This window comes from Marinobacter alkalisoli (genome assembly GCF_045449795.1).
Taxonomy (GTDB): Bacteria; Pseudomonadota; Gammaproteobacteria; order Pseudomonadales; family Oleiphilaceae; genus Marinobacter.
The window spans coordinates 690,307-746,008 of the sequence record NZ_JBJJLB010000016.1 but is presented as its reverse complement, the minus strand read 5'-3'; the positions used below and the strand labels follow the sequence as shown (position 1 = coordinate 746,008).

60 protein-coding genes and 3 pseudogenes (2 of these 63 running past the window's edge) are annotated in these 55,702 nt (G+C 55.6%); 22 read left to right on the top strand and 41 right to left on the bottom strand.

Translation table 11 applies throughout. The features are described from left to right. A protein-coding gene (locus ACJO3M_RS07995; RefSeq protein WP_407000847.1) for an alpha/beta hydrolase family protein crosses the window boundary here: on the top strand, positions 1-377 show its 3' portion. Its footprint begins 502 nt before the window's first position; the window shows 377 of its 879 coding nt (coding positions 503-879); the start codon falls outside the window, past its left edge; the stop codon is at positions 375-377. A gap of 50 nt (positions 378-427) precedes the next feature. Here the strand turns inward: ACJO3M_RS07995 and ACJO3M_RS07990 are convergent, their stop codons facing one another. The 5 genes from ACJO3M_RS07990 to ACJO3M_RS07970 form a co-directional block, all read right to left on the bottom strand. Next, positions 428-961, bottom strand: a complete 534-nt coding sequence (locus ACJO3M_RS07990; protein ID WP_407000846.1) for an SRPBCC family protein — start codon at positions 959-961, stop codon at positions 428-430. Further along, the gene (locus ACJO3M_RS07985) at positions 936-1,298 is read right to left on the bottom strand and encodes an ArsR/SmtB family transcription factor (RefSeq protein ID WP_407000845.1); all 363 of its coding nucleotides are present in this window, start codon (positions 1,296-1,298) and stop codon (positions 936-938) included. The genes ACJO3M_RS07990 and ACJO3M_RS07985 overlap by 26 nt, the downstream gene beginning before the upstream one ends. A 127-nt stretch (positions 1,299-1,425) precedes the next feature. Further along, positions 1,426-2,484 carry a quaternary amine ABC transporter ATP-binding protein gene (locus ACJO3M_RS07980; RefSeq protein ID WP_407000844.1) on the bottom strand — a complete coding sequence of 353 codons (1,059 nt, stop codon included), beginning with the start codon at positions 2,482-2,484 and terminating at the stop codon, positions 1,426-1,428. A gap of 11 nt (positions 2,485-2,495) precedes the next feature. Then, complete coding sequence (locus ACJO3M_RS07975) at positions 2,496-3,530, bottom strand: ABC transporter permease (RefSeq protein ID WP_407000843.1); 1,035 nt, start codon at positions 3,528-3,530, stop codon at positions 2,496-2,498. A 100-nt stretch (positions 3,531-3,630) separates the two neighbouring features. Beyond that, positions 3,631-4,596 carry an ABC transporter substrate-binding protein gene (locus tag ACJO3M_RS07970; RefSeq protein WP_407000842.1) on the bottom strand — a complete coding sequence of 322 codons (966 nt, stop codon included), beginning with the start codon at positions 4,594-4,596 and terminating at the stop codon, positions 3,631-3,633. 229 nt (positions 4,597-4,825) lie between these two features. On the opposite strand from ACJO3M_RS07970, the gene ACJO3M_RS07965 reads away from it, so the two are divergent. After that, positions 4,826-5,584, top strand: a complete 759-nt coding sequence (locus tag ACJO3M_RS07965; RefSeq protein ID WP_407000841.1) for a DUF2182 domain-containing protein — start codon at positions 4,826-4,828, stop codon at positions 5,582-5,584. Positions 5,585-5,615: 31 nt separating this feature from the next. Here the strand turns inward: ACJO3M_RS07965 and ACJO3M_RS07960 are convergent, their stop codons facing one another. The 10 genes from ACJO3M_RS07960 to ACJO3M_RS07915 all read right to left on the bottom strand — a co-directional run bounded on the left by ACJO3M_RS07960 (position 5,616) and on the right by ACJO3M_RS07915 (position 14,767). Further along, positions 5,616-6,419 (bottom strand): methyltransferase domain-containing protein, encoded by an 804-nt coding sequence (locus ACJO3M_RS07960; RefSeq protein ID WP_407000840.1) that lies wholly within the window; start codon positions 6,417-6,419, stop codon positions 5,616-5,618. Between the two features lie 28 nt (positions 6,420-6,447). After that, entirely contained in the window at positions 6,448-8,076 is a 1,629-nt protein-coding gene (locus ACJO3M_RS07955; protein WP_407000839.1) for a tetratricopeptide repeat protein, read from the bottom strand. A 189-nt stretch (positions 8,077-8,265) separates the two neighbouring features. Further along, positions 8,266-8,586 carry a hypothetical protein gene (locus ACJO3M_RS07950; protein WP_407000838.1) on the bottom strand — a complete coding sequence of 107 codons (321 nt, stop codon included), beginning with the start codon at positions 8,584-8,586 and terminating at the stop codon, positions 8,266-8,268. A 53-nt stretch (positions 8,587-8,639) separates the two neighbouring features. Further along, positions 8,640-9,713 carry a class I SAM-dependent methyltransferase gene (locus ACJO3M_RS07945; RefSeq protein ID WP_407000837.1) on the bottom strand — a complete coding sequence of 358 codons (1,074 nt, stop codon included), beginning with the start codon at positions 9,711-9,713 and terminating at the stop codon, positions 8,640-8,642. Positions 9,714-9,805: 92 nt separating this feature from the next. Next, positions 9,806-10,513 (bottom strand): aspartate/glutamate racemase family protein, encoded by a 708-nt coding sequence (locus tag ACJO3M_RS07940; protein ID WP_407000836.1) that lies wholly within the window; start codon positions 10,511-10,513, stop codon positions 9,806-9,808. Between the two features lie 97 nt (positions 10,514-10,610). Continuing rightward, entirely contained in the window at positions 10,611-11,009 is a 399-nt protein-coding gene (locus ACJO3M_RS07935) for a DUF4399 domain-containing protein (protein ID WP_407000935.1), read from the bottom strand. Between the two features lie 283 nt (positions 11,010-11,292). After that, positions 11,293-12,579, bottom strand: a complete 1,287-nt coding sequence (locus tag ACJO3M_RS07930) for a cation:proton antiporter (RefSeq protein ID WP_407000835.1) — start codon at positions 12,577-12,579, stop codon at positions 11,293-11,295. A 79-nt stretch (positions 12,580-12,658) separates the two neighbouring features. Continuing rightward, positions 12,659-13,387 (bottom strand): hypothetical protein, encoded by a 729-nt coding sequence (locus ACJO3M_RS07925; RefSeq protein ID WP_407000834.1) that lies wholly within the window; start codon positions 13,385-13,387, stop codon positions 12,659-12,661. Positions 13,388-13,645: 258 nt separating this feature from the next. Continuing rightward, complete coding sequence (locus ACJO3M_RS07920) at positions 13,646-14,014, bottom strand: hypothetical protein (protein WP_407000833.1); 369 nt, start codon at positions 14,012-14,014, stop codon at positions 13,646-13,648. A 24-nt stretch (positions 14,015-14,038) separates the two neighbouring features. Then, entirely contained in the window at positions 14,039-14,767 is a 729-nt protein-coding gene (locus tag ACJO3M_RS07915; protein WP_407000832.1) for an SGNH/GDSL hydrolase family protein, read from the bottom strand. 148 nt (positions 14,768-14,915) lie between these two features. On the opposite strand from ACJO3M_RS07915, the gene ACJO3M_RS07910 reads away from it, so the two are divergent. Further along, the gene (locus ACJO3M_RS07910) at positions 14,916-15,893 is read left to right on the top strand and encodes a tetratricopeptide repeat protein (protein ID WP_407000831.1); all 978 of its coding nucleotides are present in this window, start codon (positions 14,916-14,918) and stop codon (positions 15,891-15,893) included. Positions 15,894-16,005: 112 nt separating this feature from the next. Here the strand turns inward: ACJO3M_RS07910 and ACJO3M_RS07905 are convergent, their stop codons facing one another. Then, positions 16,006-16,461, bottom strand: coding sequence for a methyltransferase family protein (locus ACJO3M_RS07905; protein WP_407000830.1), 456 nt, complete (start codon positions 16,459-16,461; stop codon positions 16,006-16,008). A 234-nt stretch (positions 16,462-16,695) separates the two neighbouring features. On the opposite strand from ACJO3M_RS07905, the gene ACJO3M_RS07900 reads away from it, so the two are divergent. After that, on the top strand, positions 16,696-17,346 hold the full coding sequence (locus ACJO3M_RS07900; RefSeq protein WP_407000829.1) for a TIGR02117 family protein: 651 nt from the start codon (positions 16,696-16,698) through the stop codon (positions 17,344-17,346). 21 nt (positions 17,347-17,367) lie between these two features. Here ACJO3M_RS07900 and ACJO3M_RS07895 read toward each other — a convergent pair whose 3' ends face one another. Beyond that, positions 17,368-18,327, bottom strand: a complete 960-nt coding sequence (locus tag ACJO3M_RS07895; protein WP_407000828.1) for a LysR family transcriptional regulator — start codon at positions 18,325-18,327, stop codon at positions 17,368-17,370. A 116-nt stretch (positions 18,328-18,443) separates the two neighbouring features. Between ACJO3M_RS07895 and ACJO3M_RS07890 the strand changes: the two genes are divergently transcribed. Next, the gene (locus tag ACJO3M_RS07890) at positions 18,444-18,671 is read left to right on the top strand and encodes a hypothetical protein (RefSeq protein ID WP_407000827.1); all 228 of its coding nucleotides are present in this window, start codon (positions 18,444-18,446) and stop codon (positions 18,669-18,671) included. A gap of 1 nt (position 18,672) precedes the next feature. Here ACJO3M_RS07890 and ACJO3M_RS07885 read toward each other — a convergent pair whose 3' ends face one another. Beyond that, a complete protein-coding gene (locus ACJO3M_RS07885) occupies positions 18,673-18,939 on the bottom strand; it encodes a DksA/TraR family C4-type zinc finger protein (RefSeq protein ID WP_407000825.1) in 267 nt (88 codons plus the stop codon). A gap of 141 nt (positions 18,940-19,080) precedes the next feature. On the opposite strand from ACJO3M_RS07885, the gene ACJO3M_RS07880 reads away from it, so the two are divergent. After that, positions 19,081-19,413: a DUF3135 domain-containing protein gene (locus ACJO3M_RS07880; protein WP_407000824.1), complete on the top strand. Its 333-nt coding sequence runs from the start codon at positions 19,081-19,083 to the stop codon at positions 19,411-19,413. 38 nt (positions 19,414-19,451) lie between these two features. Here ACJO3M_RS07880 and ACJO3M_RS07875 read toward each other — a convergent pair whose 3' ends face one another. After that, entirely contained in the window at positions 19,452-20,324 is an 873-nt protein-coding gene (locus ACJO3M_RS07875; RefSeq protein WP_407000823.1) for an MBL fold metallo-hydrolase, read from the bottom strand. A 101-nt stretch (positions 20,325-20,425) separates the two neighbouring features. Between ACJO3M_RS07875 and ACJO3M_RS07870 the strand changes: the two genes are divergently transcribed. Continuing rightward, positions 20,426-21,307, top strand: a complete 882-nt coding sequence (locus ACJO3M_RS07870) for a LysR family transcriptional regulator (protein ID WP_407000822.1) — start codon at positions 20,426-20,428, stop codon at positions 21,305-21,307. 6 nt (positions 21,308-21,313) lie between these two features. Here ACJO3M_RS07870 and ACJO3M_RS07865 read toward each other — a convergent pair whose 3' ends face one another. Next, positions 21,314-22,228, bottom strand: coding sequence for a hypothetical protein (locus tag ACJO3M_RS07865; protein ID WP_407000820.1), 915 nt, complete (start codon positions 22,226-22,228; stop codon positions 21,314-21,316). Between the two features lie 270 nt (positions 22,229-22,498). On the opposite strand from ACJO3M_RS07865, the gene ACJO3M_RS07860 reads away from it, so the two are divergent. The 7 genes and pseudogenes from ACJO3M_RS07860 to ACJO3M_RS07830 all read left to right on the top strand — a co-directional run bounded on the left by ACJO3M_RS07860 (position 22,499) and on the right by ACJO3M_RS07830 (position 27,694). Then, complete coding sequence (locus tag ACJO3M_RS07860) at positions 22,499-23,314, top strand: alpha/beta fold hydrolase (protein WP_407000819.1); 816 nt, start codon at positions 22,499-22,501, stop codon at positions 23,312-23,314. Then, positions 23,315-24,862, top strand: coding sequence for an ATP-binding response regulator (locus tag ACJO3M_RS07855; RefSeq protein ID WP_407000818.1), 1,548 nt, complete (start codon positions 23,315-23,317; stop codon positions 24,860-24,862). It begins immediately after the preceding gene. Between the two features lie 61 nt (positions 24,863-24,923). Beyond that, on the top strand, positions 24,924-25,526 hold the full coding sequence (locus ACJO3M_RS07850) for a GNAT family N-acetyltransferase (protein ID WP_407000817.1): 603 nt from the start codon (positions 24,924-24,926) through the stop codon (positions 25,524-25,526). A gap of 168 nt (positions 25,527-25,694) precedes the next feature. After that, complete coding sequence (locus tag ACJO3M_RS07845) at positions 25,695-26,132, top strand: GFA family protein (protein WP_407000816.1); 438 nt, start codon at positions 25,695-25,697, stop codon at positions 26,130-26,132. Positions 26,133-26,172: 40 nt separating this feature from the next. Next, positions 26,173-26,865, top strand: a complete 693-nt coding sequence (locus ACJO3M_RS07840) for a cupin domain-containing protein (protein WP_407000815.1) — start codon at positions 26,173-26,175, stop codon at positions 26,863-26,865. A gap of 124 nt (positions 26,866-26,989) precedes the next feature. Then, a pseudogene (locus ACJO3M_RS07835) lies at positions 26,990-27,076 on the top strand (DUF3303 domain-containing protein); the annotation flags it as partial. 84 nt (positions 27,077-27,160) lie between these two features. Continuing rightward, positions 27,161-27,694, top strand: a complete 534-nt coding sequence (locus ACJO3M_RS07830; RefSeq protein WP_407000814.1) for a hypothetical protein — start codon at positions 27,161-27,163, stop codon at positions 27,692-27,694. Between the two features lie 73 nt (positions 27,695-27,767). Here the strand turns inward: ACJO3M_RS07830 and ACJO3M_RS07825 are convergent, their stop codons facing one another. From ACJO3M_RS07825 to ACJO3M_RS07805, 5 genes are all read right to left on the bottom strand, one after another. After that, entirely contained in the window at positions 27,768-28,982 is a 1,215-nt protein-coding gene (locus ACJO3M_RS07825; RefSeq protein ID WP_407000813.1) for a serine hydrolase domain-containing protein, read from the bottom strand. Positions 28,983-28,987: 5 nt separating this feature from the next. Then, positions 28,988-29,527, bottom strand: a complete 540-nt coding sequence (locus tag ACJO3M_RS07820) for a CPBP family glutamic-type intramembrane protease (protein ID WP_407000812.1) — start codon at positions 29,525-29,527, stop codon at positions 28,988-28,990. Between the two features lie 27 nt (positions 29,528-29,554). After that, on the bottom strand, positions 29,555-29,950 hold the full coding sequence (locus tag ACJO3M_RS07815; RefSeq protein ID WP_407000811.1) for a hypothetical protein: 396 nt from the start codon (positions 29,948-29,950) through the stop codon (positions 29,555-29,557). Positions 29,951-30,191: 241 nt separating this feature from the next. Next, complete coding sequence (locus tag ACJO3M_RS07810) at positions 30,192-30,665, bottom strand: DUF6998 domain-containing protein (protein WP_407000810.1); 474 nt, start codon at positions 30,663-30,665, stop codon at positions 30,192-30,194. Between the two features lie 32 nt (positions 30,666-30,697). Continuing rightward, the gene (locus ACJO3M_RS07805; protein WP_407000809.1) at positions 30,698-31,087 is read right to left on the bottom strand and encodes a hypothetical protein; all 390 of its coding nucleotides are present in this window, start codon (positions 31,085-31,087) and stop codon (positions 30,698-30,700) included. A 1,284-nt stretch (positions 31,088-32,371) separates the two neighbouring features. Here ACJO3M_RS07805 and ACJO3M_RS07800 point away from each other — a divergent pair. From ACJO3M_RS07800 to ACJO3M_RS07790, 3 genes and pseudogenes are all read left to right on the top strand, one after another. Continuing rightward, positions 32,372-33,583 (top strand): type VI secretion system PAAR protein, encoded by a 1,212-nt coding sequence (locus ACJO3M_RS07800; protein ID WP_407000808.1) that lies wholly within the window; start codon positions 32,372-32,374, stop codon positions 33,581-33,583. Beyond that, positions 33,583-33,882, top strand: coding sequence for a hypothetical protein (locus tag ACJO3M_RS07795; RefSeq protein ID WP_407000807.1), 300 nt, complete (start codon positions 33,583-33,585; stop codon positions 33,880-33,882). Before ACJO3M_RS07800 ends, ACJO3M_RS07795 begins: the two co-directional genes overlap by 1 nt. 37 nt (positions 33,883-33,919) lie before the next feature. Beyond that, positions 33,920-34,183: pseudogene (locus ACJO3M_RS07790) on the top strand (transposase); the annotation flags it as partial. A gap of 28 nt (positions 34,184-34,211) precedes the next feature. Here ACJO3M_RS07790 and ACJO3M_RS07785 read toward each other — a convergent pair. The 14 genes and pseudogenes from ACJO3M_RS07785 to ACJO3M_RS07725 all read right to left on the bottom strand — a co-directional run bounded on the left by ACJO3M_RS07785 (position 34,212) and on the right by ACJO3M_RS07725 (position 48,100). Then, positions 34,212-35,249, bottom strand: a complete 1,038-nt coding sequence (locus ACJO3M_RS07785) for a hypothetical protein (protein WP_407000806.1) — start codon at positions 35,247-35,249, stop codon at positions 34,212-34,214. After that, a complete protein-coding gene (locus tag ACJO3M_RS07780; protein WP_407000805.1) occupies positions 35,242-35,961 on the bottom strand; it encodes a RipA family octameric membrane protein in 720 nt (239 codons plus the stop codon). Before ACJO3M_RS07780 ends, ACJO3M_RS07785 begins: the two co-directional genes overlap by 8 nt. 60 nt (positions 35,962-36,021) lie before the next feature. Next, complete coding sequence (locus ACJO3M_RS07775) at positions 36,022-36,975, bottom strand: hypothetical protein (protein ID WP_407000804.1); 954 nt, start codon at positions 36,973-36,975, stop codon at positions 36,022-36,024. 100 nt (positions 36,976-37,075) lie between these two features. After that, positions 37,076-38,761 (bottom strand): P-loop NTPase fold protein, encoded by a 1,686-nt coding sequence (locus tag ACJO3M_RS07770; protein ID WP_407000803.1) that lies wholly within the window; start codon positions 38,759-38,761, stop codon positions 37,076-37,078. A 340-nt stretch (positions 38,762-39,101) separates the two neighbouring features. Further along, a pseudogene (locus ACJO3M_RS19260) lies at positions 39,102-39,239 on the bottom strand (IS91 family transposase); the annotation flags it as partial. 17 nt (positions 39,240-39,256) lie between these two features. Beyond that, positions 39,257-39,895, bottom strand: coding sequence for a hypothetical protein (locus ACJO3M_RS07765; RefSeq protein ID WP_407000802.1), 639 nt, complete (start codon positions 39,893-39,895; stop codon positions 39,257-39,259). 82 nt (positions 39,896-39,977) lie between these two features. Continuing rightward, positions 39,978-40,526, bottom strand: coding sequence for a toll/interleukin-1 receptor domain-containing protein (locus ACJO3M_RS07760; protein WP_407000801.1), 549 nt, complete (start codon positions 40,524-40,526; stop codon positions 39,978-39,980). 21 nt (positions 40,527-40,547) lie between these two features. Next, positions 40,548-40,991, bottom strand: a complete 444-nt coding sequence (locus ACJO3M_RS07755) for a hypothetical protein (RefSeq protein ID WP_407000800.1) — start codon at positions 40,989-40,991, stop codon at positions 40,548-40,550. A 1-nt stretch (position 40,992) separates the two neighbouring features. Further along, positions 40,993-41,682 carry a TIR domain-containing protein gene (locus ACJO3M_RS07750; protein ID WP_407000799.1) on the bottom strand — a complete coding sequence of 230 codons (690 nt, stop codon included), beginning with the start codon at positions 41,680-41,682 and terminating at the stop codon, positions 40,993-40,995. 296 nt (positions 41,683-41,978) lie between these two features. After that, positions 41,979-42,674, bottom strand: coding sequence for a TSCPD domain-containing protein (locus ACJO3M_RS07745; protein WP_407000798.1), 696 nt, complete (start codon positions 42,672-42,674; stop codon positions 41,979-41,981). Positions 42,675-42,702: 28 nt separating this feature from the next. Beyond that, positions 42,703-44,841 carry an adenosylcobalamin-dependent ribonucleoside-diphosphate reductase gene (locus ACJO3M_RS07740; protein WP_407000797.1) on the bottom strand — a complete coding sequence of 713 codons (2,139 nt, stop codon included), beginning with the start codon at positions 44,839-44,841 and terminating at the stop codon, positions 42,703-42,705. A 510-nt stretch (positions 44,842-45,351) separates the two neighbouring features. Beyond that, positions 45,352-46,146: an ABC transporter ATP-binding protein gene (locus ACJO3M_RS07735; protein ID WP_406984212.1), complete on the bottom strand. Its 795-nt coding sequence runs from the start codon at positions 46,144-46,146 to the stop codon at positions 45,352-45,354. Between the two features lie 10 nt (positions 46,147-46,156). Beyond that, positions 46,157-47,059 (bottom strand): ABC transporter permease, encoded by a 903-nt coding sequence (locus ACJO3M_RS07730; RefSeq protein WP_407000796.1) that lies wholly within the window; start codon positions 47,057-47,059, stop codon positions 46,157-46,159. A 66-nt stretch (positions 47,060-47,125) separates the two neighbouring features. Then, on the bottom strand, positions 47,126-48,100 hold the full coding sequence (locus ACJO3M_RS07725; RefSeq protein ID WP_407000795.1) for an ABC transporter substrate-binding protein: 975 nt from the start codon (positions 48,098-48,100) through the stop codon (positions 47,126-47,128). Between the two features lie 290 nt (positions 48,101-48,390). On the opposite strand from ACJO3M_RS07725, the gene ACJO3M_RS07720 reads away from it, so the two are divergent. Both ACJO3M_RS07720 and ACJO3M_RS07715 read left to right on the top strand, forming a co-directional pair. Beyond that, the gene (locus tag ACJO3M_RS07720) at positions 48,391-50,058 is read left to right on the top strand and encodes an AMP-binding protein (RefSeq protein WP_407000794.1); all 1,668 of its coding nucleotides are present in this window, start codon (positions 48,391-48,393) and stop codon (positions 50,056-50,058) included. A 153-nt stretch (positions 50,059-50,211) separates the two neighbouring features. Further along, positions 50,212-50,697, top strand: coding sequence for a thioesterase domain-containing protein (locus tag ACJO3M_RS07715; protein ID WP_407000793.1), 486 nt, complete (start codon positions 50,212-50,214; stop codon positions 50,695-50,697). A gap of 28 nt (positions 50,698-50,725) precedes the next feature. Here the strand turns inward: ACJO3M_RS07715 and ACJO3M_RS07710 are convergent, their stop codons facing one another. Continuing rightward, the gene (locus ACJO3M_RS07710) at positions 50,726-52,414 is read right to left on the bottom strand and encodes an ABC transporter permease (RefSeq protein WP_407000792.1); all 1,689 of its coding nucleotides are present in this window, start codon (positions 52,412-52,414) and stop codon (positions 50,726-50,728) included. 149 nt (positions 52,415-52,563) lie between these two features. Beyond that, positions 52,564-53,580 carry a Fe(3+) ABC transporter substrate-binding protein gene (locus ACJO3M_RS07705; protein WP_407000791.1) on the bottom strand — a complete coding sequence of 339 codons (1,017 nt, stop codon included), beginning with the start codon at positions 53,578-53,580 and terminating at the stop codon, positions 52,564-52,566. 188 nt (positions 53,581-53,768) lie between these two features. Here ACJO3M_RS07705 and ACJO3M_RS07700 point away from each other — a divergent pair, with 188 nt between their 5' ends. The 3 genes from ACJO3M_RS07700 to ACJO3M_RS07690 all read left to right on the top strand — a co-directional run. Next, positions 53,769-54,041, top strand: a complete 273-nt coding sequence (locus tag ACJO3M_RS07700) for a PilZ domain-containing protein (RefSeq protein ID WP_407000790.1) — start codon at positions 53,769-53,771, stop codon at positions 54,039-54,041. Positions 54,042-54,112: 71 nt separating this feature from the next. Further along, positions 54,113-54,706, top strand: a complete 594-nt coding sequence (locus ACJO3M_RS07695) for a hypothetical protein (RefSeq protein WP_407000789.1) — start codon at positions 54,113-54,115, stop codon at positions 54,704-54,706. Positions 54,707-54,874: 168 nt separating this feature from the next. Next, a protein-coding gene (locus tag ACJO3M_RS07690; RefSeq protein ID WP_407000934.1) for a cyclic di-GMP phosphodiesterase crosses the window boundary here: on the top strand, positions 54,875-55,702 show its 5' portion. The gene runs 489 nt beyond the window's last position; the window shows 828 of its 1,317 coding nt (coding positions 1-828); its start codon is at positions 54,875-54,877; its stop codon lies beyond the right edge, outside the window.

Here is a 55,702-nt window from a genome sequence, read left to right as displayed (position 1 = left end):
CTGCAACGCTGCGACTGCTCGGATACTACCCCGGAACCCGTCTCAGGCTGGTTGGCGATTTGCCTCCCAATGTCATGCGTCAGTGGCGGCGCTGGTGCCTGCACAAGGACTATGCCGTGGGAGTGGAGGGCAGGGGGCTACGTGAGCAATTTGCCAATGTCACGGTGCCGATTACCGCGGTTTCTTTTACCGACGACGAAATGATGTCCGAACGTAACACCGAATCCATTCACAGCTTCTATTGCAATGCTCCGTTGACCATGAAAAGGATCGACCCGCGCGATGTGAAGGAAAGCCGGATTGGTCATTTGGGGTGGTTCCGGGAGCGTTACCGAGAGTCATTGTGGCGGGGAGTGCTGTTGCCGCTGTTGAAATGAGTTGCGCTCCGCCTGTTTACTCCGGGCGGAGCGTGACCCAGAGAGCTCTGTCAGGCGGACAGCCGCTGGCCGTACTCCTCTTTCAGTTTGGCGACGTTGTCCCAGAACGGCTCAGGATCGCTGCCTTCGAGCCGGGCCACCAATATATCCAGGTGGGCGTGCCAGCCGGAACTGACTGAGAGCAGGGTGGCCTGGTCGGGCAGGCGGTGGTGGGTTATCGTCAGCATGACCTGGTTGCCCATGGGTTCCAGTTCAAAGGAAACGCCCCCGGTTTCGCCCCAGGTGATGGCCAGCTTGCGGTGCATATCCAGATCCGTAATCCGGCCTTCCATCCGGTGCTCCCTGGAAGCCCCCGCTGGTCGTTGGCCCGGCGGGTTGGTCAGCTCATCATTACGCCAGACAAACTCGAAAGGCGTGTCCACTTCCATGTCCATTTCGCCCGCCGCCAGCCACTGGCTGCGCAGTTCACTGTCGGTGAGATACGACCAGACACGCTCAACAGGGCCGGGCAGAAGGCGCTGGATCTTTAGCGTGGCGGGCTCGGTCAATACGCCATAATCACTGGGGTTTTGATAGTCCGTCATGGGTTTTCTCCGTTTCGGGTGTGATGTCAGCAGCCTCCTCCTGGTGAAGCAGCCGTTCCAGTACATCCAGGCGATCGTTCCAGAAGCCCTGGTAGAAACTCAGCCATTGGTGTGCGCTGGCCAACGGTCCGGGGTCCAGGTGGCAGACATGAGTGCGGCCACGCACCTCCCGGCGAATCAGCCCGGCGTTTTCCAGCACCTTGATGTGTTTTGAGGCAGCGGCCAGCGACATCTCGAACGGCTCTGCAAGCTGACTGACCGAACGCTCCCCGCCGGACAGCTCATGCAGAATCTGGCGGCGCGTGGTGTCACCAAGGGCGTGAAAGATAGAGTTCAATTGATGCGCATTTAATTCAACCATAAGGTTGAATATAGGGGTGCGATTTCTGAAAGTCAACCATTAGGTTGAATGTTTGATCGTTACGGAAACAAAGGAGATGCGGCGTTAACGGAGATCGGGTTGGTCAATACTGGGCCCGGTCGTTGCCCTCCGCGGCATCCGTGGGCACCAGCGCTTTCACCAGCTCTTTCATGTCGAGCACGCCCACCTGTTTGCCTTTGCGCATCACCCGGTAGGTATGATTGGTATCACCTTCGGACATGGCAATCACCGATTCCAGGTTATCCCGCTCGGAAATATCGCCGGCGCAGTCTTCCGGCGCTTCGGTTGTTTTTTCCATGATCGAGCGAACCCTGAGCACCCGGGCGCGGTTGATGTCGCTGATAAAATCGATGATGTAAGGATCGTTGGGGTGCATCAGAATGTCCTGGGGTTCGCCCTGCTGGACGACGTAGCCGTCCTTGAGGATCACCAGGTGGTCTGCCAGTTTCAGCGCTTCGTCCAGGTCGTGGGTGATGAAAACAATGGTCTTCTCCAGCTCGCCCTGAAGTTCCAGTAGCAGGTCCTGCATGTCGGAGCGGATCAGCGGGTCAAGGGCGGAGAATGCCTCGTCCATCAGCATGACCGGTGAATTCGATGCCAGCGCACGGGCAATGCCCACCCGCTGCTGCATCCCGCCGGACAACTGATGCGGGTACTGGTTCTCGTTGCCCTCCAGGCCCACGCGGGCGAGCCATTTCTTGGCCTCAGCTTCAAAATCCTGAACCGTATGACCGCGCACCAGCAGGGCCATGCCGGCGTTCTCCAGCACGGTCTTGTGGGGGAGCAGGGCAAACTTCTGGAACACCATCGACATCCGTTCCCGCCGCAGCTTGCGCAGCTTGTTTTCGTCGAATTTCAGCACGTCTTCGCCGTCGACCTGAATTTCTCCAGCGGTTGGCTCGATCAGGCGGTTGAGATGGCGTATCAGAGTGGATTTGCCGGAGCCGGACAGACCCATGATGACGGTAATCTCGCCTTCGCGAATGTCCACGTTGATGTCCTGGAGGCCTAGCACATGGTTGTGCTTATCCAGTAACTCGGCCTTGCCCATGCCCCGGCGAACGTAGGCAAGGGCAACGTCGGGGACGGGGCCGAAAATCTTGTACAGGTTCCGGATGGAGATCTTGATATTCCGATCCACAATTCGCTCCCTTACTGTTTCTGTGAGGCGTTAATACGTGCCAGCGAAGCTTTGGTCACCCGGTCGAGGATCACCGCCAGAATCACGATGCCAAGGCCCGCGACAAGCCCGACGCCAAGCTCCAGGTTGCGAATGCCCTGCAGCACCAGTACGCCAAGGCCCGGCGCCGATACCAGGGAAGCAATCACCACCATCGCCAGACTCATCATGATGGTCTGATTTACCCCGGCCATGATGTTGGGCAGGGCGAGCGGAATCTGGACCTTGTAGAGCTTCTGCCGGCTGGTCATGCCGAACGCATCGGCGGCCTCGATTACATCCTTGTCCACCAGGCGAATGCCCAGGTTGGTGAGGCGGATCACCGGCACAATGGCGTATAGGATGATGGCAATGCCGTACAGTTTGGATTCGGTCACGCTGAACAGGAAAATCAGCGGAATCAGGTACACGAAGGGCGGCAGCGTCTGCAGCATGTCCAGCACTGGAATCGTCAGCCGCTGCATCATGTCACTTCGGGACATGGCGATGCCTATGGGTACACCGAGAATTACGCACAGGAAGGCACAGACGAAAATGATGGCCAGTGTCTGCATCGCGTATTCGTAATAGTCGATAAACGCCAGTAAAGCCAGGCTGACCGCAACAAACACGACCAGCTTCCAGGACTTGGAAACCACGAACACCACCGCCAGCAGTATCGGGATCACGATCCACCAGGGCGTGTTGAGCATGCCGTAGAGAGCGCCGTCGAGGAACCAGCTCAGGGGTTGGGTCAGCGGGTCGAGCACAATGCTCATATTATCCTTGATCGCCAGGAAGCCTTCCTCCAGGCCCTTGGTCAGATCCCTTGATTGTGGAAACGAGGCGCAGGATTCATTGAGCGCGTCCATGGAAGGAAAGGGCAGTTCCCAGAGGGAGTCCGGTTCGGCGTCGGTGCCCCTGGTTTTCTTCAGCAATTCCGCCATGGACAGCGGAGCATCGCTTGTGTCTTCCGCGCACCAGTCTTCAAGTCCCAGTGAGGAAAACAGGAAATCGTAGGTAGCCATGTAGGTTCAATGTCCCCTGAGTAGTCAGGATTGTGGCGCAGCACAGGGTCGCCGGAACGGACAGAGCCAGCGTTCCGGCTCTGTCCGTCAGGTCCGGTTATTATTCCAGTACAGCAGCGAGGCGTTCCCTCGCAGAGTCATTCAGCCAGCTGGACCACTCGTCACTGTTGTTGTTCAGGAAGTGAACCGCCGCTTCTTCCGCAGAAGCGTTGCTCTCATCCATCCACGCCAGCAGTGCGCTCATGGTATCGGTCTTGAACGTCAGTTTACTGAGCATTTCGGCCACCTCGGGTTCGCGTTCCTTGAAGTCGGTGGTGACAGACGTCAGCACGGGTGCTGCCGGAAACTCGGAAACGCCGGGGTTATCGGCATCCTGAGTCTGGTTGCGGGTATGGACGTCGGGATCGTATTCACCCAGCTCGACGCGGGTCATGTCATACTTGCCGAGGGGAACGGTTGGGCCCCAGTAGTAGCCGAACCACGGTTCTTCATCCTGCACGGCAGATGCCATGGACGAGGCCAGTGTTTCGCCGGACCCGTGGTTGAACACCTCAATGCCGGAGGATTCCAGATCAAGTGCCCGGATCAGGTTATCACTGACCACACGGCAGCCCCAGCCGCTTGGGCAGTTGTTGAAGCGGTTGTCCACCAGCTCGGGGTTTGCCATGACGCCTTCGATGGTGGTCAGTTCCGGGTGCTTTTCCGCCAGGTAGGTGGGAATCCACCAGCCCTCAACGCCGCCGGGATCAAGCACTTTCCCCAGGCGTTCGACCTTGCCCTGCTCCTCCAGTTGCAGGTAAGCCTCACCTGCGGAGTTCAGCCACAGCTCGGTAACAATGTCCGGCTCACCATTTTCGGCAACGGACGTGACCGCCGGAACGGTATCGGATGGCACAACGGTGACATCGCAACCATAGCCCTGCTCCATGATGAACTTGGCAACGCTGGTCACCACGGTGTTGGAGGCCCAGTTCATTTCGGTGATGGTAACTTCACCGCAATCCGCCTGGGCGAGGGCGGGAACGGATAGCGCGCAAAGCATTGCAACAGACGTTAGCTTTCGCATGGTTGGTCCTCCTTTTTGGGGTGGAGAGTGCAGCAAAAAAGCTGCGGGCGAAGTCCGGATGACCTCGCTGGAAGTGAAAACTGCTGGTAAATCGACCGCTGAAATAGACCGAAAATAGTGTTAACCCTCGGTTAATACCTATATTCAAGAATAACGCTCCAGACTTGAGTTACAAGTCTGTAGTAGAAATTGATGTTAAATCTGGCCGCACATCAGAAAGGAGAGGGCGGTGTCGTACGCTGACCAAAGTGTCGAGCGCCTGCTTCACAAAGATCGAAGGGTCGTGCTGGCGCTACTGATTGCCGTGACCCTGGCCAGCTGGGCCTATCTGCTGGCCGGTGCCGGCATGGATATGTCGGCCATGGAGACAATCACCTGGTCGCCCGGCTACGCGGTGGTCATGTTTTTCATGTGGTGGATCATGATGATCGCCATGATGCTGCCGGGTGCCACCCCCATGATCCTGCTGTTTGCAAGCGTAAACCGACGCCAGCGGGAGCAGGGCAGCCCCTATGTACCCACATCCCTGTTTACCGCAAGCTACCTGCTGGCCTGGGCCGGGTTTAGCCTGGCGGCCACACTATTGCACTGGGCTATCCATCAGGCCGGTCTGCTGATGCACATGGCGGTAACCAGTGAACTTCTGGGAGCAGGAATACTGATCACCGCCGGAGCCTATCAACTGACCCCCCTCAAGCAGGCCTGCCTGCGACACTGCCGGATGCCGGCCATGTACATTGCGACCCATTGGCGACCGGGCCCCCGGGGAGCGTTTATCATGGGCCTGCAACACGGCGCGTTCTGTCTGGGATGCTGCTGGGTGCTGATGCTGCTGCTTTTTGTTGGTGGTGTGATGAACCTTTACTGGATCGCCGGGCTGGCGATCTACGTAATGATCGAGAAGACCATTTCCACCGGCAACTGGCTCGACTACGGGCTGGGTGTGATACTCATTGCCGTTGGGGGATGGTTGTTGGTGCAGCCTTAGCCATGGCGGGTCTTGCTCTGGACCCGACGACTCAGGTCTTCGTCGCGGTGATGAAATGGACGGGCACCCTGAAGTCCACAGCCCCGTGTGAGGTCTGAAATGGCTCCAGTTCCTTGCTCGCTTCCTGGACCACTGCCTCAATCGCATCTTCGCCGAGCTCTATTCCCGCGAAGGGGAACCAGCCCCGGACATCCGAAAGCACCATGTTCCTGACGCTGTCAAAGTGCGCTGTGCCCTCGTGGGTGATAATCACCGGGGCCTGGATGCCCGCATCGGAGAACAGCTGGGAAAGCCGGTCTGTATCGCCCATCGAAAACGGGATCTGAAGTGCGTTGCCCACCCCAGGGTCGACAAGGCGCTCAAAGATGCTTGCCATGGTTGCGTAGGCCGGCAGTTTGTCGAGGGAATCGAAAACCGCCACCGCCAGGTGACCACCGGGCTTTAACACGCGTTTCATCTCCCGGAGCGCGATGTCCGGGGCGGAGAAGAGCATCAGCCCGAACTGACTGACCACGGCATCGAACTGGTCGTCTTCATAGGGCAGCGCCTCGGCAGAGCCTTCGCGCCAGTCAATGCCCGGGCAGTTGCGCCTGGCCACCGCCAGCATGCCCGGATTGATGTCGACACCGGAGACGGCTCCGTTCTGACCGACACGTGCAGCAATCGTTCGGGCGAGTATGCCAGTGCCACACGCAACATCCAGTACGCGTTGGCCCGACCGGATTTCCGCGGCATCCGCCAGCCGGTCTGTCCACTGCTCGAATAATGCGGGGGCCAGCAACTGCTCGTAGGCTTCCGCCACCTTTTCGAGTTCCTGAACGCTTAAGTGACTCATGGAATGTCTCCTCCCATTCCGATGGATACTAAGACCTCCCCGCCAGCGTCTTTATTAGATCGATCGAGTCACGCTCGGTTCCCGGCGCGGCTTCCAGCAACCGACGGGACCACAGCGCTGCGGACTCGCTGTCCCCGGAAGCATCGGCCGCGCGGGCAGCCCCTTCCAGGGTGTGATAGCGTTGCGGCCAGGTTTGATTGGACTGCTCGTAAGCGGCCAGGGCTTCGCTCGGGCGATCCAGGGCAAGCAGCAGGTCGCCAAGCGACTCATAGGGAGGCAGCAGGGCACCAGGCGTAACCGGGTGCTTTTCAACAGTGGCTTCCATTTCCCCAGCATACCGCATCAGATCGACGGCACGCTCGGAGTCACCCTTCGCCTTTGCGATCCAACCGGCAAGAATCAGACGATCCACTTCAAGGTAGGTCGAGAATCGCTGATCGGCGGCGGAACCGGCACTTGCGACCAGTGCCGCCAACTTCTGCTCCGCCTCCAGGGCGGTGTCCAGATCACCGGTGTGGACCGCGCCCAGCCCGCGGGCAAACCAGCTCAGGCCATCAGGCCAAGGAAACTGGTCCCAGGCAATATAGTCCACAGCCCGCGGGGTAATGGCGGCAGCGGCTTTCCAGTCCCGCGTTTCAACGGCCAGCCGTGCCGGGATGGAAGCCAGGTGGTAGGCGCCGGGGAAATTCCCCTGGTGAGGTCCATTGGCCTGTGCGGTTTCCCAGACTTCCCTGGCAGCGTTGTCCTCCCCACGCTGGAGATGACCGTAGACCAGGTAATCCAGGGCGTGGATGTAGTGGAACGACGTCGCGCCATCGACCTTGTGATCAACCGCAACGTCGGCGGACCGGCGATTCCATTCGATCATACTTGGCCAGTCACCAAGCCTGACGTAAATGTGCGAGGGCATATGCAGGGCATGGGGTACGCTGGGAGCAATCTCTGTATACGAATCAACGATTTCAGTCGCGTTTGCAGCGCGACCATCGGCATCGGTGGCGTGGATAGAGTAGTGAACCGCCCCCGGATGGGTGGGTTCGGTTTCCCAGGCGGCCCGCAGAATACCTTCAGCTTCATTGTGCAGCGCTTTCCGGTCCTCGGCGGACAGTGCGAGTGTCAGGCGAGACAGCGCGTACAGCGTGGCGACGTCGAGATCTTCTGGGAAGGCCTGATAGGCCTTTTCCATGCCCTTGATCCAGCCAGCCAGGCGTTCCCGGAGCTGATCGGTATCGGGCTCGAAGAACGCCGCAGTGGCCTCGATCAGAAGCCGTTCCCGCTCAGTCTTGGCCGATTCACGGGCTTTCTGGATCACCTGGCGACCCTGTGTGATATCCCCCGCACTTGGCGTGGTGCCCCATAGCGGCTGGAACAGAGTGGTGGCGACGCCCCAATAAGCCATGGCACAGCCGGAATCGGCCTGGGTAATGGCCTCAAACTCGGCTCGTGCCTGGGTGTACATCATGTGATGCATCATCCCCAGCGCGTGATCAACATCAGCGCGTACATCGTCATTGCAGTTGGCCTGGAAATCAATCGTGCCGATGGTATCTCCGGCACTCGCCGAATGACTATCGTTCATGGATTGTTCATCGGCCAAAGCAGGAAGGGTAAGGCTCAGGGTAGCGGCAACAATCGCTATGCGAAAAGTTGTGTTCATGACAGGACTCCAGTGGACCGTAGTGCTGGTGGAGCCGGCATGTCATACGCCGGTCAGCTACCGAGAAAGCACCGTCAGCAGCTGGCCCTGCATGCGCAGCTTGTAACTAAGAAATTACTCCTGTCGTGGGCGTTTTTCCAGAGGGATTGCTTAAGGTTTTGATGCGTTGAAAAGCTAACTATAACGGCTCTATTTATTGGAATAGGACTCAGGCACAAAAGCATAGGCTTGCCTTACCTGGTGCATAATCATCATCGCCTCCTCTGCTTCCAGACCTATTTTCATCAACTGTGGCATAACCAATCTGCCGACCTTTGAGGTATCCGGTCTAGTGATCTTATACCTGACAAAAACCTGCGCTATATCTTCCGGGGTAGCGTTTCTGTCTTTCCGGATGAGCTGGCCGATGTCATTGGCGCAGGACTGTTTCGCCGGGTCTTTGTTCCGGTTACTGCGGAAGGCCAGAAACACCAAAACGATGAATACAGCAGCTACGAACAAGTACTTCATATCCCGAACCTGGTCTTTTTGAATGGAAGTCGCGAATTTCGGGTTAGTACCCTTTAGCCCCGTGAGGCAATGAAGTAGTTATTGAAGATATCGCCCTCAACCTGTTTGACTTCAACCTGGGTAAATCCTGCTTCTGTCAACATTTGTCGCGCGGTCTGTTCGCCCCACATCGCGCCCAGGCCCGGTCCGTTGAGCCCCATCGACACTGGCACACAGTGCATGCAGGAAATCGTATACATGAACGGCCCTGCGGGGAAGTCCAGGTTCTCGTGGACCTTGCTGGATGCCCCAAAATCAACCATCAGAAATACGCCCTGGGGCCGCAGCGCCTGGGCAATGCCCGTCAACACCCGAGCCGGTTGCGCCTGGTCGTGGATTGCGTCAAACGCAGAGATGAAGTCAAACCGGTTTTGGACGTCCAGCGAACTTGCGTCACGCAACTCGAATTGCGCATTGGTCAGTCCAAGTTCCTGCGCTTCCCTGCGTCCTTCACGAAGCCCTTCTTCGGAAATGTCGTAACCGACAAACTGGCTTTTGGGAAACGCTTGCGCCATCAGATTGATTGCGTGTCCACACCCGCATCCGACGTCGGCCACCTGGATACCGGCCTGCAAACGCTCAACCAAACCGGGCACAATCGGCAGCATCGAATCAACCAGGGCGACATCATGAATGGCTGCGCTGTCTTCCGCCATCAGTTGATGAAATCGTGGGTAGGCAGAGTAGGGCAAGCCTCCGCCATTGCGGAAACGCTCGAGGATGGATTCCTCGACTTGCGCCAACAGGGGAATGAACTGCGCCGGGCGAGCCAGATTGTCGGGCCCGGCGCTTCGGGTCAGCGTGGCGGCATGCTCGGGCGGCAATGAATACGTCGCGTTCTCCGGGTCATAGTCAATCACCAGCCCGGTCACCATCGCGCCGAGCCATTCGCGCACATAGCGTTGGTTCAACCCCGCCACTTCTGCGATCCGTTTGTCCGTCGAAGGCGGTAAATCCGCCATGATATCGAACAAGCCGATCTGATGACCGATACTTGCCATCTGTGCGAGGGCGGCGTGGTTGAGAACGTCCAGCATGTGCCCGGCGAAGGCCTCTGCTTTTGCATAATCAAGCGTTTGACTGCTCATGGGGAACCTCCTCATGCCAGGTCTTGATCTACGAAGCAGGACAATTCATACCCGGGACCTGGCCTTTTCAATCAGGGTAGCCCATTCCGGGGCTATTCGGACTGAACCTGAGTTCCCAAAGCAAGCTGGACAGCGTAATCCGCATGGATTTCCGTGGTGTCGTACAACTTCACCGCTGTATCCGCTTCCTTGATCAGCAGCCCGATCTCGGTACAGCCCAATATGACCCCCTGGGCTCCGCGATCAGCGAGGGAAGACACTACCTCAAGGTACGCCGCCTTTGAGTCAGGGTTGATCACTCCCCGGCACAGTTCCTCATAGATAACGGAATGAACAACGTCTCTCTGGGCTTCGTCGGGCACGATAACGTTGATGCCGCGCGCCTGGAGCCGTTCCCGGTAAAATGCCTGCTCCATCGTGAACCTTGTGCCAAGCAATCCCACGGACGTGACCCCATCCTTGATGAGAGCATTGGCGGTGGCATCCGCGATATGGAGGAGGGGAATAGAGACAGCTTCTTCGATTTGGGCGGCAACCTTGTGCATGGTGTTGGTGCAAATGACGAGAAAATCCGCACCAGCGGATTCCACTGAGCGCGCTGCCGCGCCCAGAATCTCAGCCGTTGCGGCCCAATCGCCCTGATGCTGAAGCGTCTCAATCTCTGCAAAATCCACGCTGTAGAGAACAAGCCTGGCGGAATGCAGGCCACCTAGCTGCTCCCGCACTTTTTGATTGATTAACCGGTAATAGGTCTGGGTTGATTCCCAGCTCATCCCGCCGATCAGTCCGAGTGTTTTCATTCAGAACCTCCGTGTTAAACGTTTTCGCCACCAAATGTACTGTAGTGCACGACCTCCGGTTCAAGTTCCCGGAGAGTTTTCAGACACTCAATGTAGATTATTCCACCGTAATGGTGATCTTTTCCGACATAACCGGTGGCTGGTGGGGCACGTGCATGTAGTCGCCCAATAGCAACTGCAGGGTATGTTCACCCGGCTCCAATTCCAGCTCGGTACTGGTCTGGCCTCCGCCGAAGTGAATAACCTGATCCGTCGACGGCAACGGCGCATCCATGGGTGGCAGAGTATCCACATCGACCAAGAGATGGTGATGGCCGGTATTTTCCTTGTCAGTGCCTGCCTTGGCGACCTCCATACCTTCCAGGCCGAATTCCACAGTCACCGGACTGGTGACGGAGTCCCCGTCCCCTGGGCTGAGTATGGTGACTTCCGCATTTGCCGGTGCGCTCGCGCGCTCAGTGGTCGGGTTTTCGGTCGCTCCTTCGCTTTCAGTCATAGCCGCCTGGTCCTGCGCCATGGGATCTTCTTCCTCACGGCTATCGGAACAGCCTTGCAGCAAAATGCCGGTGGTGAAGAGAATACTGATCAGCGAGATTTTTAACGGTGCATGCATGGCGAATCCCTCCTTGTGCCATCGATGACTTGGGAAGAGCCAGCGCTTCAAATGACGACGGCTGGCCCATGTTTGATACTACAAGCAAGATAACAAAAAGCTAAAGATAAAAAACTGTGTGGTCAGGATCCACTCACAAAGGCATCGCCCTTCGCCGTCATGAAATCTACGGCCACCATTTCAGGATGATCGGCCTGACGGTTAGCCCATGGATGATGATCGAGAGCACGACAACAACCAGCGTAATGTGGATGAACTCTACGTCCACCTCTTCCGGCAAACCAAAGACGATTGCGAACATCAGGTAATAGATTGAGCCGATGCCACGCACGCCGAACCAGCCGACCAGCATCTGCAGCCTGAGGGGCGTTCCAGAACCAAGCAGGCCGAGGAAGACGCTGACGGGGCGAACAACCAGAAACAGGAACAGCGCCAGGCCGACTGCTCTGAAGCTCCAGGAGTCAAGAAACAGCATCCCGCCCAGCAACACAACGAGTACCAGCTCAGACAGCCGCTCCAGCGGTTCCTTGAAAAGCAGGGAACCTTCGGACACCTGCGGGCTATACTGCGGCGTCTGCATTGCGGTGTGAGCCGAAGATTCCGGTACCGCGTGTGCGTTATTGCCGGGCGCGTCCATACCCGCCAGCTTGAGTTCTGTTTGCCGAAGCGATATAGCCGCCACAAACACCGCCAGAAATCCCCAGGCCTGGAGCGCCAGGCAGACACCATAGACCACACCGATCAAGCCCAGCCCCAGAAAGTCGTCCAGCAATGGGCCCTCGCTGTCCAGAAGACGCTGCTTCTGGACAATTCGCGCCAACAACTGTCCCAACACCAGCCCGACAACCAGCGCAGACAGCGTCGACCACAAGACGTCCTTCAGCACCCAGGCGCCCAGCAGTTCGGCACTGGCCGGAGCGTTCATCAGAGCCAGTCCCAGCATGATGAACGGGAAGGCACTGCCATCGTTCATGCCGGCTTCACTGGTCAGGGTGAATCGTAACGGGTCCGTATCGCCCACGTGCCGAACCTGAACCTCCGTTGCCAGCACGGGATCGGTGGGCGCGAGAATGCCGCCGAGCAGGATTGCCGCGCCGAGAGGCAGGGCCAGCACGTAATGAGCAAACGCTGCGGTCAGGGCGACACTGATAGTCATGGACAGGAAGGCAAGTCGCACCGGAGCGCGCCACTCCCGCCAACGGAATGGCAGCGGCATTTTCATGCCGGCAATGAACAGTGACACCAGCACCGCAACTTCGGCGAGCACTTCCAGCAAATGCGCTTCTTTGAGGGGATTGAAATGGAAGGCCCCAAACACCGTCGGCCCGAGCACTACCCCAACCGCCAGGTAAACCATGGGCTGTGTCAGATTGAAACGCTGCAGAATGGATGACCGCAAACCCATCATGATCAACAGGCTTCCGATCAACACAAACCAGACGGCGATGGTCAAGGTGGTTCTCCGATCCAGGGCCAGTTCAGACGTTATCCTATCCTGAGACCGGTCCGCGAGGGTAAGTCAAAAAGCACCATTAACCGAATAGGATATCCGTTAGACCTTTACGCTTACCTTTATCGTCATCGTCATCGCCGTTGCTATCATCACCACTGCCGTCATCAGACCCGCCATCGCCAGTGCTGTTATCACCACCGCCGTCATCAGTACCGCCAGTACCATCGTCGCTTCCTGAGCCATCATCCTCCGGAGGTGTCGGTGCCGGGGGAATGGACTCAAGGTTTCCGCTAGAGATCAGGTTTACAAATGCCTGATAGCTATCCACATTGGACATGTTTCTCACCGCGGCTGAAAAAGCATCAAGCAGCTGGTCCACGGCATCGTTGATCTCGAAGCTGGAATGGAAAGGATCAAACCCGTCGTCCGGCAGGTTATAGTTTGCCCCCCGTAGCGCGCCCAGAAACTCCTCCTGGGCCTGGCTCAGGCTACCAACGGCCGAAGTGCGCTCATCTTGTTCAAACCAGTCCATTGGCGCCCTGGACGCGGACAGGGCAATAATCAGATCCGTAAACGGGGTGATGTTGATATTGCCTTCCGAGTCGGCATAGCTGTGCAGGATTTTATCCTCGCCTTCTCCAGTAACTCGCAAGGAACAGGGTAAAGAAGACGCCTCCACTTGCCCCAGAAACCCGCCGGAATCATCGGTGGTTACGGACTCAATAAAGCCTTCCCCTCCGTCACAGCGTGCATCAACCGGCGCGTTGGCAATCGGGGCGCCAACAGCGGCCCGCCCGGAAAGTGCCACTAGCTGATCACCGGCCACATCACCTGAATCGTCCGAAGAAGGTCCCGAAGGGCTACAACCATGCAATGCGACTGCCAGAGCCAGGAGTCCAGCCCTCTTTGATATCCATGTCATGGTCAAACCCTCTGTCAGCACCCGACATGAGAGTTGCAGGCAAAATGAACGCCACAGGGTAAGAAGTTTCGTGAAAACAGAGTGGGGGAAAGCGGGATTAGAGCCTGTTATTGCGAGATTGTAAAATTTGCCGACACAATAAACCTACCGTGCCTTGTTACCCCGTGCTCCCGATCTGGGTGGCTGGACACGAATGACCATGCTGTCGCCGTAAGTTTCGTCCAGATCGGTATGGATCGCGGAAAGCACCTGTCGCCACGCCAGATCCACGTCGCTGTCCTTTCTGATTACTGTGCGCAATGCCTCATTGGCCTGTTCGATTTCGCTGGAAGACATGGTGTGATGGACTTGGGTCGGATCACTGCCGAAATACCTGATGCAATGCGCACGCAGTTGATCCGTTAACTGAACCATCGCATCAAAACCACGAAAAACGATCAGCTCACCCCGATAGAGTCTGGTATTGCGCTCGGTCTCGGGCAGGGGCGTTGCCAGTTGATACAAAGCGGACATGGCCCGGCACCTTTTCAGGATGGGTTATGGGGCCGGCTGATCCGGGAACCAGTCTTCACAGGCCAGAACCTCCGCAATGGCCCGGTAGCCCTTGTCACTTGGATGATAGCCATCGCTGGCCAGAAGCGAAACATCAGTGATTGCCGGGTAACTCCGGTACTGGAAATCCCCGGGCGCCTGCCTGGCCAGTTGTTCGTAGACCCGGTTCAGCTGCCGGGCCCGCCACCCCATGATTTGCCGGAGCGGGGAGGGCAACGCCGTGAACAGGTGCATGGGCGGCACACTCAGCAGGCAAATCGGCCCCGGGTAACGGGAGGCAAGCATCTCGCGGAGTGCGAGTAGTTGCCGCCGGAACCGATGCCTGGGGGTAAAGCTGGTGGTGTCATTGACGCCCATGCTCAGCAGCACCACGTCCGCCTGCGGTAATTCCATGCTGGCCAGTATCTGGTTGAGTTGTCCCATACGAATGCCGTTGACGCCGAAGGTGTGCCAGGCAATGGTTTGGCCTGTACGCTCACGCAGTTGCAGTGCCAGCTGGCTCGCAAGGCCCTGCTCATGGCGAGACGCGCCCACGCCAGCCGCGGTGGATTCGCCGAGGACCAGAAAACGTATATCCGGCGTACCCTCACCGTACTGGCCGCAGGGGGAACCCTGGGCTTCCGGCAGCCGGGGCGTATGCTTCCGGGCGCGCTTGCCCTGGTACAGCAGGACCGGGAAGAGTAGGGCGGTGGTTAACCAGAAGGGTAGGTGCATGGGATTCCCGTTGGGTTTCTTGCCATTTACAAAGTAACCATACCTGTTTTCCCGGATCAGAATTGGCGTTTATTCAAAGGGTGCCGAAATCTGGGCCAATGGGGGGCATTCTTTCCTGTGGTGGAATTGCCCAAACCACGGAGTAAAAATGATGCTAAAAAAAGCCCTGTCTCTGGTCATCCTTATCATCGCGAGTGCCCAGGTTTTCGCGGAACAGGCCTGGCAACCCTACCCGGAAGATCTCCAGTCTTTCAACTACACAGAACAGGACCTTGCTGAACATTGGCAGGACCTTACTGACGGATTTCGTGGCCCTCTGCCAACGTCAGAGAGCCTTCGTGCAGACGCTGAGCGTTGGCCCGAAATGTACGACTTCACGGAGAATCATCTGCAAACGATCGCCCGCTCCCATCCGGATCTGGCATCGCTCTCGGAAGGCGAGCTGAGCAATTCCTTCGATGCCTACGCCCGAGAGTTACGCCGAGCCTGGGCGCTGCTGTTCAACGGCCAGTTCCGGGAAGCGCGGGACCTGGGCCTCGCTCTGGGGCCGGCCGGTTACTTTCCGGGGCTTTATGCCCAGTCCCTCTACGCAACGCTGATCGAGAGCGATGAGGACACGCGCAGGCAGCTTCTCAAAGAGGTCATCACCCTGACCGAGGACATCATGCCCATGGCGCCTGACCACCCGATGATCCGGTTTGGCAACGCCTATGGCAAGGCAAGGATACTCGAGAACCTGTCCGCCTCCGAGGCCTTGGGAACTGGCTATACCTCAGAAGTTATCGATACTTTGGAAGCGTTGCTTGAAGACGATCCTGACAATATCTATGCGGTGACATTATTTGGTGGCGTACAGTCCGGCATCATCGAAAAAGCCGGAAGCCTGATTGCCCGGATGACCTACGGCGCAAAAGAATCGTCGATGGAAGACCAGTTCAACAAGGCCATGCGGTTATCGCCGGACTATCCGGGCGTGTACTACGAATACGCCCGGGCAAAAATGAAAATTGATGAAGAGAAAGAAGCGCTTGCCCTGTTGAAGAAAACGGAGGGGATGACTGCCATAAGCGCCGAAGAGGCCCTGCTGCTGGAGGCGTCAAACCGCCTTCGGCAATCGTTGGAGTAAAACGGGGCGGATCCTCTCGGCACTCATAACATCCCGCTTCCTCCAGCAATGCAGAGGCTATGCCTCTTCTGGAGGCACCCGGCGCTGTATAGTTGCGAAAATTCACTGTGAATCACAGCCAGCGCCGAACACGTTGCTCATAATCCAGGAAGGTATCCCCGAACAGGTCTCGCAGCGCTCGTTCCTCCGGAGCGATCTGGAAGCGGTTCATGTACATCACAAAACCCACCACGCCGAGAAATGCCCAGCCAGAGCCCAGGAAAATAGCCCAGGCCAGCAACCATAGCGCAAACCCGACATACATCGGATTGCGGGAATACTGGTAAACCCCGGAACTGACCAGGGCGGAGCTGGCTTCGGGCGTGCGTGGATCCACAGTGGTCTGGGCCTGCCGGAAGGCGAAGACGCCGGCAACCGGGAACAGGGTGCCCAACACAACCACGGCGACGGCTATAACGTTCAGTATCGCGCTGCCTATGCCGAGGGGCGGCGTGGAAGAAGCGAGACCCCACATGGCCGCGCCGAAAATAACCACCAACAGCAGGGGAGGGATGCGTTTTTCCAACATGGTCAATCCAGCGCCTTTTCATGTGAATCAATTCCCGGACCGGAGCTCGCTTCAGGAATGGCAGCTACAGGAGGGGGCTGTCCTCAAGCTCCGTGTACCGGGGTAAACCATCCGCGAACTCATACCACTCAGCCGCCGAGCCAGGTTCCTTTGAGCATTAATCCTCACTTTGGCAAATGGGTTGAGTTAAGCAGTATTGTAGGTTACTGCAGTCACACTCAATGGGGCATCAGGATGAAATCAATTGGCCTACTTTTCGTGTTGTTCGCCATATACGGATGTTCCGGAAAACCCCTTGTCATCAAGCCGGACGTCGAAGCTGACAGCTCCCGCACGAGCAAGCTGTACGTTGTGAGCCATGGTTGGCATGTAGGGCTCGCACTGGCCGCTGAAGAACTTAACCCTGCACTCCCGGACCTCAAGGAGCGGTTTTCAGGGGCTGAGTATTACGAACTGGGGTGGGGCGATGCAGGCTTCTACCAGGCCAATGAAATCACATCAGGCGTCACGCTACAGGCCATCCTCTGGTCCCAGGGAGCGGTGGTACATCTTGTGGCGTTGCCGGTATCCCCCGATGAGTACTTCCCCGGCACGAATGTTGTCGACACCTGCCTGACCCCTGAAGAACTCGATTCCCTGACTCAATACCTGTCCAACAGCTTTACCCGGGACGAAACCGGCAACCTGATTGAGCTCAAGCGCGGAATCTATGGCGACAGCCAGTTCTATGAAGGCGAGGGCCGGTACCACCTGCTCAATACCAGTAACAAATGGGCCGCGAAGGCGCTGAAGAGTGCGGGCATGGCGTTATCACCAACGTTCAAGCTGACGGCCGACAGCGTTATGGGGTTTGTTGAGGAAAACCGCAAGGACTGCACCCGGTAAATCCAGGGCCAAGGAAACAGACTAACCTAAAGGTCGCCCGGCAAGGCGCTGACTCTGCGCCCGGATGGCGTCCGTCAGAAAGTCCATCAGTGCATGAATCCTCACCACGCCCCGCAGGTCCGGGTGCATCAGGAACCACAGGCCGTATTCCAGCTCGGGGATGGGGTCGGTGAGCTGGACAATGTCGGGGTCTTCGTCCGCCAGATAACAGGGGATCACGGCCAGCCCCATGCGGGAACGAATGGCGCTGAGAATACTGACCAGGGTATCCACGCGGTAAACGCAGGCTTCCTTCAGCGCGTTGTTGTCCATCCACTGGTCCACCGAAGAATCCTGCAGCCGTGGCCCGGCGCCAATCCAGGGCTGACTGGCGAGGGCCTCAATGGGCGCGCCCGGAGTCAGGCCAAGGTCTTTGTGCCCGTAGACAGCCTGGCCGATGGCGGTCAGCGGGCGACCAATCAGGTTTTCCGGCGGGCGGTTGGACGGGCGGATAGCGACGTCTGCCTCACGGCGTGTGAGGTTGAACAACTGGTTGGAAACGGCAACGTCCAGCACGATGCCGGGGTATTTATGCCGGAACTGGGTGAACAGCGGCGCCAGCACCCCCATCAGCAGCGAGTCCGTTGTGGTGGTCCAGATCTCGCCAGTGGGCTCCAGGTCACGGCCGGCCACTTTACGTTCGGCGGCCAGGGCAGCCTCGTCCATAACCCTGGCGGTGTCCGCCAGTTCCTCCCCAGCCAGCGTCGGCCGGTAACCGCTCCGGCTTCGCTCAAACAGAATCACCCCCAGGCGCTGTTCAACATCACCCAACCGCCGAAAGACCGTGGCATGGCTCACGCCCAATGCCCGCGACGCGCCGGACAGGGAGCCGGCAGTCGCAATGGCGAGCACCAGCTCAAAGTCATTCCACGCCAGATTACTCCGCGCTCTCTGTGCCGTGGCAGGGGATTTGCCGGGTTGTTTGTCTGTTCGTTTTTGCAAAGTCTGTTCTCGCGTCTAGGGAATAGTTTGCAGTTAAGAACAATATTAGCATGTACCTGAACTCATAAGACAACCAGGGCGCCAGCCACCAGATGCAGCGCCGGGAGGACAGAGACATGTTGCTTTCAAAAGAGATGAACTACTTCCACGGCCACAACCCGTTAGCCTTCCGCGAGAATGATGACGTATCAGGCCGGGGCGTTGACCGCTTGTCAGGGAACAGCATACCAACCAGATATCGCGATGGAATGGGAGGCATCAATCTTGAACTGGTACGGCGGGATCAGCGCCGGGCACGGCGAGAGTTTGTACAGGCAATGATAGGTCGCCTGGGCAAGCGTTGAGTTACCGGAGCTGGCTGTCCTTGCTGCCACGCCGGTTAATGCCGCCTGGAGACGTTTCCTGCTTCTCCAGCGCGGCCTGGCACTCAATACAAAGCCGAACCCCGGGAATCGCTTTGCGCCGCGCTTCCGGAATAGCACTGTCACACTCTTCGCAATGGGTGGCGCTTTCGCCGCTTGCCAACTGGCTGCGTGCGCGTTGCACTTCATCCTCAACGCTCGCGTCGATCTGATCCTGAACGGCGCCATCCCGTGACCAACCACCTGCCATAGCGTTCTCCGATCTGTGAAGGAATCTCCGCCTGTGTTGGATATCGTACCGCAGTTTTCCGACTGGCGAACACGGGTTGCAGCGACTTAAATTAAAGAAGGTGCCGCACTGACTACCTGATTCCAGGAAAGGAGGATAGTCATGGATGTGCCCACGTTCGATGAGCTCAGGGAGCTGCTCCAGCGTGACCCGGAAGGTTTCGAGAGTTTGCGCGCGGCGCTGATTGACGACTGTATTCGTGGCAGTCCGAGGCGCAATCAACGCCGGCTGCGGGGCCTTCAGTTCGTGATCGATGCCCGGCGACGGGTAGCCGGCAGCCCCGTGAAGGCACTACTGGATATTCAGGTCATGATGTACGACTCGCTTCTCGCCCTGCAACAGGCTCTGCTTGATCCGCCACGCCCCTCTGAACCATCCGCGCCGACCAGCGCACGAATCCTGAATTTTCGGCAGCCCCTGTCGCCGAAACGCTGACATCGGCGACAACGGGTTTCACTTTCCCCCGGGGCTGATCACGGCCACTGCATCTCGCCCTTGAGCACCTTGGCGCTCAGTTCGAGGCTGCTGTCGTCAAGCAACGCCGGGTACCTGGCTTTCATCGACTTGATCAGGCTTTCGCTGTCCCTGGCTTTCGGCAACTCCTTTTCCAAAGTCAGCAGGTAGTCGCGGGTGAAGCGCAGGTCGTCCAGGTTCAGCTTGGGCTCACCCAGGTAATGGCCGGGAATCAGTGTGGTCGGTTGCAGGGCTTCCAGCTGGTCGAGGGATTCAAGCCAGGACTGACGAGCCTCGACGGTCTGTGCATCGGCGATCCAGGGGTGGATGTTGGCGTAGGTGAGTACCCCGCCGACCACGGTCTTGATGCTGGGAATCCACAGGCTGGTGTGCTTGGGATCGTGGCCGATCAACTGCAGGCTATGCCCTTCCAGAGTCAGGCTATCGCCTTGCAGGGCTTCCGGCACCACGGTGCGCTCCGGTGCGCTGTCCTTGAGGATCGGCCCCCAATACGCCAGCTTGGGCTCGCGGCTTTTCTCGATATAAGCGACGGTCTCTGGCGTTGCCAGCACCTTGGCCTCGGGGTAGGCGCGGGTCAGGGTGTCGAGGCCGAAGTAAAAATCCGGATCGCCGTGGCTGATGTAAATAGTGGTCAGGTTTTTGCCGCTGGCCTGAATGAGCTCGACCAACTCCTGGGCTTCGCTGTTGGAAAACTGGGCATCGATCAGGATCGCGTCGCGCTCGCCGGTGATCAACGTCGAGCTGACCGGGAAGATGGCGCTTTCGCCGGGGTTGTACACCTCGACGCTGAGCGGTTGCGCCAGGGCGGCGCAGGCACTGGCGAGCAAAGCAGCGCCGGCGACGAGTTGGCGGACGATACGGGTAGTGGACATGTTGACCTCCATTTCTTGAGTGGTGGAGGAATATTAGTTGCTTTGATTGTTGCAAAATACCCCTTAAACTGAGCGGGTTTATTGCATAAATCGAGCGAATAATGGATCGTCTGACGGCAACCCGGGTATTTGTAGAAGTGGTGGAGAGGGGCAGCCAAACCGCGGCTGCCGAAGCGCTGGAGATGTCGCGGGCGATGGTCTCGCGCTATCTCGGTGAGCTGGAAACCTGGGTCGGCGCGCGTCTGTTGCATCGCAGCACGCGCAAGCTGAGCCTGACCGGCACCGGCGAACAGCTGTTGCCGCAGTGCCGGGAAATGCTCGCGATGGCCGAAACCATGCAGGGCATCAGCTCAAGCGGCGACACGGTCCCGCGCGGCAACCTGCGCATCGCTTGCAGCCAGTCGTTCGCCCAGGCCTGGCTGGTGCAGGCGTTGAATGAGTTCATCGCCCTGTATCCGCAGGTCGGCATCGATCTGCTGATCGACAGTCAGGCGGTCAATCTGGTCGAGGCGCGGGTGGACCTGGCACTGCGCATTACCAATCAACTGGCCCCCAATGTGATCGCCCGCCAACTTGGAGTATGCCGCTCAGCAGTGTGCGCCACGCCGGCCTACCTCAAGCGCCACGGCACACCGCAGCGGCCCGAGGATCTGGCGCAGCACAATTGCCTGAGCTACGCCTATTTCGGCCGCAGCACCTGGAAATTCAAGCGCGACGGCGAGCCCTTCGCTGTCGCCGTCAACGGCAACCTCAGCGCTAATGAATCCATGGTGCTGCTGGAAGCCACGCTGGCGGACGCGGGCATCAGCCAGCAGCCGCTTTACTCGGTTAGCGCGCTGCTACGCTCGGGGGCGCTGGTGCAGCTGTTGCCCGAGTATCAAACGCAGGAGCTGGGCATCCATGCGATCTATGGCAGCCGCCGGCAAATGCCGCCGGCGCTGCGTGCGTTGCTGGATTTTCTGGTTGAGCGGTCCGCCGAGTGACGAATCTTAATCCATATCCATATCGGGATTCGCGCATTCCAATGTCGCTTCCACTTGCAGGTCGGGCCAAGGGTCGGCAATGTCGGTGGCTTCGCAGCGGGGAATTACAAGATAGGCCGGGTCGCGCGGAGACAGGCTCACAAACCATTCTCCTTGCGGGTGGCCATTGAAGGCATCGGTGACTTGCCCCGGTGTCAGTGTGATCGGGCCAACGGCCGGGTTGTTCGTCCGCAGCTCGATGGTATGGCTCGTTGTGTTGCGCACATTCACCACCCGCACGTTGTCGCTGGCATATCGGCGCTCTCTCCAGCCATATTCCTCATCAAGATCGAGCGGTTGCCATCCCGGACCCGCACTGCTGCACACGAACGGAAACTCATATACCGGGGTGGATGGCGGGGTGAGCCGCACCATTTCTGCGGTTTCCGTCATGGTATAGGTTTCGTCTTCAAAGCTGACCCGGCCGTTGAAAGTCGTGGTGGCCGTTGGCATAACAGTCCGCGAGCCGGTTAATTCCTCATTCTCGCCGTTCACCGGTGGCGTAAGCGTGAGCGTATCGGCGGTTACGGTCAGCTCGAACGGCGGGTAGCAGCCGTAATGGTTCGGGCAGGCCTGCGCAATGCCGGACGGGAACGACGAAGGGCAACAATACCCATCAATGCAGGTGCCATCCGTGGGGCAATCAGGCGAGGTGCCGCAGCTGGCGTCGGAGTCGTAACCCTCGCCCAGAATACTGCAATGGGATCTATCGCGCGGCATATTGCTGACATCCCAGCTGACGGTGACTTCATCGCCCGGGCAGAACAGTTCAGGCTCGACTTTCAAGTGGGCGGGATCTCCCGGCAGGCCGCCTGTGGATGCGGCACAGGCGCTTAGAAGAAACAGGGCAGGTAGACAAATCTTAAATATCTGGATATTCATTGTTTTATTCCCTAACTATGACCAATCATCTTCATCCCTAGTACGACTGGTGCTGCACTTACTACCTCGTTTCAGGCGCAGCTAACCCTTCAACACACTGAGTGTAGACCCTATTTCTGAGCCAGGGGCCAAAATTATCGGAGTTGACTGTCCTTGCTGCCCCGGTCCCGCTTGTCTGAATCCCCATTTCCACCTTGGACGCTCTGTTTTCTTGGGGCTATGCTTAATTCATAGGTGCCCGACTTGAGCCATCGGCACAAGGAGTGGCTGATGAACCGCCAGAAAGTTGTCCGCAGGAACAACGTCCACCTGATTGGGCATGGTGCTCACACCATGGTGCTTGCCAATGGGTTTGGTTGCGATCAGACCATGTGGAGGTACTTGGTGCCGCGATTGCCGGAGCAATACACGCTGGTGCTTTTTGATTATGTCGGCTCAGGCGGCTCGGACATATCCGCGTTTGATCCGGATCGCTACGAGTCACTGGAAGGCTACGCGAGGGACGTCAAAGAGATTTGTGAGGCGCTTGAGCTTCAGGACGTGATTCTCGTGGGCCATTCGGTAAGCAGCATGATCGGTCTTCTTGCCTGCCAGGCAGATCCGGCCCTCTTTGAGCGGTTGGTGATGATCTGTCCGTCTCCCTGTTTTCTGAACATCCCCCCCGACTACCTGGGCGGCTTTGAACAGGAAGATCTCCAGGAGCTCCTCGACTTGATGGAGAGAAACTATCTGGGGTGGGCCAGCTTCCTGGCCCCGCTGGTCATGGGGCGCGAGGCGCCACAGCATATGATTGATGATCTGGCCAAAACCTTCTGTTCAACCGATATCAGAGCTGCCAGGATTTTCGCCCGGGCCACGTTCTTTTCGGATTATCGCCACATTCTTCCCGACTCAAAGCATCCCGCGCTGATCCTGCAGAGCGAAACTGACGCTCTGGCCGATCAAAGGGTTGGTCATTATATGCATGAGCGGATGCCCGGAAGTACGTTTTCGTTGATCAGGGGGGAGGGCCACTGCCTCCACATGACTCACCCTGCCGATGTAGCAGACCGTATCGAGCGTTTCTGCGGTGATCGGAGGCACTGAATGCAGGAATTTTCCGACCCCGGCCCTGAAAAGTTCCCCTGTGGTTGCATGGTGACCACGGGCCCCGGTACGCCCGGTGAGCGCAAAATCGTATTTGCGAACCGCTATTTTTATAACCGGCTGGGTTTCATCAGCGGCTCCCTGCACGGACACTCCCTCGCTTCCTTGTTGACGCCCGCATCCTGCATCATTCTCGACAGTTTTATTCTGCCGATGCTCAAGCATGAAGGGAAAGTCGAAGAGATTCTGCTAGAGGTTCTCAGCGCCGATGACAGGCACATTCCTGTGGTGGTTAATGCCGTAACTGACGGGCCGGGGGAGCAGTACATTTACTGGAGCCTGTTCCGGGCGGATCAGCGGGACAGGCTCTACAAAGAGCTGAACCAGACCCGGGATCTGGCCGAGCAGGCGAGCAGGGCAAAATCCCGGTTTCTGTCCAACATGAGCCACGAGTTGCGCACCCCGATGAACGCCATTCTTGGTTTCAGTCAGATAATGAAAGCCGATCCTACTCTGCCCGACAGTCACTGGAGCAGTGTCGATGAAATCATCAAAGCCGGTCATCATCTGCTTGAACTGATCAACGAGATCCTGGATCTGGCGCGGGTGGAGGCTGGGCAGATAGACGTGTCACTGGAACCGGTTCAGGTCACCACGGCCATTGAAGACGTGCTGGGACTGGTACGGCCTCTGGCCGAAGAACGTGAAATACAATGCCGCCTTAACGCCACCGAATGCCTGAGCGTGAAAGCTGACCGTACTCGCCTGAAACAGGTGCTGCTGAACCTGGTCTCCAATGCCATCAAGTACAACTGCGTGGGCGGCGAGGTCATCGTGGATGTTGAGCGGATTCAACACAACGGCGAAGATCAGGTGCGACTCTCTGTTACCGATACAGGGCCGGGCATTGCCCCTGAGGATTTACCCGGATTGGCCACCCCCTTCAATCGCCTCGAGAAAGAGGACAGCAGCATCGAAGGCACAGGCATTGGGCTGACCATTACCCGGCAGATTGTCGAAGCCATGGATGGGACGCTGGGGATAAGCAGTGAGTTAGGCGTAGGCAGTACCTTCTGGATAGAACTGCCCGAATGCCAGCCAATGGAGCCGGCACCAGAAACCTCGGTGGAAAAGCCTGCGGCTGACGCCAGTGTACGAGAGCCACGCTCGAACATTGTGTTATACATCGAGGACAACCCCGTCAATCTCAAGCTGGTGGAGCAATTTGTCCGCCGGCACGGCAGGGCCCGGATGGTGCCCGCAGATACTCCGGAAAAAGGCATTGAGCTGGCTTCCACACTCAAGCCGGCGATTGTCCTGCTCGACCTTAGCATGCCTGGTATGGACGGCTATCAGGTGTTGGAGATACTGAAGGCGAAACCGGAACTGGCAGGCATACCCATTATCGCCATGAGCGCCTATGCCTTGCCGGAGGACATCCACCGGGGAAAGGCCGCCGGTTTCGACGACTACCTGACCAAACCGCTAAAACTGAATCATTTCTTCGAGGTTCTGGATCAGCATCTGCTTGATCAGCCGCGCTCATAGACCCCCACCAGAATGAAACTGGTAAAATAGCGCCAATCAACACCGGACAAAGAGGCTACCAATGACGCCAAATTACCTGCGCACCCTGGTCGTAACCGGCAGCGAGTTGGATCCTTGGCTCCAGGCGGTGGCCGAGCTGCGCATTCGGGTTTTTCGCGACTTCCCCTACCTCTACGATGGCTCGCCGGAATACGAGCGTGATTACCTGCAAACCTATGTGGAGTCCGGCACAGCGGTCTGCGTATTGGCGTTGGACGACGACCGGGTCATCGGCGCCTCGACGGGCCTGGCCATGACCGACGAAACCGAGGAATTTCGTCAGCCGCTGGTCGAGGCCGGGCTGGATATCGATTCCGTATTTTACTGCGCCGAATCCGTATTGCTGCCGGACTACCGCGGCCATGGCCTGTATCGGGCCTTTTTCGATGAGCGGGAGGCTCACGCCAGCCGACTGGGCAAGACCCTCAGTGTATTCTGCGCCGTGCAGCGGCCGGAGAACCACCCACTGAAACCGAAGGACTACCAGCCGCTCCATGCTGTCTGGGCACGCTTCGGTTACAACCCAATGCCGGAGATTCAGGCTACCTTTCCCTGGAAAGACATCGACCAGCCTGTTGAGACGGATAAGTCTCTGATGTTTTATCGGAAATACCTGGACCGTTGAGGGCGCATCTCTATTTACTCTTTCTCTCCCCCATCGTCGGGCTAAAAAACAGGTCCGTCCCGGTTTTCACCGACCTTGTGGCATACGCTGCAAGGTTCCATACTTTGATTCTCAGGATCCCTTTCCGGGGATCCACGGCGTATAACCTCAGCAAGAGGGGAACGAGCCATGTCAAAGAAATATGCCGGGGGTTGTGAGCACATCCACACCCAATCAAGTAATGATCCGATAGACAACCACATCTGCCATTGTTCTGTCTGTAAACGTGTCACCGGGCAAGAGTCGACCCATGTCGTCTTCTTCAACCACCGTGACCTGACAGTGGACAATCGGGAAGGCCTGAACCGACAACCTTTCAACGACCAGAATCCGGATGGACCACTCGAGCTGTGTACCTGCGCAACGTGTGGCACACCCATCATGCTGGATGACAAGCAAAGACGAATCCGCGCGATTGTTCCCAACCTTATGGGGTACGATCCAGAGAGCCTGCCCCCGACTTACCATGCGTTTTTTGACGAGTCCACGGGCGCGCCTCGTCCTGATGATGGTCGTCCCGTTTATGAGGGGCTGCGGCCCGACTTCGTCTGGCCGCCTTCCGCGTAAATACACTGGACTTCACGACCTGTTGGGGGAACGGCATCCTATGCTGATCAATGCGGATTTCAACAAACGCGCCGTGGTTCACGGAGCGCGCCAGGACTGGGTTCCGTCCCCCATGCCCGGTGTCGACCGGCGGATGCTCGACCGGATTGGAGAAGAAGTGGCGCGAGCCACATCCCTGGTGCGCTACGCGGAGGGCAGTGCATTCTCACCCCACACCCATGACGGCGGTGAAGAGTTTCTGATCCTGCATGGAGTTTTCCAGGACGAGCATGGCGATTATCCGGCGGGAACCTACGTGCGCAACCCGCCGACCTCACGCCATACGCCCGGGGCGGAGCAGGGCTGCCTGATGTTCGTGAAACTGCACCAGTTTGATCCTGACGATCGCACGTTCGTCAGGATCGATACCAACAGAATCGGCCGCATAACCGATCCCGAGAGGCCGGATGTAGCCGTCTCACCCTTGTTCGAAGATGAGCGGGAGACGGTGCAATTAGAAACCATAGCCCCTGAGGCGTCGGTCAGGATCGGGGACCCCGGAGGCTTCGAAATGCTGGTGGTTGATGGAACACTCACCGTTGACGGCGAAGACTACGAACCTCAATCCTGGCTGAGACTGCCCCCCGACGATTACGCGAGACTGGTTGTGGGACCAGGAGCCGCGACGGTCTGGGTCAAGCGGCGTCATCTTAGACAACGTGTGCTGAACGCAGGTGCTTTTGCCATTTCGTGAATGAACGGATTCGTCGAATGTTCCGTTAAGACATCTCCGAGACCTCATCGCTGGACGTCGAAGCGGGAATAGGGCGGTCAGTTTCTGGAGACCGGTGGTAAACCACCAGAAGGTGTCGCCCTGGTGGAACGACCTGATGCGGATGGAAGTCAGTCCAGCGCTGACGGATGAACAGATCGCTCCCTTGATGGCCGCGGCAGTTGAGCGGTGAACCCATTGACCTTTGTCATCGTGTAGCTATATATCCGGAATGCAGCCGCATCTTTGACGAGCAATCGGTAGGGGGAGTGCAGGGGTGATTCTAATCAAGGTGTTATGGTACCTGGCGGGCTTCGGCGCGGTCGCCGCGCTTGGCCTGATGCTTATTACCACGGTACGCATCGCCGCTTTCAGATTTCACCCACGCCCATTTCGCCCAACTTCCCTGGAGCACGGGGCGCTAATTGCCAGTATTCTGGCGGTGCTGGCCTCTGCCCTGTATTTCCATATCGGTTGGCAACCGGAAACCATTCAAATATCGGTACAGCGACTGGCCGATGGCACCACGGACTACAGTCGGAGTGTGGCGGAGCCGGCACGGTTGCAGCTGGAATGGCGGGGCAAAGTCGAATTTTTTCTGTTTCTGGTCATCCCCTTGATGATCGCCATGCTGGCTTGGTCCATGAAGCGGACTCGAACTCGACCCATCGTGTATGGATTCTGTGCTTTGTTGATGGTCAGCCAGTCTGCCGTCGGCATGTCCGGCTATGGGCTCCTCTATGTGCCGGCCGCCCTGTTTCTTCTGTTGGCCGGGGCCTGCGCGCTTATAAAACCACCGGGCCGCGAGTGAGCAGCGACGGTTGGACTGCCTCACTCCAGAACCCCGGACCAGTTTCGGTCTCCCTGCTCCTGGTTGGAAACCGCTACACCAACGCGCCGTTCACAATAGCCCGCAATTCCTGACGGATCGGGTAGGTGGATGAGGGGATCAGTTGCGTCATGAAGATCACCACCAGCTCCTCCACCGGATCGATAATAAAGTTGGTGCTTGCCAGACCGCCCCAACCATACTCGCCGACCGATCCGTTGATCTGGGATTTGGCGACGTCAGTCTTTACCGAAAAGCCCAGACCGAAGCCGGTCCCGGCATAGGGTGTCTCGCTGAACGCACCGACAGAGAGGCCAGGCAGGTCCTGATTGTCGGGTAGATGATTGCGACGCATGAATTCCAGCGTCTTTCGGCCAATAATCCGCCGCCCGCCAAACTCGCCGCCCTGACAGAGTGCCTGGGCAAAGTGGAAATAATCGTCAATGGTGGACACCAGCCCGCCGCCGCCAGACAGAAACCGCTTTTTGTCCCGGAAAGGGGAGGTCTGCGGATCGTCCTGCAGCTTGAACTGATCGACAGGATCGTACTGATAGCAGGCGGCGAAGCGGTCAAGCTGATCGTCACGAACATGGAAGCCGGTGTCGGGCATGGCCAATGGTTCAAAGATATGCTCGTGCAGATACTCATCAAACGGCTTATCAGCCAGCAACTGCACCAGATACCCCAGCACATCCGTGCTGACCGAATAGTTCCAGGCGGTACCCGGTGAGAACTCCAGCGGCAATTCCGCCAGATGACCGACCAGTGCTTCCAGTGTCATATTCCGGCTGCCATCCAGCTTCAGCTCCCGGTAGGCGGCGTCAACGTTGGTGCGGTTCATGAACCCGTAGGTCAGGCCTGACATATGGGTGAACAGGTCGCGAATGGTCATGGTGCTGGTTGCAGGTGTGGTCAGGAAGTTGGGATAGACACCGCTGTTGTAAACCCGCAGGTTCTTCCAGGCCGGAATATACTTGTGTACGGGATCATCCAGCAAAAACCGCCCCTGCTCATAGAGCTGCATCATGGCGATAGACGTAATCGGCTTGGTCATGGAATAAATGCGGAACACCGTATCCCGGCAGACCGGCTTGTTGCGCTCCACATCCATCAGCCCCTGAGCTTTCAGATAGGCAATTTCCCCACGCCGGGCCACCAGAGTCAGCGCGCCGGGCAATTTCCCCGGCTGGATATAGCGCCGGTCAAGATGGTCTTCAATGTGAGGAAGGTGGTCTGGTGAAAGGCCGGTGACCTGTTTGGATTCCGTCATAGTGATTACAGCTCCAGCATGAGATTTCTGCCGCCAAGAAAAAGCACCCAAACCGTCACTGTAACCCAATGAATGATCACCGGCACCCAGATAGACCGGGAAAGGGCATAGCCATAGCCACAGGTGACGCCCAAGGCACAGGTGATCACCAGAAACCAGGGGTTCAGGAACAGAGGAATGGCCGTGGGATTAAACGCCAGCGCATTGAGCGGGTGCCACACCACAAAGACAACCGTGCTGATCCCCACAGCCCAGGTGGCCTTTACGGCTCCAGAATCCAATATGTTTCGGGGGATAAGCACACCCCTGAAGAAGGCTTCTTCAAGAAAGGAGGGGAACACAAACAAAAGGAAGGGCAGCAAAGGCGTGAGGGTGGAGTCCAGCCATCCAAACTGAAATAACCCGGCCCCAAAACCGACCGACACCGCAATGATGGCAAACACCGGCACCAGTGCCCAGGCCTTCAATGGCGCCCGGAAAGGGGAGGCCAACAGACTCTGGCCAAGGTTGTCACGGAGGTACTTGAAAGGCTGCTTTGACATCATAGGAGTGCGTACCTGCATCGATCTGCGCTAGACCTTACGCCTGATCTTTGCCGCAATGAACGGCGCACAAGCCGTTACCGCAAGCACGACCGGCCAGAGGTTACCATCCTTGAACGTGTAGGCTTCAAGCATCACTGGCCACGACTTTCCCTGTGCAAGCCCAAAGGAAAACTCGAACGCAAGCGTGAGTGCGAGCCAGCCAAATCCCACCAGCCAGAATTGCCCGGGGCGGCGCAGGCGCAACCAGGGAAGTGATACCCACGCCACGCCAATAATCAGGGCTGACAGCAGCAGGCCGCTCAGTACGAATGCAGCCGGAATCCCAAACGCTGGTAGAAGCACTGCCTCCCGAAACAGGCCGTTCGCGATGGCCAGGGTGAGGATGCTTAGCCAGATTATTAGTGCCTTTGAAGCCTCGGTCATGGGCATTCGCTCCCTGTTTCTTAGCGTTCTGCGCACCGCTGCTCATTTGGATTGAACTGCTCCTCAAAAGCACCCGTAGAGCTTGAAACTGGGCATGCCGATGATTCATTGTTCGTTTGCCTAACCCTACTAAACTACGGTGGGAATTTGTTTTTTTCTACAGCTCAACGCCGCTCAGCACGCGCGACTACGAAATGAAGGTGAAGCCGCAATGTAGTAGGCGTCGCCGTGAGTGGCCTGGTTAGCTGCACACGGCTTCTTTGATGGATTGGACCCTTGGGTCACTTAAAATGGGTCCTTTCAGGATTAAAATGTGGGCATTTACATGCCCACGGTATGAAGCGTACTCTCCCACAACCTCGTGTGGGATCAACAACGCCTCAATGACGTTAAAACGCTCGTCGTAAATCACCGCAGCGAGCACGTCAAAATCTCTCTCGGCATACTTCCGGATCGCGCTAAGCTGGCGGGAATTATTTGTGGGCGTAACACGACGACCTTTAATCTGTACGCGCATACCATCTTTGCCGACACCGTCATAGCCAGCTTTGGAGTTTGATTGAAGTTCAAGGTCCAAAGCCCTTGCCACTAGCCACTCCGTATAATCGCCAAGTGGGTTATTCTGAGTTCTGACCACCCCTCTGGCTTTCAGCTCATTGGTCGCAGATGCCTGCAACTGCAAAAGCTCTTTGACTGTAAGTTCATTGAGCTGCACTCGTTCTCCCATTCAGCTAACGCAGAACAAACTTAATGGCCTTGTATGGATAACTGTCGTGGTTCCGACCATGACTCGACTTTTCCACGCATAAAGGTAACTTTTCCACGATTTGGATAATGCCAAAAAGCTAGGTTGCCTCCATCGACTCGCTCAGGCTTGCCAAGGATTCTTTCAACATCATCGTAATCCATTGCCGTCGTGAGCCTTCTCCAGTTTGCGATTGATTTCCAACCCTTTCCCTTCGCTACGACTCTCTGGCTTTCACCCCGATCACTAAGCAATGATTCTAGCCTCGATAAACGTAGCTCCAGCTCTTGGACTTCTTTTTCTAGTCGATCAATCCGGGCGCTGTCATCTGCATGTACATTGAGGGCAACACTGAATGAAAGAAACCCGACAAGGATAATGGTTTTAATCATCGTCTCCCTCTCTGAAACATTACGCCCAGCGTAACCGGACGGCTTTGGAGCGCCAACGGAAAAGCCGGTCCGCGTAGGGGCATCCGGACTATACTGGGAACCATCCTAGTCGCCTCTCAAACACGTTCCGGTATGGCGTACGAATCTGTGCCGGTGCTTTTCTGATATATTCTTCAGCGCCCTGTCGAGATTCGTCATTGAGCGATTTCAAATAGCGTAAAGCCTCGTCAGCCGATGGGATCCGTTCATCTTCATCTTGGAATTTTGGTGGCAAAGCCGTCCAAATGACAGCCTCGGCTTGCTTCGTTGCTGCCCAATCCGGCAAGCAACGAATAAGCCTAGGTGCGCTATTGCCACACCTCCAAACTCCAATTCTCCTGGCCGCAGTGCCTTCTCTTTGCCGAAGACTCTCTATTGCATCATCCAAATCCAGACCGTCCATCCAGGCCCATAATGAAGGCGTAACCTCGAAAGCTTCACCCAGAACAAGCGTCAGTCTTTGGCCACCTGATTGACGGGCGAATTCAACTGGTACTTTGGGGCCATCTGTATGCCAGCATGAAGCTATTGCCAGATCGCGGGCATCCCATACCAATGAGCCCATGCGAGACACGCAATTTTCATAGTCCCCCTTTCATCTTAGACATCTCCTCCTCGTGGGTTAGCCGTAGCCAGAGCCTTAATTTACCTGTCACCAGCGTAAAGTCGGGGGGAAGCACCATAAAAAACATAGCACACTGTTTATCAGCCTGGATACGCACAAAGACACCGTTGCCGTGGCCTACGCCACGGATTCCTGAACAGAACCTGTGACTTACCATGGCGCCATCGGGATCCAGCACTACTCCATCCGCAAGATGTTACGGCAGTTCGAGTCCCGCCACCCAGGGTGCTAGCTCCAGTTCGTGTACGAGCCTAGCCTTTGCGGTTACGGCTCTACCGTTTGCTCTCAAGCAGGGATTATCCCTGCTTTGTGGTGGCACCGTTGCTGATTTCGAAAAAGCCCGGGCAGCAAGTCAAAAACCGACAAACGCGACTGTATGCAGGTCTGGCAGTTCCCCCGTGTTCGGAGTATAGGGCCGAGTCGACGCCTGTATCCTTGACGAACAGGGTGATGCTCATACCACTCGTGGAAAACCAAGCCCTGTTCTCGCATGCGATAAGTGGGAGAAACTAGCCCTTAATGCTCGAAAACCCGATAAAATTCCTCTAGTGTTTACAGCAACCTATTGCCGAAAGGCAGCCAAGTGATGGACGATTAGATAGTTAGCCAAGGAGAGTGGCATGAGTGGCAAAAAAATTGTTTTGCTGGGTGATCAAGGAACAGATCATCAGGGGTTTCCGCCAACCCCTGTTATTGCGGGTTCCCCCAACGTACTTGTAGATGGAAAACCCGTGGCCAGGCTTGGGGACCCACTTGCTCCGCATTCCAAACCGAAACACCCTCCTCACCCAAGAGCCATTGCATCGGGGTCCGCAACTGTACTGATAAATGGAATTCCTGCTGCGGTAACAGGCGGGACCATTACATGTGGTGGGGTCACGATTGGCAGTGGTAGTGTTGTTATCGGCGATACCTATACGCCAGCACCGTTTTCTGGCCTCTCTCCAGCCCCTTTGAAAGCTCAGGCCAAAGGGGCGATAGTCCCCTCGACTGACATGGAACAAAGCCGACAAAATGCTAACAACGATGTGGGAGCGCAGCAGAGTAGGGCATCTCACACTGAGTTGAAGACGAACGCGACCGGTCAGGGCGAAGTCGCTCAGCTTAATGCAGCGGGACGGTCTGATGACGTTGGCGATAGTTCTGGTGGTAATGAAGAACTCAATGCTGAAGTAACAACAGATGATCGCACTCAGAATTATGGGCCGCTGAAAGGCGAGTGCTGTACTCAGCCGGGCGAACAAATCTCTGGTACATACTTCTTCCCCGGGGCGGGTATGGACGGGGCCTATATCAGGCCGATGGTCAAGGCCATGAGGGAAGCGGGTATCAACAGTGCGATGTATGTTGACCGAGACAAATGGTCGGGCGGAACTGCAATGGATGCAGCTGTTGGGTCAGTTTTGGGCCGGGATTATGATCCGCGCTTTCCCATGTTACTGCGCGTTGCCACAAACCTGACAGCCCGTCAGTTCAATTTGATAGGATACTCCTACGGCTCAGTGGTGGCAGCGCAACTTGCCGCCAAATACGCGAGGCAAGGCACGGTTGTTGATCACCTTGTCCTGATTGGCAGCCCGATTAGCCAGTCTTTCCTGGGAATGCTGAGAGATATTACGGACATTCGCAAAGTGGTTGTTATTGATCTCGATGAATATGGAGATCCAATTTACGCCGGCATGAGCGTAATCGAGCTTTTCATGGAATTGCCGTTACTGGCGAGCCAGATGCCGGATTCAGAAGGGCATTTCTATTACGCTGAACCCTCTGAAGTTGGAAATGAACGACGGCGCAAGCTTGCCGAGGAGCTTTACCGGGTGGGAGTGCGGTAATGATTACATTGATGCTACGCAAAGCTCTATATCCGGCGGCGTTGCTGCTAGTTACGGCCGTGCAAGCGTGGATCTTTTATATCTTCAGCCGGTTCATTGTTGCCGGGGAGGGTGTTGGGGTTTATGCAGTATTTTTGTACCTGATTGTTTTGGTTGTCAGTGCATTGTTATGGGCTGCGTCATATTACTACCAGCGGGGCAGGGCAAAGGCTGTGGTGTTTTGGGGCATCGCTTTGGCGCTGATGCCTATAATATTGGTTCAGCCAGTATGGTGGGCTGCGCCGGTGATTGGGAATTAGACGGACTTGCCAACTGGACAACCAGGCTGACAGAGGGGGGGTGGCCCCCATCAACCGAGACAGCGGCAAGCTCAATGGGAAACGGAGAATACGAGGTGGTCGCCACCGAGTACGCACTGTCATGTTCATGGCCATGCTCTCATCCATCCAATGCAACCCGGTTTTCAAACGCTTTTACGAACGCCTGAAGGCTCAGGGAAAGATTCCAAAAGTAGCTCTCATTGCCTGCATGAGAAAGATGATTGTGGTGCTCAATACCATGATCAAAAATCAGGAATCATGGCGAATCGATATGGCTTAGTTTATGGAGTTGACACCATAGTCACTTGTTATGCATTGTTTACTACCACCTGTTTAACAACCGTACCGATTTCAAGGTACTCGTATGCAGCTTCTACTTTTTTCACAAAATCGGTATCCCGAGAGAGCAATAAGTGACAGAATGAAGCCATAGAAGCATGGCTATTATCACTTAAAGACGCGATAAATCTACGTTCTTTTTGGACCTTTGAATCAGGCCAATAGCCCACAGTATTTAATAGGTTGTATACGGCATTTACTTTTTGATAGGGATATATAGGTCTGTCAGGGTATATAGGGTTCGCTGAAACATCGAAAAATTGTTCTACTGATACTTCTTTACCTTTGAATGGAGGGGTAGATTCAAGAATCTCCCATATCTTATGAATTATTTTAGGTGGCTTCAAATTATTAAGTTGTTTAGGCCCCACTCCTGTTGCTGCTCTAAAATCTTCAACGCCTGACCAGAACTTACCATCGCCAACGTGCTCAGTTAACGCCTCCTCGGTTTGTTCGAGGGAATTTGAGAGCTGAGCAAGCATTTGTTCTTCATAGCCCTCGAAGAGGCTTTCAATCCCTGGAACAGCTTCAGCAATTTCTGAGATTTGGCAACGTAAATTTTTCATCAAATTTGCAAAGGCAATTTTCTGATCGTTGTGTATTTCCGTGATACCTTCACCCTTCCTGCCGCCTGAATATTTATACATCCACTGTTCCATAGATCGCTGAATATCTGCGTACTCATCTGAATTTTTACAATATTCATCAAATGCTTCGAAAATATCTCGGCAAAAAATAGCTGCCTTTCCCGTTTCTTTAAACTCCGGCTGGCTGAGTACGATTTTGAGATGAGATGCATTTAAATCGTTCAACAACTTTAAAAAATCACGGGCTCCTTCTCCAGATCTCTTTATCTCCTTCAAAGTTTCATCGGAATATACTATTTGAAATTTATTTTTAAGGTTTTCCTGAAAGTCATCACACCCACCACCTACCAAAATATCCAGCACATTCTGATCTAGGTAGACCGTTGGCTTTCCTTGATATTCTGGTAGTTCATTATTCATGAGCGCACCTGTTTTGATGAATAACGCCACTATTAGCTGGCTTTATTCGAGACTTGCGCAACTCTGCATTATGCCAATATCCGCCACCGTATGTTCTACCAAGCTTTAACACGAACGAAACGCACGCAGCTACCGTCAGGCCTATTAATCCACAGTAGAACCAGTTCACCTGAGCTGCAAAGTCGAATGGGGGGAGGGAATACCAGAGCAGTAGCACCCATAAAATAGACACATATAGGCTAATGAGCTGATTTATTTTTGAAACTGATAAAGCGCTAGGGCCAGTTACCCAATCGCGAACCTTCTCTGATTTTGTGTAATCGTCCAAATTCCGCGACAAAACGACCTTATAGAGTGGCCCGGTGACTTCGTTCTCCAAAATATCTACGTGCTTTTCCCAATTCTCCTGCCAGAACTTGCTGCCCCGGTTAACACAGAGCCACGCAAAGGAAAACACCACGCCTAAGCAGGATAGAATTACAGACAGATCCTGCTTATTCTGGGCGCCTGATGCTTGAATAGCTAGAAAGCCAGCTAAAGTGGCACCGATAAAGGTCCAGAAATATGTAGCCCGCTTCCAGTAGAGATCGATTTCGAATTTTCGGATATCTTGCGCTCGCTCAAGCGCCTTATCTTCCTTCCCTCGAAAATACTCTTGGTACTGTTCAGGAGTAATCCTCTCGGTCGTAGTTTCTTCTTTAGTATTGCTCATAGGACTGACTTCCCTTGCTTGCTACACCAGCGTCCCGTTGACCACTTTGTTAACAGTCCGTTACTCCGCCATAACTTTTTCCCACATGTGAGCACAGTAGCCACAAATGTCACCGTCGGATAGTTCCTCTGGAGGTATATTACAGCCACACCTTGCACACTTATGAGTAGCGGAACCGCAACACGAAACGCAAATACCTTCATGGACAATGTAGGTCCCAAAGCCGCACAAAGGACAGTCGACAACCGGCGTATCCCCGCCATCTTTATGAGCGGAATACGCCTCATCCGCGTAAAATTCGTTAACTGCATCGTTTACAATGTCGTCATAGTGAACCTCAGCTCCACAAGCTCGGCATTTGAATGTTGCCGCTGCTGCCTCACCTAAATCCTCGGTTTCAAGCAAGCCAGAGCCGCATTCACCGCAATGATACTGTTGTAGCGCGTAAAGAATTTCATCGGTGTAATAGCTGAGCTTCTCCAGCGTTAAATCGCACTCCTGTTTCTCCTTGGCGTAAACTTCGTTCACATCCACAAGAATTTTCCAGTATCCCTCACCGAGTAGCGATTTAGGATCTCCACCTAGTTCATCTACTATAAAGTCTCGAATAATAATAAAAGAATCAGAAATCAACTGCTTAACAGATTCACTGTTTAGTGTGCTGTAGTAGTGTTCTATATCATTCCTATATTTGTTAATTCGCTCCAAACGACTCCAATCAACGGATATATTCAAAGACTCAAAACGGTCTTTAATATTCTGCACATCTACAGTTTTTTTGCCCTTGCCAATCCAATTGACTGCTCCTGTTGCATCAAATTCTGGCAGGACCCTCTGCTTGATAAGGGCTTCATCGGAACCTTGAGGGCTTAGCTCGCAAAGCTTGTGCTTAAACAACAGCAAGATGCCTGCAAAGATATTCCGTGTTGATGAGATAATCCTTCGTTCATCAGGTGATTCAAAATCCTCTAAGCCCACTGCGATCGAATCTAGTGCATTTTTGAGGATGCTCATGACTTTTCCTTTGTACTGTTAACGCTTGCAGCATGCGCGCCGATGGAATGGAGCCAAAGGCGCAATGTAATGGGCGTCGCTGTGCCTGCACTGGTTATGATCAGTCATCCACTTTGATCCCAAACTTTGAAACTCGTCTCCTATTCAGCGCGCTCTCTTTTCCAATTTTTATTAAAGCGTTTCTCGCGTTCTCTGAAACCTTTCTTTCTTTATCGCCAATATCGCCGATCCGGAAAAATTGCAAACAAACCTCGACATAACGACCTAGCTGCGGACCTTTCGTGCCTTTGAATAGTGAGTAGAAATCTTCCACAGATGCCCGCGATAGAACCTCAATATCAGATCGATTCCATCCGTTCCTGCCAACTAAGCTGCTGACAACGTCTTCTAAAGAGCGATTATCAACAGCTTTGCTTGCAACCTCTTCAAATCTTTCAATTATTTTTTTGTCACGAATATCGTCTGAAAATGGGTAAATTTCAAGATTGAGCGATTTTGGATTGCCCTCTCTCTCTGCAACATAAAGTTCAATTAGTTCATCAGCCTTATCACCATGCCCCAAATCCCGAAAAAGTCCTACTGTTCCATTTAAGTTAAGGGGACTTATGTACTTTGAGCTTTTCTTAAAACCCTCATACAATGCGTAGACAAGTTCTTCTTCGTTATCATCAAATGAATGATGATATTTTTCCCAAGCTTGCTTGAACGAGCCTTCTACCTTGTCTGCGACTATTTTTTCATTGATAATATTAGCGTTAGAAACAAGTTTAGATTCATCAAAAAAACCCCTAACCACTGCATCAGCTACCTCTAAATCAAACTCATCACAGTTTTGAAAATTATAAGAACGCAACAAAGAATTCCACTTATTCTCTTCGTCTTTTTCTTCATCTTCCTCAAGGCCCCAGAGTGAGTATCCGATATGCTTTACATAGTCTATCGATGGAATCGAACTATCGTCTCGTTGAAAGTGGCAGAGCGAGAACAACACGAGGCTATGTATGGCTTGATGGGTGACTTCAGCCTCGTAATCTTTGAGAAGAGGAACTACAGATCTTGAAAGGAATAACATTTTTCTTATTACTCTTATGTTACTTATTCCTAAACTTAATACATTTTTCTTTAAAATATCCAAATATTCAAAATCTTCATTCAGCGCTATCTCGCTACACTCCTCTGAGGTAGGAGAGAATAGGACATCAAAGTCAATCACCTTTTCGCGATATCGATCTAGGTGTTCACTTTCATTTTCTTCGAAGGAATCATCGTTGAGTATAAGAACGACCTTGCAGTCTCTTTGTTCTTTTAGCAAAGAAACCAAACCCAAAACATCGCGTATTTTTAGGCCATCACCCTTTCGCTCTAGATCATCAATGCAAATAATCGTGTTTTTCAAGAAGAGAAATGAAACAGCTTCAAGAGCAAGAGAAACGTTTTTAACATATGGCAGCCCTTGGATAACTCTAATTGACTTCCTTCCTAGAGACTTTCCTAAGGTTTCTGTACTTTTCCTAAAGGTATCAATGCTCGGCTTGTGATCAATTGCCTCGATATCGACAACTTGTTCAAACATTGAAAATTTCAGGTTATCGAGGGAATTGATACCAAAGAGAGAAACATAGGAATAGCGTTGCAAGCCAACTGCATTGCGATGTGCTGCGTCAACCAAGAATTGATTCCACGTAAACGTTTTTCCTACGCCCCATTTTCCTCGAATTGCGAGAACTTCAGGAGTCGTGCTTCCGAGAAATTTATCTATCTGCTTATGGACTAGTGCGATCGACACAAGACTCCCTCCCTATGTTCATAACACCTAAGCATTTAATGGTCGTGCGCAGCATGACCTTTAAATGTCTGTTGGACTAAGCCGCCAGGGCCGCTGCTATCGGGCGGCGTATAAGGATAAAGTAATTCGCAGGCAGGAGATGGAGCGGTGAGTCTGGTTGCCGGGGTGCATCAGCACCAGCGAACATGGGCCGCGTTATATCCTTCATGGGGCGGTTCCTTGTTATGGTTTCATTCAGACTACCCCGCAGATACTGCTTTTTCCAGTCCTGGACCGTACAGAAGCCCAGTTCACAAGGAACTGTAGGCTTTCACCCGCCAGATCAGGAGCAACAGGAAGGCTAGGCAGTCGGCACGGCTGCTATTCTGAACCGGGGGATCTGACGGACCATGCGAACCAGACCCTCATCACAGCGTAGGCATGGCCAGCAACGTTGGGACTCTGGGCTCTCCCGGCTGATTTCTGGTTGGGGTGGCTCATATGTGGTTAGGCATTTCAACGGCGTCCAGAAATAAAGGCTCCGATTACCAGAACGGCCAAGAAAGGGGCCACAACGGATGCTAAATAACTATTGTCCGGGTTCAAAAGAAAAATCGTGTGGCCTGCGACAATAAGGGCCATAAAAAACATTCCAAGCCCGACGAACGCCGCATAACGCGTTTCGTTTACGTCGGAATATCGCAGAGTTATTGCCGTGATGAGGTTGGCAACTTTTTGTGACAGATACCAGCAAGGTATGTATAGAGCCATCGCCCCGATTGCAGAAACGGTGGAAAACTGTTCACTTTGCAAAACTAAGTTTAATGACAATCGCGTCGTTTCTAAATCCAGAGCTTTGGTACCAATTCCAGCAACCCAGGTAAGCGGGATATTGATCGCCGCAAACATGGCAAAAAACGACACCCCGTAGACATAAACCTGCCATGAAAAAAGGTTGAGTTTGCTTCTATTTTTCGCACGCCATGCTGCGAGATCCTCATCGGAAGAATCTGGACTAGGGGCCACTCTTGGTACAGGTGGTGACGGATTTGTGGGTCTCTGTAGGCTGAGTTTTTCTTGAACGTGCGGTGTGAGAATGTTGGCGGCAATACCAAGAGCCACAGCGGCCAACCCAGCGATTACTGCTTCGAGCATTTAATAATTTCCTGATTGTGATTTACCTGAAATCTGATTATGTCCAAGTCCGACAAGATACGATTGTTAGATGATTTTAGCTTTATTTTCTACACCAATCGCTAAGTTTTGTTGCAACATTATTCCTGTAGTCATAAACCATCCAGAGAGGATTTGGTTCTCCCTTCATCATCCCATGCACTATATGTCTATACAGACCCATATATTCTTGCTTCGCCCAAGACTGTTCAGAACTATTTTGGGCTGCCGGAAGCAATGCGACATTGTCAGACGACAAGCTAATATCACCAACACCAAGTTCCCAAGGAACCCACTTTGAATCTTTACTATTGGTGGTTACAAAAACAACAAGCCTTCTACTGGCGACGATCTGACTTTTTATTATTTGCGCTGTTTCTGGACTGGGATCCTCCGGCATTCGTTCATCACCAAGGTCACAATATACGGATGCTCCGTGATTTTTTAAAAGTTTTATAACCCCAGGAAGATATTCTGCGTCTTTCGAAGAATGAGACAAAAACGTGTCCTTCGAACTTTTTGTTGATGCAGTAGACTTTATTATTCTCTGCTCATTGAGGTTTAGTTCGCTAGTAAAACGTTTTAGATCGCTAAATGTTACGAAATCTACCACTACCATTCTCCAATTTACAACTCAACCGATAGCGATTATTTTGATGATAAAGATTAAAGCTCCTAACGAAGCGTAGAAACCCCAAACGGAAAAGGACTTAAATGACTCCCACTGCAAATTCGACATATTCCCTTTGGGAGAGACGGAATAAAGGTCTATTTCTGATAATGACTTCTTGTGTAACTTAGATATGAAGTCATTATATGCGCACCTAAATGCTTTTTCCAGTGCAAGGTAGTATGCATCGAGAGCGGAAAAAACAATCGTAGGCAAAAAAGCTACATATGCATAATCTGGCCTTCCTTTATCTGCGACGATTACCAATACAGCTGAAACCAAAGTGACGCACCATGCTTTGCATGAAGCACTATTAGATGCCATTCTTTGTATAACATTTTGCAATATACCTAAGTGAGTTTGAATCGATGCTGATTCGGGATTAACATCAACTTGAGCGTTTTTCATATCAATTGGCCTTGTTCTGAATTGCATGCACTATCCATCTAGAGATGTTGTTTGATATATCTCTATAAGCACTGACCGGATCTGGGTCGTAGCAAGGAACTACACTCGACAGCTTCCGTCCATCGTCGAATTTTATTAAATCGAATGGATTTCTACCTTTTCTATCAGCTCCATTTCGGGGGCATTTTACATTATGAATGTGAATGCCTATCAGCGCTTTTCCGTCATTCCATGCCTTGATGATTTCGTGCTCAACCCAAGGCCTGTCTGCAGTTTCACTCCCGATCAAAACGATAATACATCGCTTATACTTCATGTTTTGATCAATCCAATTCTCAACCGCCCGCTTGCCCGTCCGCTTAAGCTTTTCCCATTCATTAGGAGTGGTTGGCGAGTTTCCTTCAATACTACCAATATTTCTAATTTGCTGAACTCTCATTACATCGTTATTAAAGTGAAAGCTATAAAAGACAGGTATCTTTGCCATTTTCTTCCCCTTATCAGATGTGGCTTTATATGCTCCCCCAGCTAGGCTACCCAGAGCTACCCCCCCAATTCCAGGAAGAATTAAGTTTCCAAAAAAAGCGCCTATCGCTACTGGCAAAATAATATTACCAATCTCATTTGTATCTCGATTAAGATCTGTCCATTTCTTTGGATTCTTTAGCGGCGAACGCTTAATCTTAGCCACGAGTGTCGATTCCTTAGCATCTAACGTGTGGAATTCATGAGCCTGGGCGAAGCGCGCGCCTCATGCAATGACCTTGTTTGGCAGCCCAGTCCTGCAAGGGTATCAGGATCCACCTTCTTCTCAGGCCACTCCGGGTTATTGGGCATGTGGCGTGGCTCCATGCGAGTCATCAGCGACATACTGAAAGGCTGTGAATAGCAACCAATAAAAGTAACGCGATCGCTGATAAATGCCCCAAACAAAAAAGGCCCGAAGTTTTCACTCCAGGCCCTCTCATCAATCACCGGTCAATCACCTCAACCACACTTACTATCACCACAAGACAGGCAAGTCGCACACCCGTCCATCACGATCACCGCCTTGGTGCTGCACTTGCCACACATGGTGGCGTTGGCGGGGTAGTCGCTGGCTTTTTCGTCGTTGGTGGCCGTGGAGTGGCCGGCTTCGAATTCGGCGCGCTTTTCGGCGAGGATGCGCTTGGTGGTTTCGCTCATTTCCTCGTTTTCCAGCAGGCCGATGGCCTTAAGGTGCTTCTCGATCACGGCGCCGATTTCAGCCACCAGGGACGGCATGAATACGCCGCCTTTCTTGAAGTAGCCGCCGTTGGGGTCGTACACGCTGCGCAGCTCTTCCACCAGGAAGGTCACGTCGCCACCCTTGCGGAAGACCGCAGAGATAACACGGGTGAGGGCGATTACCCACTGGAAGTGTTCCATCGACTTGGAGTTGATGAACACTTCGTACGGCTGCCGGCTTTCGTGGTCGGTGTCTTCGTTGAGCAGGATGTCGTTGATGGTGATGTACATCGCGTGCTCGGCGATCGGCGGCTTGATCTTGTAGGTGGTGCCCAGCAGGAAGTCCGGCCGTTCGATGTATTCGTTCATCTCAACGGGCTTGGTTTCCGCGTGCACCGGCGCCTGGTGTTCGGTGGCTTCGGGGTCGGCTTTCTTTACGCGGTAGCCGACGATTTTGTTGCTGATTTTAACTGTCATGTTCGTTGTCCTGTGTCGGGTTCCCGGATCAATATTTACCGTAGGTGCCTTCTTTGAGGGCGTCGAAGAGGTTGGCGGCGTTGTGGATCTCGCCGTCGTACTCCACCTGTTCGTTGCCCTTCAGGGTCACCTTGCTGCCGTCGTCCAGTGTGAATTCATACAGAGTGTTTTCCAGGTCTTTCTCTTTCACCAGTACACCCTGGAACGCTTCGGGGTTGAAGCGGAAGGTGGTGCAACCCTTCAGGCCCTTGTCGTAGGCGTACATGTAGATGCCCTTGAAGTCCGGGTAGGCGAAGTCCGTAGGCACGTTGGCGGTCTTGGAGATGGAGGAATCCACCCACTTCTGGGCCGCGGCCTGGATGTCCACGTGCTGCGTCGGCGTGACGTCGTCGGAGGTGGTGAAGTAGCTTGGCAGCTTCTTGTCTTCGTCCTCGGAGAACGGCATCGCGCCCTGGTTCACCAGGTGGCGGTAGGCCAGCAGTTCGAAGGAGAACACGTCGACTTTTTCCTTGGTCTTGCGGCCTTCGCGGATGATGTTCCGGGCGTAGTGGTGCGAGAAGCTCGGCTCAATGCCGTTACTGGCGTTGTTGGCCAGTGACAGGCTGATGGTGCCGGTCGGCGCGATGGAGGTGTGGTGGGTGAAGCGGCCACCTTTCTCGGCCAGTTTCTCGATCAGCTCCGGTTCCACGCCGGCAATCTGCTGCATGTAGCGGCTGTACTTGGCGTGCAGCAGCTTGCCCTTGAGCTTGTCGCCCAGCTTGTAGCCGTCTTCGCTCAGCTGCGGGCACTTGGACAGCATCTTGGGGGTAATTTCGAACTCGTCGTCCATGATCGGCGCCGGGCCTTTCTCTTCGGCCAGGGCCAGGGACTGGCGCCAGCCTTCCACGGCCATCTCGCGCACCACTTCTTCGGTGAACTGTACGGATTCTTCAGAACCGTAGGGCATGCGCAGCATGGCGAGGGTGGAACCCAAACCGAGGATGCCCATGCCGTGGCGGCGCTTGTAGGTGATTTCGTGGCGCTGTTCTTCCAGCGGCAGGCCGTTGATCTCCACCACGTTGTCCAGCATGCGGGTGAAGATGCCCACCACCTTGCGGTACTTCTCATAGTTGAAGCTGGCCTTGTCGGTGAACGGGTAGTCCACGAACTTGGTCAGGTTCACCGAGCCCAGCAGGCAGCTGCCGTACGGGGGCAGGGGCTGCTCGCCACAGGGATTGGTGGCGCGGATGTCTTCGCAGAACCAGTTGTTGTTCATCTGGTTGACCTTGTCGATCAGGATGAAGCCGGGCTCTGCGTAGTCGTAGGTGCTGGTCATGATGGTGTCCCAGATGAACTGGGCTTTCAGGGTGCGGTAGATGCGGCACGCAACCTTGCCTTCATCGTTGACCACGTAGCCTTCCAGAATCGGGAAGTCGCGGTACACAAACTGTTCCGGGTCGTTCAGGTCCAGGCCTTCTTCTTCCACTTCCTTCTCGGTGACCGGGAAGGACAGGTGCCAGTCGTCACCGTTGCGGACGGCTTCGATGAAGTCTTCGGTGATCAGCAGCGACAGGTTGAACTGGCGCAGGCGGCCGTCTTCACGCTTGGCCTGGATGAAGTCGATGATGTCCGGGTGGTGAACGTCGAAGGTGGCCATCTGTGCGCCACGGCGGCCACCGGCGGAAGACACGGTGAAGCACATGCGGTCGAAGATATCCATGAACGACAGCGGGCCAGACGTCGTTGCGCCGGCGCCGGCCACGTAGGCGCCACGGGGACGCAGGGTGGAGAATTCGTAGCCGATGCCGCAGCCTGCTTTGAGGGTCAGGCCGGCTTCGTGGTTCTTTTCCAGGATGTCGTTCATGGAATCCTGAACAGAGCCAGACACGGTACAGTTAATGGTGGAGGTGGCCGGTTTGTGGGCCTCGGCGCCGGCGTTGGAGGTAATACGTCCTGCCGGGATTGCGCCGTGCTGAAGGGCCCAGATGAAGTCCTTCATGTGTTTGGCGCGGTTGGCCTTGGCTTCCACCTGGGAAAGGGCAGTCGCTACGCGTTCGTAGGTAGCGTTGATGTCCTTATCGACGGGTTCGCCGGTTTTGGTCTTGAGCTGATACTTGCTGCTCCAGATGTCGAGCGAAGCTTCCTGCATTGGAATTGTTGTTATCACTGCCTGTGCTTTAGCGTTCATTGCCACCCTCAATCTTCCAGTATGTCTTAATAAATGGCTGTCGGTGACCCCGAATACAACCATACCCCAGTTGGAACGTGCTGATTTTTACGGGCCAGGGTGTGTGTCCTGGCCGGATTGCGCTCTTTTTGAACAAAACCACTATATGTGGTGTTGACCTCGCCGGTCTTTTTGCCGTTTTCCGGGGAAGGGCCATGCCTGTAGCTGGCGGCCGTGGCGACCCTGGCGGCTTATTTGGGCGATGGTCAGAAAATATCCATGCGACCCTATATATGGGCGTCTTTCGGATGAGTATAACAGGATATAGTGGTCTGTGAATAAGAAGACAACTATCGCTTGTGGGTCTCAGGCAAAGAAAATCAATGGAAAAGGGCTTGAATCCGGGGAATTGCCCGGAAAATCGCCAGGTTGGACGTTTGGCCTACAAAGCACAACATGTTGTGGTTAAAAAATGGCCGAAAAAAAGGCGGGACCCTGTCCCGCCTTTTTGTGGTTCCGGGGTTGAGTCTGTCAGTCCAGCAACAGGCTGTCGTCGTCGATTTCCAGCCCCCGTTGCTTTTCGAACAGTCCCAGCAGGTCTTTGACCTCCAGACCTTTGCGCTTCTCACCTTCGATATCAAACACCACTTCGCCCTGGTGAAGCATCACGGTGCGGTCACCGACTTCCAGCGCCTGCTTCATGCTGTGGGTGACCATCAGGGCGGTGAGTTTCTGCTCCTCGATGATCTGGGTGGTAAGTTCAAGGACAAAGGCGGCGGTTTTCGGGTCCAGGGCGGCGGTGTGCTCGTCCAGCAGCAGGATGGCGGAGGGCGTCAGGCTGGCCATCAGCAGGCTGACGGCCTGGCGCTGACCACCGGAAAGCAGGCCCATCTTGTCGCCCAGGCGGTTTTCCAGCCCGAGCTTGAGGGAAGACAGGCTGTTGCGGAACTGCTCCATGTACTCTTTCTTCACCGCGGCTGTCAGCCCACGGCGCTGGCCGCGCTTGATGGCCAGGGCCAGGTTTTCCTCAATGCTCAGCCCTTCGCAGGTGCCGGCCAGCGGGTCCTGGAATACTCGGGCAACGCTGCCCGCGCGTTTGTGGGTGGGCAGTTTGGTGACGTCCTGGTTGTCGACAATGATCTTGCCGCTGTCCACCATCACTTCGCCGGCGAGGGCGTTGAGGAAGGTGGATTTTCCGGCGCCGTTGCTGCCGATCACGGTGACAAACTCACCCTGGTTGACGGTCAGGCTCATGCCCCGCAGTGCGGGGTTTTCCAGGGGCGTGCCCTTGCCAAACGTCAGTCTGAGATCCGTTGCGCTAATCATGCTGTACCTCTCAGGCTTTTTTGCGGGTGAAGCGGGCGGCAACCGAGGTGCGCACACCGGGCAATACGATGGCCAGGGTGACCAGTACCGCCGTGATCAGGTTGAGATCCTGGGACTGCAAGCCGAGGAATTCCGCGTTCAGGGCGAAGGCGATGGCCAGCCGGTAGATGATGGCGCCCACCACGCAGGCAATCAGAGCCTTGATCACCGTGTTGGGGGTAATCACCGCTTCGCCGCCAATCAGCGACGCCAGGCCGATCACAATCACGCCCACACCCATGGTGACGTCCGCTGCGCCCTGGCTCTGGGCGAAGAGCGCGCCCGCCAGGCCAACGAGGCCGTTGGACAGGGCAACACCGAGAATGATCATGCCGCCGGTGGCAATGCCCTGGGCCCGGGCCATGCGGGCGTTAGCGCCGGTGGCACGCATGGCCAGGCCGGTTTCGGATTTCATGAATCGCCACAGCAGGATCAGGGATACGAATACCACGATCACGAACAGCAGCACCGGCACCTGGTGGTAGGCCAGCCCCAGGTCGTACCAGGGCGTGAGCACGGTTTCCTCGGTCAACAGCGCCACGTTGGGGCGGCCCATGATGCGCAGGTTCACGGAATAGAGCGCAATCATGGTGAGGATGGACGCCAGCAGGTTAAGAATATTCAGCTTGACGTTGAGCAGGGCGGTGACCGCACCGGCGGCCATGCCGGCCAGTATGGCGCCGCCGGTGGCAATCCAGGGATTCCAGCCGGCAAGAATCAGCATGGCTGCGACGGCCGCCCCGAGGGGGAAGCTGCCGTCGACGGTCAGGTCTGGAAAATCCAGGACCCGGAAAGAGAGGTAGATACCGAAGGCGACCAGACCGTAGATCAGACCGGTCTCGATAGCGCCGTATAGAGCAATGTCACTGAGCATGGGTAATATTCGCTGTAAAAGAATACGGGCGGGCCCTTGTGAGGCCCGCCCGTAGTGAGTCAGGTGTTACTTATCGCTTTTGACGATTTCCTGGGCATCGTTCAGCACATCTTCGGACAGGGTAATGCCCATGCGCTCGGCTGCTGCGGGATTCACGAACAGGTTCAGCGTGTCAACGGATTCAACCGGCATCTCTCCCGGGTTGGCGCCGTTCAGTACCCGCGCCACCATGCTGCCGGCCTGGCGGCCGTGGTCGTAGTAGTCGAAGCCGAGGGCTGCAACGGCGCCACGGCTGACGGTGGCGGTGTCCGCTGCGAATACCGGGATCTTGGCGCGCTCACCCACGGAAACCACGGCTTCGGCGGCGCTGATCACGGTGTTGTCAGTTGTCAGGTAGATGGCATCGGCCTTGCCCACCAGGGAGCGGGCCGCGCCCAGCACTTCGGAGGTTTTGGTGGCGGCGGCCTTGGCCAGTGTCAGCCCGCGGGCTTCCAGGCGCTCTTCCAGCAATTCCACCAGGGCGACGGCGTTGGCTTCACCGGGGTTATAAACGGTGCCGATGGTCTTGGCATCCGGTACCAGGCGCTCCAGCAGGTCAATGTGGTGCTCGATCGGCAGCATGTCGGTAACGCCGGTGATGTTGGCGCCCGGGGCTTCCAGGCTCTTCACCAGTTTGGCGCCTACCGGATCGGTGACGGCGGCGAACACCATGGGGATGTTGCGGGCGGCAGCGGCCATGGTTTGCGCTGAAGGCGTGGCGATGGCAACGATGACATCGGGGCCGTTGCCCACGAATTTGCGGGCAATCTGAGAGGCGATGGCGGCGTTGCCCTGGGCGCTCTCATGCATGACCTCAAGGTTATCGCCTTCGGTGAATCCCTCTTCGGCCAGTTCATCCCTGACCCCCTGGTAAACCGCATCCAGGGCCGGATGTTCCACAATCTGGGTGACGGCAACCACCCGTGGTTCGTCGCCTTGTGCCAGTCCCGCTGCGGCCAGCAGGGTTGCACCAATCAGGGTTCGCAGAGTCTTCTTGGCCATAAGCCCTTTCTCCCGAGAGTGTTGAGCGGTGATTCATGGTTTTAAAGGTGCGGAAGTTTACCACACGGAAACAGATAGCGGGGTAGGGGAAGTTACCTGATTCGTATCAAAGCGTTGCAGAAAATCGGTAAAAACATGATAAATGCAATAACTTTATCGCCATCACGTTTTGACGAGAGGAGGTGTGTTGCAATACGCTACGAAAGTCTTATAAGCCCGCAAAGAGGCCGGCTCTCACGCGACACACGCAGTTCCCAATAACTCAAATAACTGTAAGCAAGGAAAGGTCCATGGACACAACAAACAAACTCCCCCTGGATATGGTGTATTACTGGGAAAAGGCCAAGGCCGATTCCCTGTACATGACACAGCCAATGGGCGATGGACAGGTGGTTGAATACACCTGGAAACGTGCCGTTGATGAAGCCCGCCGCATGGCGTCTTACCTGAAGTCCCTCAACCTGCCTGAGAAGAGCAGGGTGGGCATTATTTCCAAGAACTGCGCGCACTGGATCATGTCCGATTGGGCGATCTGGATGGCGGGCCACATTTCCGTACCGCTGTACCCGACCCTGAATGCCGACACCGTCAGTTACATCCTGGATCACAGTGAATGCGAGGTGGTGTTCATTGGCAAGCTGGATGACTGGGACATGATGAAGCCGGGCGTGCCCGAAAGCGTCCGTTGCGTGTCTTACCCGCTGAGCCCGCCCAACGATTTCGAAACCTGGGATGACCTGGTCGCCAAGTTCCCGCCGATGGAAGAAAACACCACCCGCGACGCGGACGAGCTGGCCACCATTGTTTACACCTCCGGCAGCACCGGTCGTCCGAAGGGCGTTATGCTGAGTTTCCGCAACATGGCCTATGCGGCTGCAGGCGGTACCGAAGTGTTGGGCGTGGGCCCGGACGAGCGCATGCTGTCTTACCTGCCGCTGGCTCACGTATTCGAGCGCACGTTTGTGGAGCTGGGGTCGCTGTATTCCGGTTTCCAGCTGTTCTTCGCAGAATCCCTGGACACGTTTGTGCAGGATCTGCAGCGTGCGCAGCCGACCCTGTTCCTGTCCGTGCCGCGCCTGTGGGTGAAGTTCCAGCACGGCGTGTTGCAGAAGCTGCCCAAGCAGAAGCTTGATAAACTGCTTAAGATTCCTCTTGTAAGCGGCTTGATTAAAAAGAAAGTTCTTAAGGGGCTTGGTCTGGACAAGGTGAAGCTGGCCGGCAGTGGCTCCGCGCCGCTGTCCCACGATGTGCTGGACTGGTACCGCAACCTGGGTCTTGAGTTGCTGGAAGGCTATGGCATGTCCGAGAACTTTGCCTATTCCCACATGAACAAGCCGGGCCGTTCCCGCACCGGTTATGTGGGCGAGGCGCTGCCCGGGGTGGAAGTGAAGATCAGTGACCAGGGTGAGGTACTGGTGAAGAGCCCGGCCACTATGATGGGTTACTATAAGGACGAAGAGAAAACCCGCGAAACCTTCACCGAAGACGGTTTCCTCAAGACCGGTGACAAGGGCGAGATCGACGAGATGGGCCGCCTCAAGCTGACTGGCCGCATCAAGGAAATCTTCAAGACCAGCAAGGGCAAGTACATTGCTCCGGCGCCGATTGAGAACCGCCTGATGTCCCACGATGCCATTGAGATGGTGTGTGTCTCCGGCGCCAACCAGACCCAGCCCCACGCGCTGGTGATGCTGGGCGAGGAAACCCGCCCGAAACTGGCGGATGAGGCTTTCCGCAAGGAGCTGGAAGCCAGCTTCAAGGACCTGATTCAGGAAGTGAACAAGACCGTTGACCCCCATGAGCAACTGGCGTTCATTACCGTGGTCAGTGATGAGTGGTCTATCGAGAACAGCTTCCTGACGCCAACGCTGAAACTGAAGCGCAACGTGGTGGAAGATGCCTACGAGGAGAAGGTGGACAGCTGGTACGCTCAGCGCCAGCCGGTTATCTGGCAGTAATAGCTGCCGTTAACGTGCGGGGCAACCCGCCGATGGCCACAGGGAAGCCCGGATTCGTCCGGGCTTCTTTCATTCTGGTGACAAAAAGCCTACATAAGTCGCATAGGGCTGGCGTGGACAAGGGAATAAACTGAGGGTAATCAAGGAGGGGCTATGACTCAGTTAGAGCGTTTCCAGAAACGCATTCATGAATCCATTCCGCTGACCCGTGCGCTTGGCCTGGAAGTGCTTTCCTATGACGGCCATGCCTTGTTGGTGAGTGCGCCGCTGGAACCCAATCACAATCACCAGGGCACCGGTTTTGGTGGCAGCGTTTACTCGGTAGCGGTCACGGCCGCCTGGGGGCTGATCGAGCTGGCCATTGCCGATATGGGGCTGCGGGGCAATGTGATGGTCCAGAGCGGCAGCATGGATTATCTGACCCCGGTGGAGGGAGATTTCTACGCCCTGTGCCGGCTTCCCGCCGGAGAGATACCAGATCGCTTCAGGAAGAGCCTTGCCCGCCATGGCAAGGGGCGCCTGGCGTTGCACGCGGATGTGTACTGCGGTGAGCCGACGAACGATCCAAAGGGCGCACCGGTAGCCACCTTTCAGGGCCGTTTCGTCGTTCAGGACGCCAGTTCCAGGCCTATCCTCTGACCTTCTCTGATCCCGGGCCGGCGGCGCATCAGGCGATGCTGCGGCTGGCCGAGATGGATCGACTCATCAGGATGATCGGAATAATACCCGCCAGAACAATTATCAACGCCGGTAACGCGCTGTGGGCGAGCCGTTCATCGGAGGCAAACTGGTACACGTAGGTGGCCAGGGTGTCGAAGTTGAACGGTCGCAGGATCAGCGTTGCGGGCAACTCCTTCATGCAGTCCACGAACACCACCAGCGCGGCGGTAATCAGCGTGCCCCGAAGCATGGGCAGGTGAACCCGCACCAGGGTGCTGCCGGGCGTGTGCCCCATGGAGCGGGACGCCATGTCCATACTTGGGGTGATTTTCTGCAGGGCGCTTTCCACGCTGCCGGCTGACACTGCCAGGAAGCGCACCGTATAGGCGAACACCAGGGCAAAGGCCGAGCCGCTCAGCAGCAGGCCGGTGCTGATGTTGAAGGTGTCCCGCATCACGCTGTCCAGCCAGTTGTCGAAGCCCGCCAGGGGGATGATCACGCCGACCGCCAGTACCGCGCCGGGCATGGCATAGCCGAGGCTGGAGAGGCGCATCATGATCTGCATGCCCCGGGTGTCGTGCAGTCGCCGGCTGTAGGCCAGGGTAACGCCGATCAGCAGGGTGGTCAGCGCTGCGGTTCCGGACAGGAACAGGCTGTTCAGGGTGTTGCGGATAAATTCGGAGTTCCAGCTTTCGTCAAAGTATTCCCAGGCGTACTGGCCCAGGGTAATGGCCGGAATCGCAAAGCCCAGAATAACCGGCGCGGCGCACACAGCGATGCAGATCAGTTGCCGGGGCCGGGACAGGGTAAAGCGGCGGATCGGATCCCGGTTGTCGCGCGCCGCGAACTGTTGTTGCCGGCGGCGGGAGTAGCGTTCGAGGGTGACCAGGATCACCATGAAGATCAGCATGGTGGTGGCAATCTGCGCGGCGCCGCCGAGGTTGCCCAGGTTCATCCAGGTGTCGAACAGGCCGGCGGTCAGGGTCTGCACGGCGAAGAAATCAACGGTGCCGAAATCGTTGAGGGTTTCCATCAGCACCAGGGACAGGCCCACGGCGATGGCGGGGCGGGCGATGGGCAGAACCACCCGGAAAAACGTACTGATGGCCGAATGCCCCAGGCTGCGGCTGACGGCAAACAGTGAAGGTGACTGCTCCAGGAAGGCGGCGCGGGCCAGCAGATACACATAAGGGTACAGCACCAGCCCGATCATCAGGGTGGCGCCCTCCAGGCTGCGGATTTCCGGGAACCAGTAATCCCTGGCGCTCTCCCAGCCAAAGATCTCCCGTAATGCTTTCTGGACCGGCCCGGCGTAGTCAAGCAGGCTGGTGTACACATAGGCAATGACGTAGGCGGGAACCGCGAAGGGCAGCAGCATGGCCCACTCGAAGAAACGGCGGCCGGGAAATTCGCACATGGTGACAGCCCAGGCGGTTGCCAGTCCGATCACCAGTGTAATAATCGCCACTCCGGCCATCAGTTTGAAGGTGGTGACCAGGTAACGGGGCAGGGTGGTGTCCAGCAGGTGGGGCCAGATGTTCTCATCAGGAAACAGGGCCAGGAAAAGAACCGATACAACCGGGAGTGCGACGATCGCCGTGGTAAGGGCAGCGGATATGAGCCACCGCTTGGAGGTACGTTTCGCCAGCAGGGGTTGACCTAGCCCGGTTTCACCGCTGGTACCTGCCTCGGTCATGTCGTTCCTTTAGTGCTCCTGAAAAGAGCCACGATTCTAGTCACCTGCGGCTGTGCCTGCAATGACTGGTGTGACCCGACCACGGGGTTTTTGGCCCTCGCAGACAAAAAAGGGTGGGCCAGGCCCACCCTTTTCAGACAGACATCGGTTTACAGGTTGTCGTAATCAACCCGATCAACCAGTTTGACGGCTGCATTGCGGTTGTTGGCAATTTCCTGCAGCGACAGCTGGTCAGGATTGATTTCACCCCATTCTGCCACCTGGCCGGAAGGGCTGACGTCCGGGTTTGCCGGGTATTCGGTGTTCGCTTCCGCGTAGATGCGCTGGGCTTCCTCGGTGGAGAGGAATTCCATCAACCGAACGGCGTTGTCGCGGTTGGGCGCGCTCTTGGTGAGCTGGATACCGCTGATGTTGACGTGGGTACCACGGCCGTCGGCATTGGGGAATACCAGGCGAACGGCTTCGGCAGCCGGGCGCTGGTTCTCGTCGTTCAGCATGTTGCCGTAGTAGTAGCTGTTACCAATGGCCAGGTCGCATACGCCTTCGGCGATGGCCTTGATCTGGTCACGGTCGCCGCCCTGGGGCTTGCGGGCCAGGTTGTCTTTCACGCCTTCCAGCCACTTCTCGGTTTCTTCTTCACCGTGGTGGGCGATCATGGAGGAGATCAGGGCGATGTTGTACGGGTGCTTGCCGCTGCGGGTGCAGATGCGGTTGTCCCACTTGTCATCCGCCAGTTCTTCGTAGGTGGTGATTTCACCTTCTTCAACCCGGTCCTTTGAGGCAAAGATCAGGCGGCCGCGGGTGGTCAGGGCAAACCACTTGCCATCCGGATGACGCAGGTTTTCCGGGATGTTGTTGGCCAGGGTGTCGTTTTCCAGGCTGGCGACCAAGTCACGCTCGACCAGGTCGTTGATGCGTGAGATATCAACGGTCATCACCACGTCGGCCGGGCTGTTGCGGCCTTCACGCTCCAGGCGTTCGGCCAGGCCTTTCTTGGCGAAGATCACGTTGGACTTGATGCCGGTTTCTTCCTCGAATGCGTTGAGCAGGGGCTCCAGAAGGTAAGCCTGACGGTAGGAATAGATGTTCACTTCGCCTTCCGCGGAAGCGCTCAGGGGCATGACCGAGAGGGCCATGGTTGCAGCAGCAGCCAGTTTCATTCGCATGGTGTGATGTCCTTTGTCCAGCAGGTTGGAGCCGTCGTTGTCTTGTTATGATGACGACATTAAAAACAACAACCATTCTCATTTGTGTTAGTGGTTGTGTCAAGTTGACTATTGCAATTTTTATGATGAATGGTGATATGCTTCGGAGGAATAGAAAAAACCATGTAAAATCGGTGGATACGCAGTCTATGGTTGACAAGGATCGGAGAGAGTTCGGGCGCACCGCGATGAGTGCAAAGGTGAAAGTGCGCCATGAGTTGTTGGGGGAATTTGTGTTCTCCACCCGGGATATCTCCGACGGCGGCATTTTCATCGTGGTTGAGGGTGAGTCATTTGATGCTGCCATCGGCGACAAGGTGGAAGTGCAGGTACAAGGCCTGCCGGTTCCCGCGCCGGTGCTGGAAATGGAAGTGGTTCGCCGGAGCAACGACGGTTTCGGTTTGCAATTTGCGGATCAATAAACGGTTTCCCCTGCCTGGCTGTGGATAATGGCGGTTTCTGAACACCCATTTCCAGCCGTGATTCCGACGCCATGAAAAACCATCGCTTTTGTCTGCTGCTTTCGTGCCTGCTGTGTTTGCCGTTCGTGCTCAGCGGTTGTGCTTCCTACTACAGCCATTATGGCCTGTTTCCCGCCGAAAACTCCGAAGGTGATCCGCGCCAGATCATGCTGAACTGGCAGACGGCCGACTATCCGGACTGGTGGTTCGTGGCGGACAAGTCCACGCCTATCACCGTGACGACCCAGTGCAGCACCCGCAGTTGGCGATTGGCGGATGACTCCCACGCAGAGGCCGGTGAATGCGCCGATGGTATCCGTGCCTGCGGTCGGGCCGGTCTTGATCGGGTGGCGGCAAGTGGCGAGCCGGCGGACGACGAAACCCTGTGCCTGTCGGTGAACGCCGGTGAGGCGGAGGCGAAGGTGGTGGATATTGGTGCTTCCCTGGAGCTGCTGGTGTCCTGCCGGCCGGCTGTCACCCGCCGCGGTGAAGGCGACGATCAGGAAGGCGTTGATTACCTGCGAGCGTCACCGGTGCCGTATATGGTCCACATCCGCACATCGCCACGGGGCGCGCTGAATGGGCGCCCGCCGGTCATGGATGATTCGGTTTGTGACGCAGATTGACACTTTTGTACCAGAAGTGTGAGCCCCGTCACGCTGCTACATTTTGTTTCTCCGTGATAGCAAGCGTTACCTCCTGTTGCTTTTGGGTTACTTTGGACTACAAAAATGTAATGGAATCTGGCGTTGGTGGCGTCAGAATGGTGAGTATCGATTATTTTGATTCAAGGGGTGCGCGTCGTGGGCGTTCGTCAAAGGAAAATCGCCGTACAAGACTTGGAAGTCGGCATGTTTGTGTCCGAGCTGGACCGGCCGTGGCACCAGACACCGTTTCCGATCCAGGGCTTTCCTATCCGCTCCCAGGATGACATCCGGTCGGTAGGATCCCACTGCAAGTGGGTTGTTATCGACATCGCTGAACTGCGCGAAAAGGTGAATCTTGGAAAACCGGCGGGGCCGGTGTTTGGAAAGCGTGCAAGAAATCTTGGTGGCAACCGTGAAGTGATTCAGCTGCCGCCGTTGCAGATCAAGGAGCCGGTCGAGTACGAGACCACCGCTACCCTGAAGAAAGAGCTCAAGGTTTCAGGGAGGGTGCTCGCCGATGTCGAGACCGCACTGAGCCGGGTGTTTGGCTCGGTTCAGCGGGAGGAAACGCTGGACTTGAGGGAGGTGGCAGGCGTCACCCGCAAGATGGTCTCCAGTGTGGTTCGTAATCCGGATGCTCTGCTGTGGCTCAGCCGTACCCGTGAACACGATGACTATATCTACCGGCATGCCATGAACACAGCGGTATGGGCGCTGGTGTGTGGTCGCCATCTTGGCCTGAATGAAGGGCTGCTTAACCATCTGGGCCTGGGTTGCCTGTTGTCCCAGGTGGGCAAGACCGAACTGCCTGTGGAGCTGCTGAAGAAAGAGGGCCGGCTGGATGCCGATGAATTTGCCCGCTACCGGAGTTATGTCGGGCGCGGCGTCGCGATGCTGGATGGGACCGGCGTGTCCCGTGCGGTGGTCAGCGTAGTGCAGGGGCATCGGGAGCGCCACAACGGCTCGGGCTTCCCG

Excerpts from the sequence above, each read along its gene's own strand:
- ACJO3M_RS07990 (WP_407000846.1), bottom strand. The coding sequence starts at position 961 with ATGACGGACTATCAAAACCCCAGTGATTATGGCGTATTGACCGAGCCC.
- ACJO3M_RS07975 (WP_407000843.1), bottom strand. The coding sequence starts at position 3,530 with ATGGCTACCTACGATTTCCTGTTTTCCTCACTGGGACTTGAAGACTGG.
- ACJO3M_RS07970 (WP_407000842.1), bottom strand. The coding sequence starts at position 4,596 with ATGCGAAAGCTAACGTCTGTTGCAATGCTTTGCGCGCTATCCGTTCCC.
- ACJO3M_RS07960 (WP_407000840.1), bottom strand. The coding sequence starts at position 6,419 with ATGAGTCACTTAAGCGTTCAGGAACTCGAAAAGGTGGCGGAAGCCTAC.
- ACJO3M_RS07955 (WP_407000839.1), bottom strand. The coding sequence starts at position 8,076 with ATGAACACAACTTTTCGCATAGCGATTGTTGCCGCTACCCTGAGCCTT.
- ACJO3M_RS07950 (WP_407000838.1), bottom strand. The coding sequence starts at position 8,586 with ATGAAGTACTTGTTCGTAGCTGCTGTATTCATCGTTTTGGTGTTTCTG.
- ACJO3M_RS07945 (WP_407000837.1), bottom strand. The coding sequence starts at position 9,713 with ATGAGCAGTCAAACGCTTGATTATGCAAAAGCAGAGGCCTTCGCCGGG.
- ACJO3M_RS07940 (WP_407000836.1), bottom strand. The coding sequence starts at position 10,513 with ATGAAAACACTCGGACTGATCGGCGGGATGAGCTGGGAATCAACCCAG.
- ACJO3M_RS07935 (WP_407000935.1), bottom strand. The coding sequence starts at position 11,009 with ATGACTGAAAGCGAAGGAGCGACCGAAAACCCGACCACTGAGCGCGCG.
- ACJO3M_RS07920 (WP_407000833.1), bottom strand. The coding sequence starts at position 14,014 with ATGTCCGCTTTGTATCAACTGGCAACGCCCCTGCCCGAGACCGAGCGC.
- ACJO3M_RS07915 (WP_407000832.1), bottom strand. The coding sequence starts at position 14,767 with ATGCACCTACCCTTCTGGTTAACCACCGCCCTACTCTTCCCGGTCCTG.
- ACJO3M_RS07910 (WP_407000831.1), top strand. The coding sequence starts at position 14,916 with ATGATGCTAAAAAAAGCCCTGTCTCTGGTCATCCTTATCATCGCGAGT.
- ACJO3M_RS07905 (WP_407000830.1), bottom strand. The coding sequence starts at position 16,461 with ATGTTGGAAAAACGCATCCCTCCCCTGCTGTTGGTGGTTATTTTCGGC.
- ACJO3M_RS07900 (WP_407000829.1), top strand. The coding sequence starts at position 16,696 with ATGAAATCAATTGGCCTACTTTTCGTGTTGTTCGCCATATACGGATGT.
- ACJO3M_RS07890 (WP_407000827.1), top strand. The coding sequence starts at position 18,444 with ATGTTGCTTTCAAAAGAGATGAACTACTTCCACGGCCACAACCCGTTA.
- ACJO3M_RS07885 (WP_407000825.1), bottom strand. The coding sequence starts at position 18,939 with ATGGCAGGTGGTTGGTCACGGGATGGCGCCGTTCAGGATCAGATCGAC.
- ACJO3M_RS07880 (WP_407000824.1), top strand. The coding sequence starts at position 19,081 with ATGGATGTGCCCACGTTCGATGAGCTCAGGGAGCTGCTCCAGCGTGAC.
- ACJO3M_RS07875 (WP_407000823.1), bottom strand. The coding sequence starts at position 20,324 with ATGTCCACTACCCGTATCGTCCGCCAACTCGTCGCCGGCGCTGCTTTG.
- ACJO3M_RS07870 (WP_407000822.1), top strand. The coding sequence starts at position 20,426 with ATGGATCGTCTGACGGCAACCCGGGTATTTGTAGAAGTGGTGGAGAGG.
- ACJO3M_RS07865 (WP_407000820.1), bottom strand. The coding sequence starts at position 22,228 with ATGAATATCCAGATATTTAAGATTTGTCTACCTGCCCTGTTTCTTCTA.
- ACJO3M_RS07860 (WP_407000819.1), top strand. The coding sequence starts at position 22,499 with ATGAACCGCCAGAAAGTTGTCCGCAGGAACAACGTCCACCTGATTGGG.
- ACJO3M_RS07855 (WP_407000818.1), top strand. The coding sequence starts at position 23,315 with ATGCAGGAATTTTCCGACCCCGGCCCTGAAAAGTTCCCCTGTGGTTGC.
- ACJO3M_RS07850 (WP_407000817.1), top strand. The coding sequence starts at position 24,924 with ATGACGCCAAATTACCTGCGCACCCTGGTCGTAACCGGCAGCGAGTTG.
- ACJO3M_RS07845 (WP_407000816.1), top strand. The coding sequence starts at position 25,695 with ATGTCAAAGAAATATGCCGGGGGTTGTGAGCACATCCACACCCAATCA.
- ACJO3M_RS07840 (WP_407000815.1), top strand. The coding sequence starts at position 26,173 with ATGCTGATCAATGCGGATTTCAACAAACGCGCCGTGGTTCACGGAGCG.
- ACJO3M_RS07825 (WP_407000813.1), bottom strand. The coding sequence starts at position 28,982 with ATGACGGAATCCAAACAGGTCACCGGCCTTTCACCAGACCACCTTCCT.
- ACJO3M_RS07820 (WP_407000812.1), bottom strand. The coding sequence starts at position 29,527 with ATGATGTCAAAGCAGCCTTTCAAGTACCTCCGTGACAACCTTGGCCAG.
- ACJO3M_RS07815 (WP_407000811.1), bottom strand. The coding sequence starts at position 29,950 with ATGACCGAGGCTTCAAAGGCACTAATAATCTGGCTAAGCATCCTCACC.
- ACJO3M_RS07805 (WP_407000809.1), bottom strand. The coding sequence starts at position 31,087 with ATGATTAAAACCATTATCCTTGTCGGGTTTCTTTCATTCAGTGTTGCC.
- ACJO3M_RS07800 (WP_407000808.1), top strand. The coding sequence starts at position 32,372 with ATGAGTGGCAAAAAAATTGTTTTGCTGGGTGATCAAGGAACAGATCAT.
- ACJO3M_RS07795 (WP_407000807.1), top strand. The coding sequence starts at position 33,583 with ATGATTACATTGATGCTACGCAAAGCTCTATATCCGGCGGCGTTGCTG.
- ACJO3M_RS07785 (WP_407000806.1), bottom strand. The coding sequence starts at position 35,249 with ATGAATAATGAACTACCAGAATATCAAGGAAAGCCAACGGTCTACCTA.
- ACJO3M_RS07780 (WP_407000805.1), bottom strand. The coding sequence starts at position 35,961 with ATGAGCAATACTAAAGAAGAAACTACGACCGAGAGGATTACTCCTGAA.
- ACJO3M_RS07775 (WP_407000804.1), bottom strand. The coding sequence starts at position 36,975 with ATGAGCATCCTCAAAAATGCACTAGATTCGATCGCAGTGGGCTTAGAG.
- ACJO3M_RS07765 (WP_407000802.1), bottom strand. The coding sequence starts at position 39,895 with ATGCTCGAAGCAGTAATCGCTGGGTTGGCCGCTGTGGCTCTTGGTATT.
- ACJO3M_RS07755 (WP_407000800.1), bottom strand. The coding sequence starts at position 40,991 with ATGAAAAACGCTCAAGTTGATGTTAATCCCGAATCAGCATCGATTCAA.
- ACJO3M_RS07745 (WP_407000798.1), bottom strand. The coding sequence starts at position 42,674 with ATGACAGTTAAAATCAGCAACAAAATCGTCGGCTACCGCGTAAAGAAA.
- ACJO3M_RS07740 (WP_407000797.1), bottom strand. The coding sequence starts at position 44,841 with ATGAACGCTAAAGCACAGGCAGTGATAACAACAATTCCAATGCAGGAA.
- ACJO3M_RS07735 (WP_406984212.1), bottom strand. The coding sequence starts at position 46,146 with ATGATTAGCGCAACGGATCTCAGACTGACGTTTGGCAAGGGCACGCCC.
- ACJO3M_RS07730 (WP_407000796.1), bottom strand. The coding sequence starts at position 47,059 with ATGCTCAGTGACATTGCTCTATACGGCGCTATCGAGACCGGTCTGATC.
- ACJO3M_RS07725 (WP_407000795.1), bottom strand. The coding sequence starts at position 48,100 with ATGGCCAAGAAGACTCTGCGAACCCTGATTGGTGCAACCCTGCTGGCC.
- ACJO3M_RS07720 (WP_407000794.1), top strand. The coding sequence starts at position 48,391 with ATGGACACAACAAACAAACTCCCCCTGGATATGGTGTATTACTGGGAA.
- ACJO3M_RS07715 (WP_407000793.1), top strand. The coding sequence starts at position 50,212 with ATGACTCAGTTAGAGCGTTTCCAGAAACGCATTCATGAATCCATTCCG.
- ACJO3M_RS07710 (WP_407000792.1), bottom strand. The coding sequence starts at position 52,414 with ATGACCGAGGCAGGTACCAGCGGTGAAACCGGGCTAGGTCAACCCCTG.
- ACJO3M_RS07705 (WP_407000791.1), bottom strand. The coding sequence starts at position 53,580 with ATGCGAATGAAACTGGCTGCTGCTGCAACCATGGCCCTCTCGGTCATG.
- ACJO3M_RS07700 (WP_407000790.1), top strand. The coding sequence starts at position 53,769 with ATGGTTGACAAGGATCGGAGAGAGTTCGGGCGCACCGCGATGAGTGCA.
- ACJO3M_RS07695 (WP_407000789.1), top strand. The coding sequence starts at position 54,113 with ATGAAAAACCATCGCTTTTGTCTGCTGCTTTCGTGCCTGCTGTGTTTG.